Source organism: Actinomadura montaniterrae (genome assembly GCF_008923365.1).
Classification (GTDB): Bacteria; Actinomycetota; Actinomycetes; order Streptosporangiales; family Streptosporangiaceae; genus Spirillospora; species Spirillospora montaniterrae.
Genome location: NZ_WBMR01000037.1, coordinates 1 through 57,532, shown reverse-complemented (window position 1 = coordinate 57,532; position 57,532 = coordinate 1). Strand labels below are relative to the sequence as shown.

At 73.6% G+C, this 57,532-nt stretch carries 43 protein-coding genes (1 of these 43 cut by a window edge); 18 read left to right on the top strand and 25 right to left on the bottom strand.

Going from position 1 to position 57,532, the window contains the following annotated elements:
* A protein-coding gene (locus F9B16_RS15840) for an ABC transporter permease (RefSeq protein ID WP_151540832.1) crosses the window boundary here: on the bottom strand, positions 1-429 show its 5' portion. It extends 279 nt beyond the left edge of the window; 429 of the gene's 708 nt are visible here — the first part of the coding sequence; the start codon lies at positions 427-429; the stop codon falls past the left edge of the window.
* Entirely contained in the window at positions 426-1,376 is a 951-nt protein-coding gene (locus F9B16_RS15835) for an ABC transporter ATP-binding protein (protein WP_151540831.1), read from the bottom strand. Before F9B16_RS15835 ends, F9B16_RS15840 begins: the two co-directional genes overlap by 4 nt.
* 193 nt (positions 1,377-1,569) lie before the next feature.
* Here F9B16_RS15835 and F9B16_RS15830 point away from each other — a divergent pair, with 193 nt between their 5' ends.
* Positions 1,570-2,211, top strand: coding sequence for an antibiotic biosynthesis monooxygenase family protein (locus F9B16_RS15830; protein ID WP_151540830.1), 642 nt, complete (start codon positions 1,570-1,572; stop codon positions 2,209-2,211).
* 121 nt (positions 2,212-2,332) lie between these two features.
* Here the strand turns inward: F9B16_RS15830 and F9B16_RS15825 are convergent, their stop codons facing one another.
* The 3 genes from F9B16_RS15825 to F9B16_RS15815 are packed head-to-tail and all read right to left on the bottom strand — an operon-like array spanning position 2,333 to position 5,090.
* Positions 2,333-3,109: an NAD-dependent epimerase/dehydratase family protein gene (locus F9B16_RS15825; RefSeq protein WP_151540829.1), complete on the bottom strand. Its 777-nt coding sequence runs from the start codon at positions 3,107-3,109 to the stop codon at positions 2,333-2,335.
* Positions 3,109-4,113 (bottom strand): Gfo/Idh/MocA family protein, encoded by a 1,005-nt coding sequence (locus F9B16_RS15820; RefSeq protein ID WP_151540828.1) that lies wholly within the window; start codon positions 4,111-4,113, stop codon positions 3,109-3,111. Before F9B16_RS15820 ends, F9B16_RS15825 begins: the two co-directional genes overlap by 1 nt.
* Positions 4,110-5,090 (bottom strand): NAD-dependent epimerase/dehydratase family protein, encoded by a 981-nt coding sequence (locus tag F9B16_RS15815; protein WP_151540827.1) that lies wholly within the window; start codon positions 5,088-5,090, stop codon positions 4,110-4,112. The genes F9B16_RS15820 and F9B16_RS15815 overlap by 4 nt, the downstream gene beginning before the upstream one ends.
* 225 nt (positions 5,091-5,315) lie before the next feature.
* On the opposite strand from F9B16_RS15815, the gene F9B16_RS15810 reads away from it, so the two are divergent.
* From F9B16_RS15810 to F9B16_RS15800, 3 genes are read left to right on the top strand one after another with little or no spacing between them, the layout of a single operon-like run.
* The gene (locus F9B16_RS15810) at positions 5,316-6,404 is read left to right on the top strand and encodes a glucose-1-phosphate thymidylyltransferase (RefSeq protein ID WP_151540826.1); all 1,089 of its coding nucleotides are present in this window, start codon (positions 5,316-5,318) and stop codon (positions 6,402-6,404) included.
* Positions 6,401-7,384, top strand: a complete 984-nt coding sequence (gene rfbB / locus F9B16_RS15805; protein WP_151540825.1) for a dTDP-glucose 4,6-dehydratase — start codon at positions 6,401-6,403, stop codon at positions 7,382-7,384. Before F9B16_RS15810 ends, rfbB (F9B16_RS15805) begins: the two co-directional genes overlap by 4 nt.
* 13 nt (positions 7,385-7,397) lie before the next feature.
* Positions 7,398-8,879 carry an NDP-hexose 2,3-dehydratase family protein gene (locus tag F9B16_RS15800; RefSeq protein ID WP_225991662.1) on the top strand — a complete coding sequence of 494 codons (1,482 nt, stop codon included), beginning with the start codon at positions 7,398-7,400 and terminating at the stop codon, positions 8,877-8,879.
* Positions 8,880-8,981: 102 nt separating this feature from the next.
* On the opposite strand, the gene F9B16_RS15795 is transcribed toward F9B16_RS15800, so the two are convergent.
* Positions 8,982-9,770 carry an AfsR/SARP family transcriptional regulator gene (locus tag F9B16_RS15795; protein WP_151540824.1) on the bottom strand — a complete coding sequence of 263 codons (789 nt, stop codon included), beginning with the start codon at positions 9,768-9,770 and terminating at the stop codon, positions 8,982-8,984.
* A 143-nt stretch (positions 9,771-9,913) separates the two neighbouring features.
* Positions 9,914-10,543: a response regulator gene (locus tag F9B16_RS15790; RefSeq protein ID WP_264159710.1), complete on the bottom strand. Its 630-nt coding sequence runs from the start codon at positions 10,541-10,543 to the stop codon at positions 9,914-9,916.
* Positions 10,544-10,880: 337 nt separating this feature from the next.
* Between F9B16_RS15790 and F9B16_RS15785 the strand changes: the two genes are divergently transcribed.
* Together F9B16_RS15785 and ssuE are read left to right on the top strand one after the other, a co-directional pair.
* Positions 10,881-11,969, top strand: a complete 1,089-nt coding sequence (locus F9B16_RS15785; RefSeq protein WP_151540822.1) for a MupA/Atu3671 family FMN-dependent luciferase-like monooxygenase — start codon at positions 10,881-10,883, stop codon at positions 11,967-11,969.
* Positions 11,966-12,565 (top strand): NADPH-dependent FMN reductase, encoded by a 600-nt coding sequence (gene ssuE / locus F9B16_RS15780; RefSeq protein ID WP_151540821.1) that lies wholly within the window; start codon positions 11,966-11,968, stop codon positions 12,563-12,565. Before F9B16_RS15785 ends, ssuE begins: the two co-directional genes overlap by 4 nt.
* A gap of 100 nt (positions 12,566-12,665) precedes the next feature.
* Here the strand turns inward: ssuE and F9B16_RS15775 are convergent, their stop codons facing one another.
* The 3 genes from F9B16_RS15775 to F9B16_RS15765 form a co-directional block, all read right to left on the bottom strand.
* On the bottom strand, positions 12,666-12,974 hold the full coding sequence (locus tag F9B16_RS15775) for a phosphopantetheine-binding protein (RefSeq protein WP_151540820.1): 309 nt from the start codon (positions 12,972-12,974) through the stop codon (positions 12,666-12,668).
* Between the two features lie 64 nt (positions 12,975-13,038).
* On the bottom strand, positions 13,039-14,547 hold the full coding sequence (locus F9B16_RS15770) for a class I adenylate-forming enzyme family protein (protein WP_151540819.1): 1,509 nt from the start codon (positions 14,545-14,547) through the stop codon (positions 13,039-13,041).
* A gap of 4 nt (positions 14,548-14,551) precedes the next feature.
* On the bottom strand, positions 14,552-15,580 hold the full coding sequence (locus F9B16_RS15765) for a ketoacyl-ACP synthase III family protein (protein WP_151540818.1): 1,029 nt from the start codon (positions 15,578-15,580) through the stop codon (positions 14,552-14,554).
* Positions 15,581-15,709: 129 nt separating this feature from the next.
* On the opposite strand from F9B16_RS15765, the gene F9B16_RS15760 reads away from it, so the two are divergent.
* From F9B16_RS15760 to F9B16_RS15740, 5 genes are all read left to right on the top strand, one after another.
* Complete coding sequence (locus F9B16_RS15760; protein ID WP_151540817.1) at positions 15,710-16,888, top strand: glycosyltransferase; 1,179 nt, start codon at positions 15,710-15,712, stop codon at positions 16,886-16,888.
* Positions 16,889-16,959: 71 nt separating this feature from the next.
* Positions 16,960-18,129, top strand: coding sequence for a nucleotide disphospho-sugar-binding domain-containing protein (locus tag F9B16_RS15755; protein WP_151540816.1), 1,170 nt, complete (start codon positions 16,960-16,962; stop codon positions 18,127-18,129).
* A 196-nt stretch (positions 18,130-18,325) separates the two neighbouring features.
* Complete coding sequence (locus tag F9B16_RS15750; RefSeq protein ID WP_192808814.1) at positions 18,326-19,042, top strand: ABC transporter permease; 717 nt, start codon at positions 18,326-18,328, stop codon at positions 19,040-19,042.
* A 108-nt stretch (positions 19,043-19,150) separates the two neighbouring features.
* Complete coding sequence (locus tag F9B16_RS15745; protein ID WP_192808813.1) at positions 19,151-20,278, top strand: sensor histidine kinase; 1,128 nt, start codon at positions 19,151-19,153, stop codon at positions 20,276-20,278.
* Positions 20,275-20,880 carry a response regulator transcription factor gene (locus F9B16_RS15740; RefSeq protein ID WP_151540813.1) on the top strand — a complete coding sequence of 202 codons (606 nt, stop codon included), beginning with the start codon at positions 20,275-20,277 and terminating at the stop codon, positions 20,878-20,880. The genes F9B16_RS15745 and F9B16_RS15740 overlap by 4 nt, the downstream gene beginning before the upstream one ends.
* A 66-nt stretch (positions 20,881-20,946) precedes the next feature.
* Here the strand turns inward: F9B16_RS15740 and F9B16_RS15735 are convergent, their stop codons facing one another.
* From F9B16_RS15735 to F9B16_RS15725, 4 genes are all read right to left on the bottom strand, one after another.
* On the bottom strand, positions 20,947-22,413 hold the full coding sequence (locus F9B16_RS15735) for a glycosyltransferase (protein WP_404800499.1): 1,467 nt from the start codon (positions 22,411-22,413) through the stop codon (positions 20,947-20,949).
* Positions 22,394-22,552: a hypothetical protein gene (locus tag F9B16_RS50890; protein ID WP_192808812.1), complete on the bottom strand. Its 159-nt coding sequence runs from the start codon at positions 22,550-22,552 to the stop codon at positions 22,394-22,396. The genes F9B16_RS15735 and F9B16_RS50890 overlap by 20 nt, the downstream gene beginning before the upstream one ends.
* Positions 22,553-22,766: 214 nt before the next feature.
* The gene (locus tag F9B16_RS15730) at positions 22,767-23,651 is read right to left on the bottom strand and encodes an alpha/beta fold hydrolase (protein ID WP_151540812.1); all 885 of its coding nucleotides are present in this window, start codon (positions 23,649-23,651) and stop codon (positions 22,767-22,769) included.
* A 190-nt stretch (positions 23,652-23,841) separates the two neighbouring features.
* Positions 23,842-24,135, bottom strand: a complete 294-nt coding sequence (locus F9B16_RS15725; RefSeq protein ID WP_151540811.1) for a DUF1330 domain-containing protein — start codon at positions 24,133-24,135, stop codon at positions 23,842-23,844.
* Positions 24,136-24,323: 188 nt separating this feature from the next.
* Between F9B16_RS15725 and F9B16_RS15720 the strand changes: the two genes are divergently transcribed.
* Together F9B16_RS15720 and F9B16_RS15715 are read left to right on the top strand one after the other, a co-directional pair.
* Positions 24,324-25,226 carry a LysR family transcriptional regulator gene (locus F9B16_RS15720; protein ID WP_151540810.1) on the top strand — a complete coding sequence of 301 codons (903 nt, stop codon included), beginning with the start codon at positions 24,324-24,326 and terminating at the stop codon, positions 25,224-25,226.
* Positions 25,227-25,328: 102 nt separating this feature from the next.
* A complete protein-coding gene (locus F9B16_RS15715; RefSeq protein WP_225991660.1) occupies positions 25,329-26,939 on the top strand; it encodes a phytoene desaturase family protein in 1,611 nt (536 codons plus the stop codon).
* Positions 26,940-27,072: 133 nt separating this feature from the next.
* Here F9B16_RS15715 and F9B16_RS15710 read toward each other — a convergent pair whose 3' ends face one another.
* Together F9B16_RS15710 and F9B16_RS15705 are read right to left on the bottom strand one after the other, a co-directional pair.
* On the bottom strand, positions 27,073-27,645 hold the full coding sequence (locus tag F9B16_RS15710) for a PH domain-containing protein (RefSeq protein ID WP_151540809.1): 573 nt from the start codon (positions 27,643-27,645) through the stop codon (positions 27,073-27,075).
* Between the two features lie 232 nt (positions 27,646-27,877).
* On the bottom strand, positions 27,878-28,780 hold the full coding sequence (locus F9B16_RS15705; protein ID WP_151540808.1) for an AraC family transcriptional regulator: 903 nt from the start codon (positions 28,778-28,780) through the stop codon (positions 27,878-27,880).
* 113 nt (positions 28,781-28,893) lie between these two features.
* On the opposite strand from F9B16_RS15705, the gene F9B16_RS15700 reads away from it, so the two are divergent.
* Positions 28,894-29,304 (top strand): Dabb family protein, encoded by a 411-nt coding sequence (locus tag F9B16_RS15700; protein WP_151540807.1) that lies wholly within the window; start codon positions 28,894-28,896, stop codon positions 29,302-29,304.
* Here F9B16_RS15700 and F9B16_RS53875 read toward each other — a convergent pair.
* On the bottom strand, positions 29,238-30,539 hold the full coding sequence (locus F9B16_RS53875; protein ID WP_318839237.1) for a nucleotide disphospho-sugar-binding domain-containing protein: 1,302 nt from the start codon (positions 30,537-30,539) through the stop codon (positions 29,238-29,240). The genes F9B16_RS15700 and F9B16_RS53875 overlap by 67 nt on opposite strands.
* A gap of 60 nt (positions 30,540-30,599) precedes the next feature.
* Positions 30,600-31,589 carry a glutathione S-transferase C-terminal domain-containing protein gene (locus F9B16_RS15690; protein WP_151540805.1) on the bottom strand — a complete coding sequence of 330 codons (990 nt, stop codon included), beginning with the start codon at positions 31,587-31,589 and terminating at the stop codon, positions 30,600-30,602.
* Positions 31,590-31,766: 177 nt separating this feature from the next.
* On the opposite strand from F9B16_RS15690, the gene F9B16_RS15685 reads away from it, so the two are divergent.
* Positions 31,767-32,831 (top strand): glucose-1-phosphate thymidylyltransferase, encoded by a 1,065-nt coding sequence (locus tag F9B16_RS15685; protein ID WP_151540804.1) that lies wholly within the window; start codon positions 31,767-31,769, stop codon positions 32,829-32,831.
* The gene (gene rfbB / locus F9B16_RS15680) at positions 32,828-33,793 is read left to right on the top strand and encodes a dTDP-glucose 4,6-dehydratase (protein WP_151540803.1); all 966 of its coding nucleotides are present in this window, start codon (positions 32,828-32,830) and stop codon (positions 33,791-33,793) included. The genes F9B16_RS15685 and rfbB (F9B16_RS15680) overlap by 4 nt, the downstream gene beginning before the upstream one ends.
* Here the strand turns inward: rfbB (F9B16_RS15680) and F9B16_RS15675 are convergent.
* Positions 33,747-34,778, bottom strand: coding sequence for a Gfo/Idh/MocA family protein (locus tag F9B16_RS15675; RefSeq protein ID WP_151540802.1), 1,032 nt, complete (start codon positions 34,776-34,778; stop codon positions 33,747-33,749). The genes rfbB (F9B16_RS15680) and F9B16_RS15675 overlap by 47 nt on opposite strands.
* 198 nt (positions 34,779-34,976) lie before the next feature.
* Here F9B16_RS15675 and F9B16_RS15670 point away from each other — a divergent pair, with 198 nt between their 5' ends.
* Positions 34,977-36,422, top strand: a complete 1,446-nt coding sequence (locus tag F9B16_RS15670) for an NDP-hexose 2,3-dehydratase family protein (RefSeq protein ID WP_151540801.1) — start codon at positions 34,977-34,979, stop codon at positions 36,420-36,422.
* A 24-nt stretch (positions 36,423-36,446) separates the two neighbouring features.
* Here F9B16_RS15670 and F9B16_RS15665 read toward each other — a convergent pair whose 3' ends face one another.
* Positions 36,447-38,315, bottom strand: coding sequence for a multicopper oxidase family protein (locus tag F9B16_RS15665; RefSeq protein WP_151540800.1), 1,869 nt, complete (start codon positions 38,313-38,315; stop codon positions 36,447-36,449).
* Between the two features lie 250 nt (positions 38,316-38,565).
* On the opposite strand from F9B16_RS15665, the gene F9B16_RS15660 reads away from it, so the two are divergent.
* Entirely contained in the window at positions 38,566-41,331 is a 2,766-nt protein-coding gene (locus tag F9B16_RS15660) for a helix-turn-helix transcriptional regulator (protein ID WP_225991659.1), read from the top strand.
* On the opposite strand, the gene mhpA is transcribed toward F9B16_RS15660, so the two are convergent.
* Genes mhpA through F9B16_RS15635 form a run of 5 tightly spaced genes read right to left on the bottom strand, consistent with a single transcriptional unit; the run spans position 41,315 to position 57,525 of the window.
* A complete protein-coding gene (gene mhpA / locus F9B16_RS15655; protein ID WP_151540798.1) occupies positions 41,315-42,913 on the bottom strand; it encodes a bifunctional 3-(3-hydroxy-phenyl)propionate/3-hydroxycinnamic acid hydroxylase MhpA in 1,599 nt (532 codons plus the stop codon). The two genes, F9B16_RS15660 and mhpA, sit on opposite strands and share 17 nt — an antisense overlap.
* Positions 42,910-43,722 (bottom strand): arylamine N-acetyltransferase family protein, encoded by an 813-nt coding sequence (locus F9B16_RS15650; protein ID WP_151540797.1) that lies wholly within the window; start codon positions 43,720-43,722, stop codon positions 42,910-42,912. The genes mhpA and F9B16_RS15650 overlap by 4 nt, the downstream gene beginning before the upstream one ends.
* A gap of 3 nt (positions 43,723-43,725) precedes the next feature.
* The gene (locus tag F9B16_RS15645; protein ID WP_151540796.1) at positions 43,726-46,815 is read right to left on the bottom strand and encodes a type I polyketide synthase; all 3,090 of its coding nucleotides are present in this window, start codon (positions 46,813-46,815) and stop codon (positions 43,726-43,728) included.
* Positions 46,812-51,965 (bottom strand): type I polyketide synthase, encoded by a 5,154-nt coding sequence (locus F9B16_RS15640; protein ID WP_151540795.1) that lies wholly within the window; start codon positions 51,963-51,965, stop codon positions 46,812-46,814. The genes F9B16_RS15645 and F9B16_RS15640 overlap by 4 nt, the downstream gene beginning before the upstream one ends.
* Before the next feature lie 10 nt (positions 51,966-51,975).
* Positions 51,976-57,525 carry a type I polyketide synthase gene (locus F9B16_RS15635; RefSeq protein ID WP_225991658.1) on the bottom strand — a complete coding sequence of 1,850 codons (5,550 nt, stop codon included), beginning with the start codon at positions 57,523-57,525 and terminating at the stop codon, positions 51,976-51,978.
* Between the last annotated feature and the right edge of the window lie 7 nt (positions 57,526-57,532).

The window sequence follows — 57,532 nt, the reverse complement described above, 5'->3', positions numbered from 1 at the left end:
CACGCTGAGGCCGAGCAGGGCGAGCGGTGCGATGCCGAACCACAGGGCGAGCAGGACGGCGACCCACTCTCCGGCGCCCAGCGGGACGTGCTTGTAGAACGCGCCGAGCAGGCTGATGAGAGCGATCGGGAGCACCGCGAGGACCATCGCGCACAGCCCCCGCGCGACGACGACGTCCAGCGGGCTGAGCGGCGTCAGCCGCAGCAGCCGCAGCCAGCCGCGCGAACGGTCCTCGGCGATGCTGGTGCCGTTGGTCACCACGACGCCGAGCGCGCCGAACCCGGCCGTTCCGACGAGGTTCTGCACCAGGTCGCCGTGGGAGCCGTGGCCGAGGAAGAGGTAGATGACGACCGGCACCACCAGGCTCGCCATCAGGTAGCCGCCGTCGCGCGCGAGGCGGCGCAGCTCCAGCCGCAGGTAGGCCGTCATCGGCCCGCGCCCCCTTCGGCGCTCGCCGAGGTGAGGGCCACGAAGGCGTCCTCCAGGTCGGCGCCCGCGACCTCCAGGTCGCGCATCGGGACGCCCGCGCCGGCGAGCGCCGCGACGGTCGCGTCGGAGTCGGTGGTGGTCAGCACGACCCTGCCGTGCAGGACCCGCACCTCGTTCACGCCGGGCAGCCCGGCCAGCCGGTCCAGGTCCTGGTCCTCGTGGCGGAACGCGACCGTGCGGCCGCCCGCGGCCTTCTTGATCTCCTCCGCCGGGCCGTCCGCGATCACCTTGCCCTTGGCGATGACGATGATGCGGTCGGCGTTGTCGTCGGCCTCTTCGAGGTAGTGGGTGGTGAAGACCACCGTGTTGCCCTTCTCGGCGTAGTCGCGCATGGCCTTCCAGAGCTGGCGCCGCGACTCGACGTCCAGCGCCGCCGTCGGCTCGTCCAGCACGACCAGCCGCGCGCCGCCCGCCAGCGCGAGCGCGAACCGCACGCGCTGCATCTGGCCGCCGGAGAGCTTGTCCACCCGGCGGCCCGCCAGGTCCGCGATCTGCGCGAGCTCGAGCGTGTGCGAGACGGCGGGGGCCTGGGAGCCGTACGTGCCCGCGACGAAACCCACCAGCTCGCCGACGGTCACCCGCGGCACGAGCTGGCCCTCCTGCAGCATGGCGCCGACCCGGCCGGCTCGCACGGCCTTCTCCGGCGGCATGCCGAACAACTCGATCGAGCCCGCGTCCGGCGGGAACAGGCCGAGCATCATGTGGACGGTGGTGGACTTGCCCGCCCCGTTCGGGCCGAGCACGGCCACGGTCTCACCCGGCCGCACCGCGAACCGCACGCCGCGCACCGCCTCGACCCGACCGAACGACTTCACCAGATCGTCGCAGCTCACCGCCGGTGTCTCGGCGTCGGTGGCGACGGCCTCGGAAACAGCAGACTTGGTCATGCGGAGACGATATAAACCGTCGCTCGACGCTCAACAGAGCAGAAAATAAGGACCTCGACCTGACAGATGCACTACCCGGCGAACCGGCCGGGGCGACGGGCCCGCCCGCCTCGCTGGATTCCGGTTCGAGCCGCATTCCAAGCGCTCTTGTGACGATTCGGCTGCCCAACCAAGCCAGCGAAAGGTCGCACCGATGGACGAGCCGATAATCGCGATTGCCAGGTTCTCCCTGAAGGAGGCCTACCGAGCCGAGACCGAGCGGTTCGAGAAGGCCATGGACCGGTTCCGGACGGCGGTCGCGGGCGCGGCTGGCCTGCGGCGGACGCTGCTGCTGCGCGGTGCCGGGCAGCCCGGCGAGTACGCGCTGCTGACCTGGTGGCGCGACGCCGACGCGCACCGTTCGGTGATCGGCGAGCTCAGCTTCTTCGTCGAGGTCACCGGCGAGCTGATGCTGCTCGGCGACCTCACCGCGGCGAAGGCTGCGACGCTGAGCGCGTACGTCGCGCCCGGCGCCGACCCGGCGGAGGCCGGGATCGTCGCCTGCACCGACTTCGCTCTCAACGACCCCGCGTCCGCCGAGGACTTCCAGCGCGGCTTCGCGGCGAAGGCCGACTTCATGCGCGCGCAGGAGGGCTTCGTCGCCCAGGAGTTCCTGCAGTCCAAGTCGCAGGTGGGCGGGTACCTCAACCTCGGCTGGTGGCGCGACATGGGCGCCCTCCAGGCCTCCTTCCAGAAGCCGGAGTTCGCCGAGGACATCCAGAAGACCGCCGCGGTGGCCGTGGTGAAGCCCGCCGTCTTCGAGGTCATGTCCGACTCGGTGTTCCCGGCCTCCTGATCCGGGACGCGAAGGGCCGGGCGGCGATCACCGCCCGGCCTTCTTTCGTGGGCCCGTGCCCCGCGCCGCGACGGCCCCTGCCCCGCGCAGCGACCGCTCAGCCCGGCGCTGTGACCGCTGCTCAGCCCGGCGCCCCCTCCAGCTTCAGGTCGCCCGTCGCGTAGTACGGCAGGTACCGGTCGAGGAGCCCCTCGTAGTAGCCGGGGCCGAAGCCCATCCCGGTCACGGCCGGGACCAGGCGGCGCAGCCGGCGGGTGGACACCGGCTGGGCGGAGGCGGGCGCGTCCACGTAGGTGTGCCGCGCCGGCGTCCCGAGCAGGGTCTCGACCCGGCCGACGATGCTCTCGACCGGCACCGGGACGCCGGACGCGACGTTCACGACCAGCCGTTCGGGGGCGCCGGCGAGCAGCGCGTCGACGATGGTCACGACGTCCCTGATGTCGATGAGGTCGCGGCTGGCGTTGCGGTAGATCCGCACGTCCCCCGCCTGGACCTGCCTGGCCAGCGCGGGCAGGAGCTGGTGCGGCGGCTGGTGCGGGCCGACCACGTGCCCGAGCCGCAGGATCAGGTAGTCGACGCCCGAGGCCGCGAGCACCGCCTCCAGCGCGAACTTGTGCCTGCCGTAGGCGGTGGCGGGGAAGACCGGGCCGTCCTCGGTTCCCGGTTCGTCGCCCGGGACCGAGTACATCCCGGTCGAGGCCGTGGAGAAGAACACCAGCCGTTCCCCCGGCTCGCACGCGTGGATGACGTCGAACAGCAGCGCCGCCTCCCGGTCGAAGGCGCGCTGCGGGGTGTCCCCGGCCGCCGACACCCCCGCGGCGATCACCGTGACGCCCTTGTGGGAGCCGGCGAGCGGCGCGAGATGCCGGGCCAGGAAGCCGCTTCCGATGATCCTCATCAGGCTCCCCGCCTCCCGCCGGTCACGACCGTCGCGGACCGCCGTATCTCCTCCACCAGTTCCGCCTGCCGGAGCGCGTCCTGCGCCCACCGGGCACGGCCCTCGCCCGACAGCGCCAGATCGGCGAAGCGGCGGACGGAGCCGGCGAACTGGTCGTCCGGCGCCAGGGTGATCTCCTGGACCCCGTCCGCGCGTTCGATGCGGATCAGCGGCTTGTGGTCGGCGGGCGGGGTGAAGGCCCGGTCGAGCCGCAGCGTTCCCTCGGTGCCCCACAGTTCGTAGAAGCAGCGGTAGGCGTTCTCCAGGCCGAAGGTGAGATGCGCGGTGACACCGTCCGCCGACCGCAGCAGCGCGGCGCCGCCCATGTCCACGCCGAGCGCCGGGTCGTGCCGCAGCACCGCGCCGGTCACCGACAGCGGCCCTCGCAGCAGCAGCCGGGCGGCCCGGATCGGATATCCGGCGACGTCCAGCAGCGCTCCCCCGCCGAGGTCCGCCTGGTAGCGGATGTCTCCGTCGGGACGGCGCGGGATGGTGAACGCGGCGTGCAGCGCCCGCACCTCCCCGATCGCCCCGTCCGCCACCAGCCCCAGCACCTCCCGGTGTTGCGCGTGGTGGACGAACATGAAGTTCTCCATCAGCGCCAGCCCGCGGTCGCGGGCCGTCGCGACCAGCCGTTCGGTCGCCGCGGCCCCGGTCGTCAGGGGCTTCTCGGCGAGCACGTGCTTGCCCGCCCGCAGCGCCTTCCCGGCCCATTCGTCGTGCAGGCCGCTGGGGAGCGGGACGTAGACGGCGTCGATGTCGGGCCGCGCGAGGAGGTCCGCGTATCCGGTGACCGCCGCGCAGCCGAACTCGGCCGCGAACTCCCGCGCCTTCGCCTCGCTCCGCGACGCGACCGCCACCAACCGTACGCGCGGGTCCGCCCGCAGGGCGGGGATCGCGCGGCGCCGGGCGATGTCCGCGCACCCGATCACGCCGACTCTGAGCACTGCCTTCTCGCGGGTCATATCGCCGCCTTGGTCGGGTCTGCCAGGGACGCCCAGAGTCCGTGCAGCGACTCCTCGGGCGAGTACACCGGCCGCCAGCCGAGCGCCTCGGCGGCCAGGGAGATGTCCAGTTGCTGCCGGCGCGCGCCCGAACCGGGCGAGATCGTCCCCGCCGCACGGTCCAGGCGGTCCCGGTCCGCGCGTTGCCGGTCCTCGACGACGAGGTCCGTCGGTACGCCGCTGATCTCGATGAGCCGCCGCACCAGGCCGTCGATCGCGACGGCACGGCCGCCTCCGATGTTCACCAGCGGCGGCACGGGACGGGCCGCGACCGCCGCCAGGACGGCGTGCCCCAGATCGCGCACGTCGACGACGTCGCGATGGCCGCCGAGCGAGGCCAGCCGCACGCGGGCGCGCCGGTCCTCGGCGTGCGCCTCGGCGAGCCGGCCGCCGACCATTCCGAGCAGGCTCCCCGGAGGGCCTCCGGGTCCGACGACGTTCGCGACCCGCAGGACGACGGCGTCCGCCGCGCCCTCGCGCACGGCGGCCAGCACCGCCTCGGTGGCGCAGAGCTTGGTACGGCCGTACGGATTGACGGGTGCGGCGGGCGTGTCCTCGGTGAGGACGCCGCCCGCGGGCGCCGCGCCGTACTCGTGGACGGTGCCGAGCTGGATCAGCCGCGGGCGGCGGTCGAGGCCGCGCAGCGCGGCGAGCAACTGCTCGACCAGCACGACGTTCGACTCGAGCATCTGGGCCTCGCCCGCACCCCACACCGCGCCGGCCGCGTTGACGATGACGTCCGGGGCCTCCTGCCGCAGCAGGTCGGCCAGCGGGCGCGGAGCCGCCGTCGCGTCGAGCACCCTCGTCCGCACGGCGCCCTCCACCGGGCAACCGGGCGCGTTCCGCACCACCGCCACCGGTAGCGCGCCGTGAGCGGCCAGGACGCCGCAGAGATGACGCCCGACGAAACCGCCCGCGCCGAGCACGACCGCACGCATGCCGAGATCTCCGTTCGCCGGGGTCGCTGATGTCCGCAGATCGTCACGCGGCCGGCTCGAGACCCCGTCCGGTCCGGCTCAAGGTCCCCGGCGTCGCTCCGGGACGGGTGCGGCGCGGGGGACCAATCGGCTTCGAACCGTCCTCCATCACGGCGCCCGACCATCAGGTGCTCCCCTTCCCATCCGCTCGTGCGGTCGCGACAGCGGACAGATGAAAGAGGACAGATGAGAGCGCTTGTGTTGTCCGGAGGGACGGGCTCACGGCTCCGTCCCTTCACGCACTCCCTTCCGAAGCAGCTGATACCGGTGGCCAACACGCCGGTCCTGGTGCACGTGCTGCGCAACCTCCGGCGGCTCGGGATCGACGAGATCGGGATCATCGTCGGCGACACCCGCGCGGAGATCGAGGCCGCCCTCGGCGACGGCGCCGAGCACGGCGTGCGGATCACCTACATCCCCCAGGAGGCGCCGCTCGGTCTCGCCCACTGCGTGACCATCGCCGAGGACTTCCTCGGCGACGAGGACTTCGTCATGTACCTCGGCGACAACGTCCTGCCCGACGGGATCGAGGCGGCCGCCGACCGGTTCCGCGAGGAGCGCCCGGACGCCCTGATCCTGGTCACCAAGGTCCCCGACCCGCAGGCGTTCGGGGTGGCCGAGCTGGCCGACGGCGACCGGGTGAGCGCGCTGGTGGAGAAGCCGGAGCGTCCGCGCAGCGACCTGGCGGTGATGGGCGTCTACTTCTTCACCTCGAAGATCCACGCCGCCACCCGGGCGATCGTGCCGAGCGCGCGCGGCGAGCTGGAGATCACCGACGCGATCCAGCACCTGGTCGAGCGGGGCGGCGCCGTCGTCGGCCACCGCTACGACGGCTACTGGAAGGACACCGGCACCATCGACGACCTGCTGGAGTGCAACCGCGTCATGCTCGACCGCCTGGAGGCCGGCGTCCGCGGCGAGGTGGACGAGAGCAGCGTGCTCACCGGCACCGTGGTCATCGAGCCGGGCGCGGTCGTGACCGGCTCGCGCGTCGCGGGCCCGGCCGTGATCGGCCGCGGCAGCAGGATCAGCGGCTGCCGGATCGGCCCCTACACCGCCGTCGGCCCGGACTGCGAGCTCGCCGACTCCTCGCTGGGCGACTCGATCATCCTCGAGGGCGCGTCCGTCCAGGGCGTGCAGGGCCTGCGGGGCTCGCTCGTCGGCCGCTGGGCGCGGGTCCGCGCGGAGGCCGAGGAGACCTACATCGACCGGTTCGGCGGAACGGACCGGCGGCTGCTGGTCGGCGACCACTCCCGGGTGGAGGGCTCGGCATGAGCGGGCCCCGCACGAGGGTGCTCGTGACCGGCGGGGCCGGGTTCATCGGATCCCACTACGTGCGGACGATGCTGGCGGGCGGCTACGCCGGCTTCGAGGACGCCGAGATCACGGTGGTGGACCTCCTCACCTACTCCGGCAGAACCGCCAACCTGCCTTGCGACGACGCCCGGATGCGGCTCGTCCGCGGCGACATCTGCGACCAGGCCCTCCTGCGCGAGACGATGCGCGGCCATGACGCCGTCGTGCATTTCGCGGCCGAGTCGCACGTCGACCGGTCCCTGGTGGGCGCGGCCGACTTCATGCGCACGAACGTCCTCGGCACCCAGAGCGTGCTCGACGCCGCCCTGCACACCGGGGTCGAGACGGTCGTGCACGTGTCCACCGACGAGGTGTACGGCTCGATCGAGACGGGGCAGTGGACCGAGGAATGGCCGCTGGAGCCGAACTCGCCGTACGCGTCCTCCAAGGCGAGCAGCGACCTGGTGGCGCGGTCCTACTGGCGCACCCACGGGCTGGACGTCCGCGTCACGCGCTGCTCCAACAACTACGGCCCCTACCAGCACGTCGAGAAGCTCATCCCGCGCTTCGTCACCAACCTGCTGAGCGGCGCCACGGTCCCGCTCTACGGGGACGGCACGAACGTGCGGGAGTGGATCCACGTCGACGACCACTGCCGCGCCCTGCAGCTCGTGCTGACCCGGGGACGCGCGGGGCAGGTCTACAACGTCGGCGGCGGGACGGCGCTCAGCAACCGGGAGATGACCGAGCTGCTGCTGGAGCTCTGCGACGCCGGCTGGGACCGGGTGGAGCACGTCGAGGACCGCAAGGGCCATGACCTGCGGTACGCGATCGACGACTCCAAGATCCGCCGCGAGCTCGGCTACGCGCCCGCCATGGACTTCGCCACCGGCCTGGCCCGGACCGTCGAGTGGTACCGGAGCAACCCGGCCTGGTGGAAGCCCCTGAGGAACGAGTGATTCGGAGCCCCCCATGACCGACGACATGACCACCACGATCGACCGGCCCGCTCCCGGGATACCGCCCGGCGCGCGGATCCCGCCCGGCGCGAACGAGGACGATTCGCGGCGCTTCACGCTCTCGGCGCTCACCGAGGACAGTCGCGTGACGCCCAACGACGAGCTGGCCGCGTGGCTGGCCGAGCGCACCGAGGCCAACCGCTTCGAGGTCTCCATCGGCCCGATCTCCGGGCTGGCCGGCTGGCGGATCGATCCCGAACGCGGCGACCTGTCCCACGAGAGCGGCCGGTTCTTCTCCATCGAGGGCCTGCGGGTGCAGGTGGACGAGCGGCGGTGGGCGCAGCCCATCATCAACCAGCCGGAGATCGGGATCCTCGGGATCCTGGTGAAGGAGTTCGACGGGGTCCTGCACTGCCTCATGCAGGCGAAGATGGAGCCCGGCAACGTGAACACGATCCAGCTGTCCCCCACCGTGCAGGCGACCCACAGCAACTACACCGGGGTACACGGCGGGCGGCCCACCCGCTATGTGGAGTTCTTCCGCGCTCCGCGGGCGGGCCGGGTGCTGGTCGACACGCTCCAGTCCGAGCAGGGCTCGTGGTTCCTGCACAAGCGGAACCGCAACATCGTCGTGGAGACCGAGGAGGACGTCCCCGGGCACGAGGACTTCCGCTGGCTCACGTTCGGCCAGATCCGGCGCCTGCTGACCGCCGACAACGTGGTCAACATGGACTCGCGCACGGTCCTGTCCTGCGTCCCGTTCGCCGCGCCCCCGTCCGACGCGGCGGGCGAGGGCGCGGACCGGGGCGCGGACGGGGACGGCTACCGGGCGGCGCTGTGCCGGTCGATGGCGGGCGCCCCCGGCCGGCACACCGACGACGAGGTGCTCAGCCTCCTCACCGAGGCGCGGATCCGCCAGCGGCTCGTCCAGCGCACGATCCCGCTGGACGAGGTCGAGCACTGGCGCCGGTCCGACGAGGAGATCACCCACGAGGACGGCCGGTACTTCCGGATCGTCGGCGCGGAGGTGACGGCGACCAACCGCGAGGTGGCCAGCTGGTCGCAGCCGCTGCTGGACCCGCACGCGACCGGGGTGGCGGCGTTCCTGGTCCGGCCGATCGACGGGGTGCTGCACATCCTCATGCAGGCGAGGACGGAGGCGGGATCGCTGGCGGGCGCCGAGCTGGCGCCGACCGTCCAGTGCATCCCGGGCAACTACCGGGGGCGCCCGGCGCCGCCCTATCTCGCCGAGGTGCTGGCCGCGCCGGCCGAGCGGATCAGGCACGACTCGATCCAGTCCGAGGAGGGCGGCCGGTTCTACCGGGCGCAGAACCGCTACCTGATCGTGGAGACGCCCGCCGGGTTCGCCCCGGAGGACGTCCCCGAGGACTTCGTCTGGATCACCGTCGACCAGGCCATGGGGCTGCTGCGGCACGGCAACTACCTCAACGTGCAGGCGAGGAGCCTGGTGGCCGCCCTGCCCACGACCTGGTGACCCGCGGGCACGGCGCACACCCGCCGAAACCGTGATCCCGCGGCCGTCCAGGACGGTCGCGGGATCACGATGCGGGGTGCGGGCGGTCCGGCCCGGGCGGGCTCAGCCCACCCCGGCGAAGGTGCCGGTGGAGCGCGGCCGTTCCGTGGTCAGCACCTGGAGCTGGAGGTCCTGGAGCTCCGATGACGGCTCCAGGCCCAGTTGCTCGTCCAGGATGCGGCGGGTGTCCTCGTAGGCCCGCAGCGCCTCGCCGCGGCGGCCCGAACGGTGGAGCGCCTCGATGAGCCGGCCGTGGAACCACTCGTGCAGCGGGTGGGAGGCCACGATGGTGCGCAGCTCGGGGATGAGCTCGCGGTGCCGGCCCAGTTCCAGGTCGGCGCGGACGCGCATCTCCAGCGCCTCGACGCGCAGCTCTTCCAGCCGCGCGACGTGGCCCTCCAGAAGCGGGCCGCGTGCGACGTTGGCGAGCGCGGGACCGCGCCACAGGGCGAGCGCCTCGCCCAAGCGGTTGCGCGCCTCTTCGGGACGCCCCTCCTCCAGCAGCCGCCGCCCCTGCGAGGTGAGCCTGCCGAAGATCTGGGCGTCGAGCTCGTCGTCCTTGACGCGCAGGACGTACCCCGGGGGGCGGGTGAGGAGCTTCGGCTCACCGGAGCCGGGCACCTCGTAGGAAATGAGCGTCTTCCGCAGTTGGTAGATGTAGGTCTGCGCGGTGGTGACCGCGCTGCGAACCGGGGCCTGATCCCACAGTTCCTCGATGACCGCGTCGGTGCCCACGATCCGATTGGCCCTCATGAGCAGCAGGCTCAGCACCTGGCACACCTTGGGGGCACTCGGCATGTAGACCTCGTCGCCGTCGACGATTTCGAGAGTTCCGAGTACGCCAAACCTCATTGGCCGTCCTCTTCCTTTCCGGTCGTAGGAGCACTTTCGCCGACCGAAGTCGAAATCAGACTAGCCATGACATTTACCCGCACGCCAGGCACTTGCAGCCAACGAGTAAGCCGACTATTCCTTAGGAAACATAGGGGGTACCCCTAGCCCGCCCGGACTACCACCCCGCCGCCCTGAATCAGCCCGGCCTCGATGGCCTTGTTCACGGCGTCCATCCTGGATTCGGCGTCCAATTTAACGAAAACGTTTCGCAAATGCCGCTTCACGGTCTCCTCGGAGATGTGCAGCCGTTCACCGATCTGCGCGTTGCGCATGGCCTGGGCCGCCAGGACGAGCACGCCGCGCTCCCGCTCGGAGAGCCTGACCTCGGGCGCGGCGTGCATCCGGCGCAGGCTCGTCCGGGAGATCGACAGGGTGATCCGGCCGCTGCCGGTCCGCGCCGTGCGCACGGCCGACAGCAGCTCCTCCAGCCCGGAGCTGAGCAGCAGGTAGCCGCACACGCCGAGGAGCAGCAGCTGCCGGGTGAGCCGCGGATCGTCGTGCGGGCTGATGACGACCACCCGGGTGTCCGGGGACGCGTCGCGGAGCCGGCCGAGCGTCGCCGCGGTGTCCTCGCCGGGGATCTGGGCGTCGAGCAGGACGACGTCGGGCCGATGGCGGGCCGCCTCGGCGACGGCCGCGTCCGCGTCGGCGACCGCGGCGACGACCCGCATGTCGGGCTCGGCGTCCATGGCGGCGCGGATCGCGTCCCTGAACAGCGGATAGTCGTCCACGATGATCACTGTCAGGGGTGCGTCCGCCGTACCGGCCATGGTGCCCGTCCCTTCCAGCAACGCCGCTCTACCCCGATTGGATTGCTATCCAAGTCTTGGTTCTGCCCAATCTCTGGACCAGATCACTTCATCCCCGATCGCTGATGACACTTGTCACATGGGCCGCCGGGAACGGCCGGCCACCGGTCGCGGCCGGAATCGATGCAGGTCAGACGGGTGACGACCGGGCTGGCCGCCTCCTCTAGCGGCGTTCGAACCCGGCCCTCGACACTGGCCGGGACGAGGCGGACGACCGTGCCGCGCCGTGTGTCGCGCGGGCGAGTGAGGAGCGGATCTCATGGAGCAGCCAGAGGGGCAGGCGGCCGGGCCCGGCCTCGGGTTCGGCGTCTTCTTCTTCGCCGCCGTCGGCGCGTCGGCGGCCGAGACGTACCGGCTCATGCTCGACTGCGCACGCGGCGCCGACCGGCTCGGCTTCGGGTTCGTCTCCACGCCCGAACGCCACTTCCACCGCTTCGGCGGCGCCTTCCCCAACCCGGCGGTGACCTCGGCGGCCATCGCCGCGGTGACCGAGCGGGTCCAGATCCGGGCCGGCAGCGTCATCACGCCGATGCACCCGGTCATCCGCGTGGTCGAGGACTTCGCGATGGTGGACGCCATGTCGGGCGGGCGCGCGGCGATGTCGGTCGGCTCCGGCTGGAACGTCAACGACTTCGTGCTCGCCCCCGGCGCGTTCGAGACCCGCCGGCAGCGGATGATCGACGACATCGGCGCGATCCGGGAGGCCTGGCGGACCGGCGAGTGGAAGGGCGAGAACCCGCGCGGCGAGCAGGTCGAGCTGCGCGTCTTCCCCCGGCCGGTCAGCGCGGAGCCGGAGCTGTGGATCACCGCGTCCCGCAGCCCGGAGACGTTCCGGCAGGCGGGCGCGCTCGGCACCAACGTCCTCACGCACCTGGAGAACCAGGACCCCAAGGCGCTGCGCGAGAAGATCGGCATGTACCGGGAGGCGCGCCGCGCCGCCGGCCACGACCGCGGCAAGGTCACCGTCATGATGCACACCTACGTCGCCGGGACCGACGAGGCGGCCCGTGCCGTCGCGGTCCCGGCGCTGAAGCGCTACCTGCTCACCGCCATCGACCTGGAGTCGGCCGCGGTGAGCGCGGGCGGCGGGATGAGCGGCGGGCGCGAGGGCCGCGACTTCATGTCGGCGGAGGACGCCCGCGCGCGGCTGGCCGAGCTCGGTGTCAACCGCTACCTCGACGGCAACTCCCTCATCGGCTCGGTCGGGACGTGCGCCGCCACGGCGCGGCGGCTCATGGAGTCCGGCGCGGACGAGCTGGCCTGCCTGGTGGACTTCGTGGACGAGCCGCGGCGGGTGCTGGACGGGCTGGAGCGCCTGGCGGAGGTCCGGGACAGGGTCTCCCGATGAGACGGACGGACGTGGCCGCCCCGGCCCTCCAGAGCGGGCACGCGGCGGCGCCGGAGGTCCTCACGATCGTCGGCAGCCCGTCGCGCACGTCCCTCACGGCCTCCGTCGCCGGATACGTGACCGGGCGCGTCGCCGGGCAGGGCTTCCACACCCGCACGACCGCGGCCCGCGAGCTGCCGCCCGCCGCGCTGCTGGCGGGCGACGCGGCCCACCCGGTGATCGGCTCGGTCGTCGCCGCGGTGGAACGCGCGGCGGGCCTGGTCATCGCCACGCCCATCTACCAGGGCGCCTACTCGGGCCTGCTGAAGAGCCTCCTGGACGTGCTGCCGCGCCACGCGCTGCAGGGCAAGCCGATCCTGCCGCTGGCGACCGGCGGCTCGATGGCGCACGTCCTGGTCCTCGACTACGCGCTGCGGCCCGTGCTGGTCGCCATGGGCGCCGACCACATCGTCCGCGGCGTGTTCGTACACCAGCGGCTGGTCACCGTCGGCAGGGACGGCGGGATCACCCTCGACCCCGATATCGAGGGGCCGCTGGAGCGCGCGGTGGAGGTCTTCACCGCCGCGCTCGACGTCGAAGGGGCCCGGTCCGCCTGAACGGCGGCCGGGCCCCTTCGGCCTCGGCCTTCTCGGCCTCGGCCTTCTCGGCCTTGGCGCTCTCGGCCTTGGCCTTCTCGGCCTGGTCCGGCTTTCCGGGTCAGGCCTCGCGCTGTTCCTCCACCGCCGACCACACGGCGGCCGGCGTGGCAAAGGTGCGCCCGTTCAGCGCCGAGTCCGGCAGCGTCACCCGGTAGGCGTTCTCCAGGCGCAGCAGCAGCTCGATCGTGGCCATCGAGTCGAGCCCGGCGGCCTTGAGGTCCAGGTCGGGCGTGATGGGCTCGGCCCGCTTGGCGGCGGGCAGCACCCCGCGCAGCAACTCGACGAACCGCTCGTCGAGCGCGTCGCCGGCCGGCGTCTCCCTGCCGGCCGGCGTCTGCCTGCCGGCCAGGGTCTCCCTGTCGGTCATGGTCTCCCTCTCGTCACGCGGTGCTCTCGTCAACGCCGGGTCTCTCGCCAGTGCCGGTCGCGGCTCACCCGAGCAGCTCGGTGAGCCGCCGCTTGTCGGTCTTGCCGTTGGGGGTCAGGGGCAGGCCGGTCACCGGGCGGCAGTCCGCCGGGACCTTGGCGTCCTCGAGGCGCTCGGCCAGTCCGGCCAGGACGTCCGCGGCGGGCAGGTCGGTCACCGCGAACACGGTCAGGTCGTGCCCGTCCGCGGGCGGCAGCACGGCGGCGGCCTCCACGCCCGGCACGTCCACCGCCGCCGCCTCGATCTCCTGGCAGGACATGCGGACGCCGCGGCGCTTGAACAGGTCGTCGCGGCGGCCCTCGAAGTACAGGTGGCCGTCGGCGTCCAGCCGGCCGTAGTCGCCGCTGTGCAGCCGCCGCTCGCCCGTCTCCGGGTCGCGCCGGAACCGCTCGGCCGTGAGCTCGGGCGCGTTCCAGTAGCCGTCCATCACGTGCGGGCCGGAGACGACGATCTCCCCGGTCTCCCCGGCGGGCACCGGCCGGCCGTCCTCCCCGAGGATCGTCACCCGGGTCCCGGTCAGCGGGCGGCCGAGCGCGTGCGGCCTGTCCAGGTCGCCGTCCGGTTCCATGATCGTGGTGCGCTTGCACTCGGTGGTCCCGTACATCAGGGCGATGCTCGCGGTCGGGAACGCCGCGCGCAGGCGCGCCGCGAGCGGCGGCGTGAGCGCCGCGCCGGTGTTGGTGAACAGCCGCACCGCGGGCGGCTCGGCGGATCCGCGCCCGACAAGCCGGATCAGCATCTCGGCCAGGGACGGCACCACCGGCACGACCGTCGCGCCGTGTGCGCGCATCAGCGCGGGCAGCCGTACGTGCTCGTCCGGGCCGGACAGGACCAGGTGCGCGCCCGCCTGCACCGAGAGGAAGACCTGGTAGAGGCCGTAGTCGAAGGACAGCGGGATCGCCGTCAGGACCACGTCGTCCGACCGGTAGCGCAGCCGTTCGGCGATCGCGGCCGCCGCGAACGTGATCGCCCGGTGCGGACTCATCACGCCCTTCGGCGCGGCCGTGCTGCCGGACGTGTAGATGAGCAGGCCCAGCTCGTCCGGCGACACCTCGGGGCGCGCCGGCTCCGGCTCCTCCGGCCCGCCGAGCGCGATCTCCTCGACCTCCGGCCAGAACTTCTCCAGCATGTGGACGTGCGGGCCCGGCGGCACGCCGCCGTCGGTCTCGGCCGCGACGACCAGCGCGGGCGCGCAGTCGTCGAGCACCGCGTTCAGGTGGTAGGCCTTCATTCCGGCGCCGATCGGCACGAACACCGCGCCGTGCCGGAGCGTGCCGAACAGCATCGCGACGAACTCGCGGACGTTCCCGATCCGGGACAGCACCCGGTCGCCGCGGGCCACGCCGCGTTCGCCGAGCCACGTCGCGAAAGCGGCCGCGCGCGCGTCGAACTCGGCATAGGTCCAGGTGCCGTGAGCGTCGGTGACGGCCGGGGCGTCCGGCCGTTCCGCGACCGCCGATGCCGGCAGGTGGTGTACCAGGTCGTGCGTCAGGTCGTCGGCCACTGTTCTCATCCGCCTACCACCCCGGTGTTTCCAGCAGCTCGACGACGGCCGCCGAGCAGGTGAACCCGGCTCCGATGCCGTAGAGCATCACCCGGTCGCCCTCGCCGACGGCGCCGGTCACGACCAGGTGCTCCAGCGCCGCGCAGTAGTCGCCCGTACCGACGTGACCTGTGCGTTTGGCGAAGGCCCAGGTGGTCCGTTCCTCCGGGACACCGAGCACGTCGTGGAGCTGGAACTCGCCCTTCGCGCGGCCGGTGCCCGGGATGATGACGTAGGAGATGTCGTCCATCTCCACCCCGGCATGGGACAGCGCCTCGAGCTTCACCCTGAACATCGCGCGCGCCTGCCGCAGCGAGATCTCCGACTCGTCGTGCGCCTTCCGGTACTGTTCGGCGCGTTCCTCGAGCAGGATCGTGCGTCCGGCCGCCGTCGAGACGGCGGTGAACGGCTCCGACCCGCGCGCGAGGCCCTCCAGGGTGTTGTCGGCGATGGTCGAGGTCGACAGCAGCCGGGCGAACCCGCCGCGCGTCGACAGCACCGTCGCGGTGGCCCCGTCCGCGTAGGCGACGCCGGGCCGGAGCGTCCACCGGGTCACCCCGGCCGGACCGAACCGGTCCGCGGTGGTGACGAGGGCGGCGTGCCCCGGCCGGACGCCCATCGCCAGCTGGCCCGCGGCCAGCTCCAGCGCGCTCACGCCGACGCTGCACCGCTGCTGCACGTCGAAACCGGGCACGTTGTCGCCGATCGTGCGGCCCGCGATGTAGGAGGCGGCGGGCCAGATGTCGAGCCCCTGGAACCACGTGCTGCCGTGCAGGATCAGCGAGAAGTCCTCCGGGGCGGCCCCCGAGCGCTTCACCGCGGTCTGCGCGGCCTCGACCGCCATGTCGGGGGGCGCGACATCCTCGGCGACCAGCACCGACTCGTAGCCGTAGTCGTCGATCCATTCCGGACCGATCACACCGGCGTCGACGGCGTCCCGTACCGGAACCGGGCGGGGAAGCCAGGTCCCGAGGCCCGCGAGGTAGACCGATTCCCAGCGCACCGAAGCTCCTTCTCCGTAGTGTCCCGGCGTGCGTCCATGCTGGGCGGCCGTCCTCGAGCCGCGCTGGAAGCCCCGTGCAGCCCGCTCCGGCTCGAGCGGGCCTCGTGGCCGCCCCGGCACGATCCGACCATGCGGATTCTGTTCACCGTGCACGCCGCGGTCTCCCATCTCCGGCTGGTCGTCCCCGCCGCCCAGGCCGCGGCCCGGCGGGGCCACGAGGTCGCCGTCGCCTCCGCGGCGAGCATGCGCGCGGAGACCGCCCGCTACGGCCTGCGCTTCTTCGAGGCGGGCTACGACTGGGGCGAGAACCGCGACACGGTCCTGGCGCTGGCCCCCACGCTGGTCACCCGCGACCAGGCCGCCTACGAACGGGTGCTGACCCATGACTGCGTCCTGGGCCGCCCCGCCCTGGACATGGCCCGCGACCTGCTGGAGGTCACCGGGTCCTGGCGGCCGGACCTCGTCGTCCGCGAGGGCGAGGACATGGCGGGCTACCTGGTGGCCGAAGTCCTCGGCGTCCCGCACGCGGGGATCGCCGGCGGGTCCACGCACCTGCTGCCGCCGGACGTCGTGCGCGACCCGCTGAACCAGTTGCGCGGCGAGCTCGGCCTGCCGCCCGACCCCTCGGAGCTGACCTGCTACCGGTACCTGCTGGCGAGCCTGCTGCCGCGCGAGTACGTCCGCGACGACCTGGTCTCCGAGACCCTGCGCTGCTACCGGCAGACCGCCCCCGAACGGCAGGACGAGCGGGTCCCCGGCTGGCTCGCCGAGCTGCCCGCCGGGCGGCCGGTCGTGTACGCCTCGATCGGGACGATCGCCCAGTCGATGCCGTGGCAGTCCGACGAGGTGCTCACCTCCGTCGTCGCGGCGCTGGGCGGCATCGAGTGCTCGGCGATCGTGTCGGTCGGTCTCGACCGGGACCTGGACGCCTTCGGCGCGGTGCCGCCGCACGTACGCCTCGTCGATTCCTGGCTGCCGCAGCCGCGGCTGCTCCCGATGTGCGACGTGTTCGTGACCCACGGCGGGTTCAGCGGCATCCGGGAGGGGCTCACGGCGGGCGTCCCGCTGCTGGTCACACCGATGTACGACGACCAGCCGCACGCGGCGGCGCGCTGCGCGGAGCTCGGGGTGGGCCTGTCGGTGCCCGGTCCCGACGCCACGCCCGCCACCATCGGCGCGGCCGTCCGGACCCTGCTGTCCGACCCGGCGTACCGCGACCGGGCACGCGCCATGAGCCGCCGGATCCTCGCCTCGCCGCCCATGGACGAGCTGGTCGACGACCTGGAGAAGCTGGCGACCCGCCGGTGACGAGCTCCAGGCGGCCCGCCGCCGACCATCCGCCGCTGACCACCTTCGAAAGATGAAAGGCAGAGAACGCGATGCGAGTCCTTCTCACTGCGCTGGTGCCGAGCCACCTGATGCCGATGGTCCCGCTGGCCTGGGGACTGCGAGCCGCCGGCCACGACGTCCTGGTCTGCGGCATGCCCGAGGTCGTGGCCGCCGCGCGCGAGGCGGGCCTGCTCACCCGCCCGATCGGCCCGGAGGAGAACGAGACCGCCCGGCTCGCCCGCCCGGGCGCGATCGCGCGGCCCGCGGTGACCGGACCCGGCGCGCCCGGTGAGGGCCACTGGGAGCGGGCCGGGCGGCGCTGGGAGAAGCGGCTGCGCGGCTACCTCGACGGGTTCCTGGCCCTGGCGCGCGACGTCCGCCCGGATCTGGTGGTGACCGACCCGGTGGAGTTCGGCGGGCTGATCGTCGGAGAGGCGCTGGGCGTCCCCACGGCCGTCCACCGGTGGGGGCCCGACACCGTCACCACGGTTCTGCACGAACGGGCCAAGACCGCGCTCGCCGGGCTGTGCGCCGAGTACGGCGTGGACGCCTTCCCCGATCCGGGCGTGATCATCGACCCGTGCCCGCCGAGCCTGCGCGACCCCGGCGCCGCGCCCGCCCGGTCGGTGCGGTTCGTCCCCTACAACGGCACCGGAGTCCTGCCGCCCTGGACCCTCGAACCCCGCACCGCGCCGAGGGTGTGCATCTGCCTCGGCATGTGGGGCAGCCAGGCCGTCGGGCAGGACGGTGACCGGGCCGCGGTCGTCCGCGCCGTCGGCGAGGCCGTGGCCGCCGCCGGCGCGACGGCCGTGCTGCCGTTCCCGGCCGAACGGCACGGCGACCTCGGCGACGTCCCCGCCGCGGTGGACGTGATCGACCGGACCCCGGTCGGCCTGCTGGCCGGGGCCTGCGACCTCATGGTGCATCACGGCGGCGGCGGCCTGACGCTGACGGCGCTGCACCACGGGCTGCCGCAGCTGGTGGTGCCGCAGGACGAGCCGTTCCTGGGCGCCACCGCCGAGCTGGTCGAGGACCGCGGCCTGGGGCTCGCGATCGGCGACCCCGGCGCCCGCCGCGACCCGGAGGCGATCGGCAAGGCCCTCACCAGGCTGCTGGAGGATCCCGGCCACCGGCAGGCGGCGGCCCGGATCGCCGGCGAGATGACCGGGCTCCCGTCCCCCGCCGCCCTCGTCTCGCTGCTGGAGGAGACGGCCGGCTAGCGGAGACCGCCGACCAGCCCAGACCGCCGGGCAGCCGAGACCGCCGTGGCAGCCGAGACCGCCCGGTACGGCGATCGCCTAGTGCATGTGTCAGGTCGAGAACCTGATTTTCTCCTCTACTGGCGGCGGTCCGCAGATCAATACCGTCGACAGGACCCCCGACAGACCGATGATCGCGCGAACCCGAAAGAGCGCCATGTTCCCCTATCTCTGGCTCGAACTGCGCAGGCTCGTCCGTGACAGCAGCTACGTGCTCGTGAGCGTGCTGCTGCCGGTCGGCATGTTCCTGCTCTTCTCCAGCCTCGGCGACGAGGCGACCAACCACGACCTCGTCCAGCTCATGGTCGGCATGGCCGGCTTCGGCGCGGTGGGCATCACGCTGAACAGCGGCACCGGCATCGCCGACGACCGGGCGCGCGGCTGGCTGCGCCAGCTGCGGCTGCTCCCGCTCGGACCCGCCAAGGTCGTGGTGGCGCGCGGCCTGTGCGCGATGGCGCTGTCGCTGCCGCCGATCGTGATCGTCTGCGTCGCCGGCGCGTTCAAGGGAGTGGACCTGAGCGTCGCGCAGTGGGCCGGGGTGGCAGCCCTGCTCTGGATCGGCATCGCGCCGGTCGCCCTGCTCGGCCTCGGCATCGGCTACCTGTGCGCCCCGCAGCAGGCCCAGGCGATCGGCCTCGCCCTCTTCGTCGGCATGTCCATGATCGGCGGGCTGTGGATCGAGGTCTCCGACTTCCCCGGCTGGCTGCAGGTCGTCTCCAAGATCACACCGGTCTACAGCTACGCCGAGATCCCGCGGAGCGTCGGCTGGGACCGGGCCCCGCACGCCCTCGACATCGGCGCGCTCGCCGCCTGGACCATCGCGCTGATGGCGCTGGCCCTGTTCGCCTACCGGCGCACCGGCCGCCGCGCCTGACCCGCCGGAGCCGAAAGGATGCGCGGGCGACGTGATTGGGGCAGAGTTCTGAACGGGCACGCACGCCCCTTCCGGACCGATTCCGCAGGGAGCGACACGACGGTGAAGGTGAGCGGCAAGGCCCCGTCACACGAGCAGTTCGACACCCAGCTCACTCCCCTCCCGTTCTACTTCTGGCTCGTCATCGCCACCGGCACGGCCTCCGGCGTGCTGGACGGCGATCTGCAGCCCACCTGGCTGGCGGGCCTCGGGCTGACCGCGTTCGCCGTGCTGGACGTGGTGGCGATCCACCTGCACCTGCGTCGCCAGGCCCAGGTCCCGGCGCTGGTCGCGCTCGTGGCGCTCGCCGCGCTGACCGTCGCGATGAACGCCGGGTTCGGCCCCGACACCGATCCCCTGTTCGCGTTGCTGTCGATCGCCTGCGGGCTCATCGTCCCGTGGCGCTACTTCCTGCCGCCCATCGTCGTCGGCGCGGTGTCCGGCGTCGCGGCCCTCATGGCCTGGTGGCAGGGCGGCGACGTCTTCACCCTCTGGTACGGGAGCCTGTCGGCGGGCATCGTGGTGGCGATCCTCACCAGGCTCATGGCCGTCATCAACGAGCTGCGCGACGCCCGCGAGGAGCTCGCCCGGCACGCGGTGGTCGAGGAACGGCTCCGGTTCTCCCGCGACCTGCACGACCTGCTCGGCCACACGCTGTCGGTCATCGTCGTCAAGGCCGAGGGCATCCGCCGCGTCGCGCCCCGGGATCCGGGCGTCGCCGAGCGCTTCGCCGGCGACATCGAGGAGATCGGCCGGGAGGCGCTGCGCGAGGTGCGCGAGGCGGTCACCGGCTACCGCGAGTCCGGCGTCGCCGCCGAGCTGGACAAGTCGTTCGAGACGCTGCGCGACGCCGGGATCGAGTGCGTCATCCGCCAGTCGGGCACCGCGCTGCCCGCCGACGCCGACACCCTCCTCGGCTGGGTGATCCGGGAGGGCGTCACCAACGTCATCCGGCACAGCGGCGCCGGCCGCTGCGAGATCGACGTCCGCAACGACGACCACGAGCTGTCGGTGGAGATCCGCGACGACGGAAGGGGCGCCCCGGACGGCGAGGAGCCATCCGGCAACGGGCTGCGCGGACTGCGCGAGCGCCTGGCGGCCACCGACGGTATCGTGCAGGCGTCCTCCCGTCGCGGCGGCGGCTTCCGCCTTCGCGCCACGCTCCCCGCGCACCGCCCGGTCAAGGAGAAGGCATGATCCGTGTGCTGCTCGCCGAGGACCAGGGCATGATGCGCGACGCCCTGGTGCTGCTGCTGAACCTGGAGGAGGACCTCGAGGTCGTCGCCGAGACCGACCGCGGCGACGACGTCGTGCCGCGCGCACTGGAGACCCGGCCCGACGTCGCGGTGGTCGACATCGAGCTTCCCGGCCGCAGCGGCCTGGACGTCATCACCGACCTGCACGAGCGGCTGCCCACCTGCCGGGTGCTGATCGTCACCACGTTCGGCCGCCCCGGCTACGTGCGCCGGGCGATGGACGCCGGTGCCGCGGGCTTCCTGGTCAAGGACAGCCCCGGGCACGAGCTCGCGGGCGCGATCCGGCGGGTGCTGGCGGGCGAGCGGGTGATCGACCCCGAGCTCGCGACCACCGCCCTGGCGGTCGGCCCGAACCCGCTCACCGAACGCGAGCTCGAGGTGCTGGCGGCGGCCGACCACGGCGCCACCGCCGCGGACATCGCCGAGCTGCTGAGCCTGTCGGAGAACACGGTCCGCAACTACCTGTCGGGGATCATCCAGAAGACCGGCGCGCGCAACCGCATCGAGGCGATCCAGAAAGCCAGGCGCAACGGCTGGTTCTAGCCACTGGACGTTCCATCCCGCAGGCGCCCCAGTGACGGTTGGATCGGCCAGGTGGGTAGGACGTCGTCATCTGCCGGGCTGCTGCCCAGCACCGGTCGGGGCCTCCTCGCGGCCTCGCCCCTCCTGAAAGGAGGACGCGGTCACAGGATTCCCGAGGGAGACTTCGACCGCCTGCCGGGTCCCCCAGTGGCCGACCCGGCGGCAGGTGCACACCGCGTACAGGTACAGCGGCCGCAGGACGAGCAGCCGCCACAGCGCGATCAGCGGCGTGCAGGCGAACAGCGCCGCACGCGACCAGGTGGACTCGTCACTGCGCCGGACGACGAAGATGCGCAAGGCCGACAGGTAACTCAGAACGACCCCCACCTGCAAGCCCGACGACGCCACCGAGCCGAGGTGCTCCCGGTAGTAGGGGTCGAGAAGCAGCATGAACGGCAGGAGCACCGCCAGCACCAGGTGCAGGTACTCGCTCACCGTCATCCAGAACACGGCGCCGGTCACCGGCATGTACCGCAGCCACCACAGATGCCGGACGGTGGTCCCGCGCATCCAGCGGAGCTGCTGCTTCAGGTAGTGGTGGAGCCGTTCGGGGACCAGCGTGAACGCCATCGAGCTCGGCTGGTGGACGGTGTCGCCGGCAAGGAGCGCGTAGAACGTGAGCATGGAGTCGTCGTTCATCTGCATCGGCCGGCCGGCGAACCGCTCGTGCTCGTACACGCCGGCGGCGCGCCGGACCACGCCGCCTCGGTAGAAGGCCAGTGTCCCGGAGTTGATGGTCACCCGCCGCAGCACCGACTGGGCGCTGCGCACGCCGCGCGTGAAGGGCAGGTACAGCACGCACGTCATGCGGGTCAGCAGGCTCGCCGTCCGGTTGAGGACCAGGACGTGCCCGCCCACCGACTGCACGCGCGGGTCCGCGAACGGCAGCAGGCCCTCCCGGACGGCGTGCCGGTCGAGGACGGAGTCGCTGTCGAGCGTGACGAAGACGTCGGCGTCGTCCCCGGCCAGGGCGTGCATCTGCGCGAACCGCTTGCCCCGGTTCGGGGTGCGTTCCCAGGACGTGTCGATCCCGAGCACGGACGCGGCCGCCTCGAAGTCGCGGCGCACGTCGTCGTAGGTGACGGAGTTCCCGCCGGCGTCCACCGAGCCGTCGTCGACGATACGGACGCGGTCCACTCGCCGGCTCTGCTCCAGCACCGACCGCAGGCAGGCCCGCAGCGCGACCGGGTCCTCGTTGTAGACGGGGACCTGGACGGTCACGGTCAGCTCGTCGAGTTCCGGCCGTTGCTCACGGGACGCCCGGTACGGGCGCTCAAGCCACGAGACCGGGAGCCACCACAGCGCGAGGAACGACACCGTCCAGGCCACGTAGGTCGCCTGCAACGGCGTCCGGAAGGTGGTGACGATCGCCACGAGATGGGCCACGGCCCAGGCGGCGAACCCGGCCAGCGGCAGCGCCGCCAGCACGATCCTGATCCGCGGCGGCGCGTACCGCGCGGACGGTGCCCGGAACTCAGCGTTCAAGCGGCCCACGCCCGCGCCGGAACCCGAGCCTCACCAGGACCGTGCCGACCAGCACCAGGCCGAGGCCGGTCGCGGCCAGCCAGACATGACCCATCGCGAACCCGGTATAGGCGAGCGTTCCGCCGGTGGCGGCAGATCCGTACGGCATGGCAGTCCCTCCACAACGGCATGACGATCACTGACGTCCCGCCCCTACCCGCCGAATCGCAAATGATCATCCATCGTTCGCAAAGGGTCACTTCTGGCCGGTAGCCCCCCGCATCCTTCCCCGCAAGGTCGGCGCTCCACGTCACGCGACCACCCCAGGCCCGACGAGCACTCGCCGCGGCACAATTCGCGTCAACCGGCCCCTTTGACGGCTCTCACCCGCCGTCAGGGTGGCTGAAGATCAGGTCGGCTACCTGGTCGGGTGTTTCGCGGGGCGGGAAGTGCCCGACGTCAGGCAGGACGATCCGTTCGTATTCAGCGGTGAACAGCGCGCTTTTGTCGGCGGAGGTCTCGGGCAGGTTGTCGCCGTCGCGTGCGCCGTGCAGGACCAGCGTCGGCACCTGCACGGGGGCGGGTTCGAGCAGGCGCCGCTCGATGTCGTCGTACGTCGGGTCGCCCTGGGCTTCGCCCCAGCGGTGCAGGTAGGCGTGTGCGGTGATGTGAGGCCAGTCATCGTTTTCCCAGGCGTCCGCCGCCTGCGCGAACTCCGCCTCCTGGAACTCCCATCCCGGGCTCCAGGAGCGCCACAGGTAGCGGGCGAACGAGCGGCGGTCTTCGTGCATCGCGCGCCGGCCGCGCTCGGTGGCAACGAACCACTCGTACCAGTAGGCGTGGGTGAGCGGCCAGCTCAACTGCGCATCGGCCCGGTTGGTGGCGTACCCGGCGGACATCGCCACCAGGCGGGCGACCCGCTGGGGGAACAGCGCTCCGACCACGTAACCGGCTCGGGCGCCCCAGTCGTGTCCGACCAGCAGGACCTGATCGAGGTCGAGGGCCTCCAGGAAGCAGGCCAGGTCGTGCCCGAGCGCACCGATCTGCCCGCTGCGCATTTTGCGATCGGAGCGGAAACGGGTCGGCCCGAAGCCCCGCAGGTACGGCCGGTACACCCGGTACCCGGCGTCATGCCAAGCCGGCAGCAGTCCACTCCAGCAATGTGGATCGTCTGGCCAGCCGTGTACGGCCACCAAGGGTGCCCCGTCCTCTGGGCCGCTCACCTCGTAGCCGATGTCCAAGTCCGCGGTCCGGGCGAACTCGGTCATATTGATCACCCCTGTGTGGGGGCTGCCCGGCGCCGACCGGAGCAAACGAGAGCGGACACGGCAGACCGGCGGCTCTGCAGTTGCGGAGAACTACCTCCGCGCAGGTCAAGCGGACGTTCGTACTTCTTAAGGATTCCGCCCCGCCGTTGTCTTCTTCGGAGGTTCAGGTGGGCGATCTCGTCGGGTTCGCTCAGTCGATGCCTTCGACGATGCGGAAGTCGCGCTCGACGCCGTCGGGGAGGGCGACCAGCGCCTTCTGGTACGCCTCGCTCTCGTATGTCGCGACGGCCTGTTCAAAGCTGTCGAACTCGACCAGAACGACGCGTTGCGTGATTCCGGCCTCGTGGGCGACGACTCGAGCGCCACGGGACAGGGTGCGCCCGCCCCCAGCCTGGACGGCCTGACGTGCCAGCTTGTTGTAGGCGGTCAGGCTCTCGGGGTCGGAAATGGCGGGGTAGACACTGACCCAGTAGCCCTTAGCCATGAAAACCTCCTGTGTTCGGCCGGACACGTCCGACTTCGAATTGACACTCGGATCGATCGATCCCGAAGACGGGTACCGCGGCCGGTTGAACCGTCATATGCGCAGGTTAGGGCTTGATGTGCGGCCGAGGGAAAGACCGGTACGGGATAGACTTAGAACGGATCGTTATCAATCGGCGGGGAGGGCGCGTGGCGCCGGACACGGTGAGCCTGCGGTACTTCCTGGTGCTGGCGGAGGAGTTGAACTTCACCCGCGCGGCGGCACGGATCGGTATCGCACAGCCCGCGCTCAGCGCCCGGATGCGCCGATTGGAGGCGGAACTCGGGACGGCCCTGCTGATCCGCAACACGCGTAGCGTCGTCCTGACCGCGGCCGGTGCGGCTTTGGCGGAGTCCGCGCCGCCCGCGCTGGCGGCGCTGGACCGGGCATGGGACACCGCCCGGAGCGCGGCGGCCGGTGAGCTGGGCACGCTGCGCATCGGATACAGCCTCAGCACCGGGGCCGAGACGGTACCGGCCCTGGTGGACAGGCTGATGCGCGGCAACAGCGGACTCGAGGTCGGCGCGGTCCCGATGGCGACCCCGGAGATCACCCCCGCGGTCGCCGACGGCCGCATCGACGCCGGGATCACCCGCGGTGAACAGCCGGGCCGCGGCGTGCGCCGGTTCCCGCTGCGGCGTCAGCGCATCGGGGTCCAGCTGGCGCGGCACCATCCGCTGGCCGAACACCCGGAGATCGAGATCGCCGACGCGGCCGCCTATCCGCTGCGGCTCCCGGACCGTACGGCCAACCCCGTGATCCACGATCAGCTGTCCGCACTGTTCCGGGACGCCCGGCCACACCCCCGATTCCGGACGCCCGCAGTCTCTTTCGACATGTCTCAGCGCGACCTGCGCGACGGGGTCACCCTCGCCCCGTCCGGAGAAGCCGCGGTCACGACACAACCGGCCGGTCTCACCTGGCGACCGCTGCGGGGCGCGCCCGGCCTGACGATCCACCTGGTCCTCCCACGCGAGCAGTCGCCACTACACCGCCGCGTCCGTGCCGTCGCCAAAACCCTGGCGCACGAGCTGCACTGGCTGCCGGACTGACGAACAAGAGGCCAAGCGAGACGGACGCCTCGATCACTGCGCGCCGCCGGGTCGCACGGGTGCCCACATTGTGGGTACCTGTCGCCTATGAAGGAGACACCTATGGAGCAAAGCGGCGGCGCCCCGCCCATAAATGCATTCGACGCCGTCGTCATCGGCAGTGGCATCAACGCCCTCGTCGCCGCCGCGCAGCTCGCGCGCGGCGGCTGGCGCGTGGCGATATGCGAGCGCGAGGACCGGCTCGGCGGCGCCATCCATACCAGCCGCGAGGTCTTCCCCGGCTACACCGTGGAATTGCTGTCGAGCTGGCACCCTCTGTTCCTCGGAGGGGCCGCCTACGCCGCCCTCGCCGACGAACTGGCCCGGCGCGGCGTCGTCTACCGCAACACCCCGAGCCCCACCGGCGTCGCGTGCCGCGATGGGGCGGCCGTCCTTTCGACCGACTCCGACACGCTCACCGCCACCTTGAGCTCCGTCGGTGACGCCGAGACCTGGTCGGCGATGATGGCCGAGTTCGGCGGCAAGATCGACCTGGCGTTCGGCCTGCTCGGCACCGACTTCTGGCGCCCCGGCGCGCTGCGGCTCGGCTGGCGGGCGCTGCGGCGCCTGGGCCGCCGGGGCCTGGTCGCGACCGGCGCGGAAGTCCTCGAACCCGCGCGGCCCTGGCTGGAGCGGACGTTCTCCTCGCCCGTCACCCGCGCGATGCTGGCTCCCTGGGCCCTGCACAGCGGCCTCGGCCCCGACGACGCCGCCTCCGCGTTCATCACCAAGGTCATCGCCGCGGCCGTCGCCACCGGCGGCATGCCCGTCCCCGAAGGCGGCGGCGTCCACCTCGTCGAGGCACTGGCCGCAATCGTCACCGATGCCGGCGGTGAGCTCCTCACCGGTGCCGATGTCACCCGGATTCTCCTGGACCAAGGCCGCGCCACCGGTGTACGGCTCGCGGACGGACGCCTGCTGCGCGCCCGCCGCGCCGTCCTCGCCTCGGTCACCCCTCGCGCCCTCTACGAAGAGCTCCTGAACGGTGCCGCTCCCGCGGATCGTGTTCAGGCGGCCCGAGCCTTCCGGCACGGCCGTGCCGCCATGCAGATCCATCTGGCCCTCAGCGAGCCGCCCCGGTGGAGTGACCCGGTGCTGGAGGACGTCGCTCTCGTACACGTCCTGGACGACCTGGACTCCCTGTCGGGGTCGGTGAACGCCGCCTGGCGCGGTCTGCTGCCCGAACGGCCGACCATCGCCGTCGGCCAGCCCGCCACCATCGACCCGGGCCGCGTCCCCGAGGGAAAGGGTCTGCTGTGGCTCCAACTCCAGGAGCTGCCCCGCCACGTCCGCGGCGACGCAGCCGGCGTCATCGACCCCGGCGACGGCACCTGGACACCACGGCTGCGTGACGCCTACGCCGACAGAATTCTCGACCTCCTCCGTCCCCACATCACCAACCTGGACTCAGCTCTGACCGACCGTCTGGTACTCGGACCCGCCGAACTTGAGGAGATGAACGTCAATCTCGTCGGCGGCGACCCCTACGGCGGCGATTGCCGGATCGACCAGTACGCCCTGTGGCGGCCCCTGTCGTCAGGCACCGGCCACGCGACCGGCGTACCGGACCTGTGGCACATCGGCGCCTCCACCCACCCCGGCCCCGGTCTCGGCGCCGGCTCCGGCTTCCTCGTCGCCGAAAGGCTCCTGCACTCCCGACGCGGCCGCCGCTGATCCCTCAAAGGCAGTTTCCGTTGCTCAAGCGCCCGCCGGATGAGGGCGTCGATGCCGTCGGAGCCCGCCACGTCCTACGCCTCTCACCTGTACGGACGTGGATTTCGGCAGGCAAAGGGCGGTGCGGGGCTTCTCAGATCCGGTTGAGGAGTTCCTTCTTCTTCGCCTCGAACTCCTCCGGCGTGACGATGCCGGCATCGCGGAGTTCGCCGAGCTGGCGAAGAGCGGCGAACGCCTCGTCCTGCGTCATCTGCTGCGGCTGCGCGGGAGCAGGCGCCGCCGGCGCCTGCTGGACGGGCGCGGTCGGCGGGTAGGCGGGCCCGGACGCGAGGCGCTCGCGGATCGTGTCGGCGATGACCTTCCCACCCTGCTTGCCGACGTTGATGATCTCGGCCTTGTTGCCGGACGCGAAGACGGTCATCTTCCCCGTCAGCGGCCCGCTCGACCACTGCACGGACGAGATCTTGTCGAGGGGGAAGTCCTCGGTGGTCTTCGACACCCATCCGTCCTTGACGAACAGCAGCCGCCGGTCCGTGAGGACGACCAGGCCGGTGCCGCCGCCGTAGGTGCCGGACACCATGTGGCGTACGGTCTCGCCCTGCCACAGGTACTCGACCAGCTTGCGGATCTCGCGTTTGGCGCCGAGCTTGTTGTCCATGCGGTCGGCGGCGGATTGGATGTCGGCGCGCAGGGGCTCGTCAGCCATGCGATCTCCTCGTGCGGGGAAGTGCTGATGCGACGTACCGTAGGGCGTACCCACTCCACGCAGCCAGACCGCTGTCACCACCCGGCCACGCACGCATTTGAAGATCACCAGGCCTGGAGCACGCGAGGGCACGAAAATGGCCGCTCCCCGGCGAGTTGGGAAACGGCTGGGCCCCACAATGAGAGTGCGGTCTGTTTTATCGCGTGACGTCGGCGAACCGCCGCTCCTATCGTTATTTTCGGCGGTAGTGGCCGGGGGCGATGGTGAACGCGCGTTTGAAGGCGTTCGCGAAGGCGTATTCGGAGCCGTAGCCGACGCGTTCGGCGACCGCGGCGAGAGGTGCGTCGGAGTCGCGGAGCAGCCGGGCCGCCACGGTCAGGCGCCACCAGGTCAGGTACGCCAGCGGCGGGCGACCGACGAGCGAGGCGAACCGCCGCGCGAACGCCGCCCGTGACAGCCCCGCGCGGGCGGCCAGTTCCGCGACGGTCCATGGCCGGGCGGGGTCGTCGTGGATCGCGTCGAGAGCCGCGCTCACCGCCGGGTCGGCCAGGGCTGCGGCCCATCCGGTGGTCCCGCCGCATGCCGGCTGCTCGTCGAGCCAGGTGCGCAGGACGTAGACGAGCAGCGTGTCCAGAAGCGAGGGCACCACCGCGGCAGTGCCCGGGCGGGGCTCCTGCAGTTCGGCGCCGAGCAGGTCGACCGCGGCGCGGAGGCGGGTGTGGCGGCCGACGCCGGCGGGGATGTGGACGACGCCGGGCAGTTCGTCCAGCAGCGGGTGCCCGCGGTCGGCGTCGAGCCGGTAGGCGCCGCACAGCACCACCGCGCTCGGCCGGACGGAGGCATCCCCATCGGTGGGCTCCTGAGCGTGGGACGGAAGGTCGAGGAACCGCGTGGTCGGGGCGTCGGTCAGGCCGTACTCGCCTCCGTGCGGGAGGAACAGCACGTCGCCGGTGCCGAGGGCGATCGGGTCGGCGTCCGGTGGGACCAGCCAGTAGGAGCCGGCGAGCACGACTTCGAAGCCGGCGGTTCCGGGCGGCAGCCGGAACCGCTGCCCCCAGGGGGCGTGCCGTTCCACGCGGGCGGAACGGGGCTCTCCGGTGCGCATGACGGCGATCACGTCGCTGAGCACGTCCACACGCCGAGGCTAGCCGGAAAGACGATCACGTATGAAAGCGAGACCGTGGCGCATTGGCCGTCTCGCTCCGTCGTCCTACGGTCGTGATCGTCATCATTGAGGGGAGAGACGGAATGATCGTTCTGATGCTGCGTTTCAGCTTCAAGGCGGGCACCACGCCCGAGCGGAAGGAGTCCGTGCTGGCGGCGATGAGGCGCACGTCGCAGGTGGAGTCGACGTCGTTCTCGTTCGTCGGAGCGGACTTGGGCGACCCCGCGGAGGGCTATACGCACGGATACTGCGTCGCGCTGGACGACCTCGACGCGCTCGACCGCTACATGTACGACCCGGTTCATCTCGAAGGCGACTTCGAGATCCTGCCGCACCTGTCGCGGCTCACGCAGGTCCGGCTGTCGGACGACGCCGACCCGGACCTGGACGACCGGATCGTCGCGATGCACCGGAAGAAGCTGGCGACCTATCCCGAATGGGACCGGCTGCTCAGCACGGTCCCCGGCGGCGGTGCCCCGCCCGTGCCCGCCTGACACGCACCGGGCACGACACCGAGTGCCGCGATGTGCTCCAGGGTGCCGACGCATTGGGCCGGTGTCGGCTGGGCCAGCATCTCCTCGCGAAGTCCTGCGGCGGCGTCGCGATAGGCGGTGTCGGTGAGGAGGTCGTGGAGGGCCTCCCGCACCGCGTGCGGGCCGGCCTCGTGGCCGGGCAGGTGGCGGCCCGCGCCGGCGGCTGCGATGCGGCTGCCGGTGGCCGCCTGCTCGGAAGCGAACGTGGTGGTCAGCTGGGGGACGCCCGCCCACAGCGCGGTCATGGCGCTCCCGCTTCCGCCGTGATGGATCACTGCGGAAGCGCCCGGCAGGACGGCCCGCAGGGGCGCGTTCTCGGCGACGCGGACGCCGCCGGGCACCGGGCCGAGGGCGGCCGCGTCCGCGGCGGTGGCCAGGACGATCACGTCGCAGCCGAGGCCGTCCACCGCCCGGAGGATGGCCGGGAGCAGGTAGGAGCCGGGTCCGGCGGTCGAGGTCAGCGCCGTCGACCACGTCACGCAGACGCGCGGGCGGCCGGGCGCGGGCGGCTCGAGCGCCCACGCCGGGACCGGCGCGGTCCCGTTGAAGGGGACGTAGCCGAAGCGCACGCGCTCGGCCGTGGTCGGCGGCGCCAGCGGCGGCGGGCAGGGGTCCAGGACGCGCTCGATCATGTCCAGGTCGAACTCGCCCTGGCCGTGGCGCGGGAAGGACCCGCTGTGGTCGGTCGGGACGATCCGCATGTGCTCGGGTTCGCGGGTGCCGACCGGGCCCCACAGGCACAGCGCCGCCGGCACGCCCGTGACGCGGGCCGCCAGCAGCCCTTCCAGGCTGCCCGGATCGTGCAGGACCAGGTCGGGCCGCCATGCGCGGGCGAACGCGACGGCCGCGTCGAAGCCGCGCGCGGCCCGCTCCGCCAGGACGGGGGCGATGTCGTCCTGGAAGCCGGCGGCGTCGAAGTCGGCGAGATCCCTCAGGGGTTCCCCGGTGAGGGGGTGCGGGGGCGGCCACGGGTAGGGCCGCTTCCCTTCGACGGCCTCCCTGTGGGCCTGCAACCGGAGCCGGGTGATGACCTTCATACCGTCGAGCACGGGCACCGGGAGCAGACCCGTCCGGCCGACCGCCGCCGTCTGGTCGGGCGTGCACAGGACCCGTACCTCGTGGCCCGCCGCCTGCAGCGCCCAGCCGAGAGGGACCATCGCGGAGTAGTGGGTCGCCTGTGAGGACACGGTGAACATGACCCGCACTCGCGGCTCCTCCCTTCGCCCGTCGGGGGTGTCGGGTCCGTTCCGCGCCGCTCAGGCGGTGAGGCGGTGGCGGTCCTGCGGTTCGTCCCAGTCGGCCCGGTGGGGTTCGACGTCGATGCGGGTGACCGCCGGGTCCAGGAACGGGGGGCCGAGGTGGGTGAAGGCGCTGAAGTCGGTGGTGTCGCGGAAGGCGGGAAGCGTGTAGAGGTCGCGGGCGTAGGGCCACAGGTTCGGGAAGTCCACCAGCCGCCGTTCGCTGATCTTGGCGAAGGGGTTGTAGGTGAGGTCGAAGCGCGCCAGCGTCACCCAGAAGCGCACGTCGGACTCGGTGACGGTGTCGCCGAACAGGAAGCGGCGGGTGGCGAGCCGCTCGTCCAGCCGGTCCAGCGCGGAGATCACGCGGCCGCGCAGGTCGGCGTAGGCCTCGTCGGAGGCGGCGCCGGCGACGCGGTAGTTGCCGTCGTTGAAGTTGACGTAGATGTACTCGTTCAGCTCGTCGATGTCGCCGCGCAACTCCTCCGGGTACAGGTGGACGCCGGGGTCGCCGTACGCCTCGAACTGGGTGCCGAGGTCGATGGTGATGTCGAAGAAGTTGTTGCTGACGATCCGGCCCGTCTCGCGGTCCCACAGGACTGGCACCGACACGTGTCCCTCGTAGCCGGGCTCGGTCGCCTCGTAGGCCTCGCGCAGGAACCGGAAGCCGTTGACCGGGTCGGCGCCGCGCTTCTCCCGGAACGCCCAGCCCCGCCCGTCGCGCTCGTCGTCGACGTAAGAGAGCGACACGACGTCCTGCAGCCCCTTCAGGATCCGGACGATCGCGGTGCGGTGCGCCCACGGGCAGCGGTGCGAGACGTACAGGTGGTAGCGCCCCGGCTCGGCCTTGTACCCGCTGGAGCCGTCGGCGGTGATGCGCCCCTGGAACGGGTAGCGCGGCCGGTTCCAGCCGCCGTTCTCCACCTTCAGCGCGGTCGCCCCGTAGACACCGTGCTTGTCCAGGTCCACAGGGTCGGCGTACACGGCACCACCGGTCGTCGCGGTCATCGGACGGGCCTCCAAGGGGTCGAGGGGGAGGAACGGGAGCAGTCGCAGCGAATCACCGGCCCGAACCTGGAGTCAATTGTCCCTACCGTTTAAATGGGGAATCCGCCCGGCCGTCTAGGGGTTCCGGGGCGGACGTCAGGGGCCGGGGCACCGGAGCCTCCCCCGACGATGGGCACCATGAAAGCCCTGGTCCTCTCGGGCGGGTCCGGAACACGGCTGCGCCCCATCACGCACACGTCCGCGAAACAGCTGGTGCCCGTCGGGAACAAGCCGGTCCTCTTCTACGGGCTGGAGGCCATCGCCGAAGCCGGGATCACCGAGGTCGGCATCGTCGTCGGCGAGACGGAAGCCGAGATCCGGCGGGCGGTCGGCGACGGCTCGCGCTTCGGCCTGCGCGTCACCTACCTGCGGCAGGAGGCGCCGCTCGGCCTGGCGCACGGGGTCCTCATCGCGCGCGACTTCCTCGGCGGCGAGGACTTCCTGCTCTTCCTCGGCGACAACTTCATCGTCGGCGGCATCGCCGACATCGTCGCCGGGTTCCGCGCGAACCCGGCCGACGCCCGGCTGCTGCTCACCGAGGTGCCCGACCCGGGCCGCTTCGGCGTCGCCGAGCTCGGGCCGGACGGGCGGATCGTCGGCATCGAGGAGAAGCCGCAGCGCCCGAAGAGCGACCTGGCGCTCGTCGGGGTGTACCTGTTCGGCCCGGCGATCCACCGCGCCGTCCGCGCGATCGCGCCGTCCGCGCGGGGCGAGCTGGAGATCAGCGACGCCGTCCAGTGGCTGCTGGACGCGGGCCTGGACGTGCGGTCGACGGTCATCACGGGGTACTGGAAGGACACCGGGAACGTCGACGACATGCTGGAGGCCAACCGCACCGTCCTGGAGGGGCTGGAGCACGGCGTCGAGGGCGAGGTCGACGGCGCCACCGAGATCATCGGACGGGTGCGCATCGCCTCCGGCGCGATCGTGAAGGGGACCCGCATCGTCGGCCCGGCGATCATCGGCACCGGCGCCCGGATCGTGGACTCCTACATCGGCCCGTTCACCTCCATCGGCGACGGCGTCCGCGTCGAGGACAGCGAGATCGAGTACTCCATCGTGCTGGACGGGTCCACCATCCAGGGCGTGCGGCCCATCGAGGCGTCCCTGGTGGGCCGGGCCGTCGAGGTCACCCCCGCCGCGCGCACACGCGCCGCCCACCGCCTCGTCCTGGGCGACTACAGCCGGGTGCGGATCGCATGACGAGGATCCTGGTCACCGGCGGCGCCGGCTTCATCGGGTCGCACTACGTCCGGCGCCTCCTCGGTCCCGCCGGCCCGGGGGACGTGGCCGTCACCGTGCTGGACGCGCTCACCTACGCGGGCAACCGCGCCAACCTGGCCGCCGTCGAGGACCACCCCGCCTTCCGGTTCGTACACGGCGACATCTGCGACGCCGAGCTCGCGGCCCGGCTGGTCGCCCAGCACGACGAGGTCGTGCACTTCGCGGCCGAGTCCCACGTGGACCGGTCGATCGCGGCGGCCGGGGCGTTCGTGCGCACCAACGTCCTCGGGACGGGCACGCTGCTGGACGCGGCGCTCGGCTCGGGCCTCCGGACGTTCGTGCACGTGTCCACCGACGAGGTGTACGGGTCGGTGGACGCGGGTGCGACGCCGGAGACCGCGCCGCTCAGCCCCAACTCGCCCTACGCGGCGTCCAAGGCCGCCGCCGACCTGCTCGCGCTGTCCTACCACCGCACCCACGGCCTGGACGTGCGGGTGACGCGCTGCTCCAACAACTACGGCCCGTACCACCACCCGGAGAAGATCATCCCGCTGTTCGTGACACGGCTGCTGGACGGGCGGCGCGTCCCGCTGTACGGCGACGGGCTGAACGTGCGGGACTGGCTGCACGTGGACGACCACGCGCGCGCCCTGGAGCTGGTGCGCACCAAGGGGGCGCCGGGCGAGGTCTACAACATCGGAGGCGGGACGTCCCTGACGAACCGGGAGCTCACCGGCCTCCTCCTCGAGGCGACCGGAACGGGCTGGGACAGGGTCGAGCGCGTCCCCGACCGCAAGGGCCACGACCGGCGGTACGCGGTCGACGACACCAGGATCCGCGCGGAGCTGGGCTACGAGCCGCAGACCCCCTTCCCCGAGGGGCTGGCCGCGACCGTCAGCTGGTACCGGGAGAACCGGCACTGGTGGGAACCGCTGGTCTGACCGGCCCGCCCGCGTCGGCGGCGTGCCGGCGCACCCGGTCCACCAGCCGCGCCTGCTCCACCACCGCCTCGCCCTCCAGGACGGAGGGCACGCCGTCGCGGACCCGGTCGACGAAGGACCCGACCGCGCTGGCGAAGTGGTCCTCGGCGGGGAGCGTCAGCTCCTCGACGTGGTCCTGGCGCTCGATCCGCACGACCGGGCGGTGCGCGGCCGACGGTGTGAAGGCCCAGGTCAGCTCGGCCCGTCCCGCGCTCCCCCACAGCGCGTACCGCGACCGGTAGGCGTGCTCGACGCCCCAGGTCAGGTGGGCGGTGCGGCCGGACGGGTCGGCCAGCAGGGCCGCTCCCGCCACGTCCACGCCGCGCGCCTCGTCGACCCGCAGGTGTACGCCGAGCACGTCCAGGGCGGACCCGAGGTGCAGGAGCGCGGCGCGCAGCGGGTAGACGCCGACCTCCGCCAGTGCGCCTCCGCCGAGGCCCGGATCGTAGAGGTTGCGGCCGTCGGCCGACGGCGGGAACGCGAACTCGGCGGTGAGCGTGCGCGGCTCCCCGATGACGCCCTCCGCGACCAGGTCGCGGATCCGGGCGTGCTGGGAGTGGCACAGGAACATGAAGTTCTCCAGCAGCGCCAGCCCGCGCGAGGCGGCGAGCGCGACGAGCGCCTCGGTCTCCACCGCGGACGCCGTGAGCGGCTTCTCCGCCAGCACGTGGCGGCCGGACCGCAGCGCCCGCCCGACCCACTCGGCGTGCAGGTGGACGGGCAGCGGCACGTACACCGCGTCGACGTCCGCGCGGTCCAGCAGCGCCTCGTAGCCGTGCACCGGCTCGCCGCCGAACCGCTCGACGAAGCGCGCCGCCTTGGCCGGGTCCCGGCTGGCGATCGCGGTCAGCCGGACGTCCGGGTGGGCCGCCAGCGCGGGGAGGGCCCGCCGCCAGGCGATGTCCGCACATCCGAGGACGCCGATTCTCAACGGTCCCGAATTCACCGGCACGCCTCTCCTTTTGACGAATTCATCGATTCAGGACGAGGCTAGGCACGCCGTGCGGACGCGTTACCCCTGACATGGCCTTATCGCCCCCGGATGACCCCCCTGAACACCCCCTGTCCATTCTTGTTCGACACCTGGGAATGGAGCGGAATCGGCATATTGGAGTCCTTGCCGCGACCATTTCCAGGAGGAGCGATGTCGGGGATCATCACGGCGTTGACGACCGACCACCGGAGGGCCGTGCGGATCGCCGAGTCGGCCCAGGCGGCCGGCGGGGTGCTGACGGAGGAGCAGGTCCGGGCGTGGTTCGCCGAGCGCCGCCGCAGCGACCTCGCCCGGGTCGACCGGGTGCCGCTGGACCGGCTGGAGCGCTGGGGCACCGACCCCGCCACCGGCGACATCCGCCACGCCAGCGGCCGGTTCTTCACGGTGACGGGCCTGTCGGCCGAGGTCCCCGGCGCGGCGGTCCCCGCGTGGACGCAGCCGATCCTGCTGCAACCCGAGATCGGCATCCTCGGCATCCTCGCCAAGGAGATCGACGGCGTCCTGCATTTCCTCATGCAGGCCAAGAACGAGCCCGGGAACCCCGAGGGAGTGGAGATCTCGCCCACCGTCCAGGCGACGCGGAGCAACTACATGCGCGTGCACCAGGGCAATCCGGTCCCCTATCTCGACTATTTCCGCGACACCCGCCGGCACCGCGTGATCGCCGACGTGCTCCAGTCGGAGCAGGGCGCCTGGTTCTTCCAGAAGCGCAACCGCAACATCATCGTCGAGACCGACGACGAGGTGGAGCCGCTGGACGGCTTCGCGTGGCTGACGCTCGGCCAGCTCCACCGGCTGCTGGCGGACGACACGGTCGTCAACATGGACGCCCGCACGGTGCTGTCGTGCCTGCCGTTCTCGGGCGTCGGCCTGTCGGCGTCCTCGCCGTTCCGCGACCAGGAGTTCCGGCAGTCGGTGCTGCGCTCCTGCAGCGAGGAGTTCGCGGGGCTGCACGGCATCGGCGACATCCTGAGCTGGATCACCGAATCCCGCAGCCGGCACGAGGTGCTGGCGCACCGCGTCCCGTTGCGCGAGGCCGAGCTGTGGCACCGCGGGGAGGACGCGATCGAGCACGAGTCCGGCCTGTTCTTCCGGGTGATCGGGGCCGGTGTGCGGAGCGGGCACCGCGAGGTCTCGCACTGGCACCAGCCGCTGGTGGAGCCGATCGGGATCGGCGTCAACGCGTTCCTGGTGAAGCAGGTGGACGGCGTGCTGCACGCGCTGGTCCACGCCGGTGTCCAGCCCGGCTACCTCGACGTCCTCGAACTCGGCCCGACCGTCCGGTGCACGCCCGGCAACTACGCGTGGCTGCCGGACGCGGCGCGGCCGCCCTTCCTGGACGATGTGCTGTCCGCGCCGCCCGGGCGGGTCCGGTTCTCGAGCGTGCTGTCGGAGGAGGGCGGCCGGTTCTACCACGCCCGCAACCGCTACACGATCATCGAGGTGGACGCCGGGTACGCGACCGACCCGGGCCCCGACCACCGGTGGCTGACCCTCCACCAGCTCGTCGGGCTGCTGCGCCACAGCCACTACGTCAACGTCGAGGCCCGCAGCCTGGTCGCCTGCCTGCACAGCCTGGCGGGCCGGCCGGAGTGACGCCGGGCCGGCCCGCCAGGGCGGTCAGCCGTGGTGGTGGCCGAGGGGCGAGGCGGGCCGGGCCGCCGCCCGCATCTTGGCCGCCATCGCGGTCTGGACCGTCTTGGGCGCCACGACGAACGGGCGCATCATGCCGTGGTCCTCGTGTTCGAGGATGTGGCAGTGGTACACGTAGTTCCCCGTCCCGCCATGGAACCGCCCGGCGACCGCCACGTGCTCGTGCTCGTCCATGCGGATCGTGTCCTTCCACCCCTGCTCGTCGGGCCCGAGGCCCTTCGGAGCGCTGTAGGTGGCGGTGTAGGTGTAGATGTCGTTGGCGGCGTCCGACGTCACGGCGACCGTGTAGGTGTCGCGGGCCAGCGCCTGGAACGACACCAGGTGGATGTGCATCGGGTGGTTCGGCCCGGCGAGGTCGATGAAGTTCCAGACCTCCCAGCCGTCGAGGGAGACGTGGAACGTCACGGCCTCGTCGAAGGTGCTGGCCGCCTTCCGGTAGGTGGTGCTCTTGCCGTCCTTGACGATGGTGACGATGCGGTCGCCCTTCTGCGGGACGTAGCCGGCGGGCGTCTCAGCCAGCTCCCACATCTCGGGGTGGCCGCTGCTCGTGCCGTCATGGGTGGCGGTCGCGACGTACCGCTCCGTGTAACCGGACGGAACCTTCGCGGCGGTCAGCCGGGTGAACGAGGGCGACAGCTTGGCCGGCAGGGTGAACGGGTCGGTCACGGCCGCGCCGCCGACCCGGAACTGCATGACCTCGGGGCCGAGCGGTGAGGTGACGGTGTCGGTGTTGGACAGCCGGAGCCGCGCCCCCTTGAACGCGGAGAAGTCGATCAGGATGTCGGCGCGTTCGGCCGGCGACAGCGTGAGCCGGTCCAGCTTGGCCGGGGCGCCGAGCAGCCCCTGCTCGGTGCCGATCTGGACGAGCGCGCCGGTCACCGGCGTGCTGGTGCCGTCGGTGTTCTCCTTGCTCAGCTCCAGCGTGTAGGTGCGGCCGTTCGCGCCGTTCAGCACGCGGAACCGGTACCAGCGCGGCTCCACGTTCAGGTACGGCCAGATCTTCCCGTTGACGAGGTTGTAGGGGCCGGCGAACGGGAGCGAGACCCGCCGGCCGTTGGTGTCGTAGTAGCCGACCTTGTGCAGCAGCCGCCCGTTGAAGGCGTCGTCGGCGTCGGTGTCGAGGTTGCGGTCCGCGATGATCAGCGGGATCTCGTAGGCGCCGGACGGCAGCCCCAGGGCGCTCTCCTCGGAGTCGCGCACGAGGTAGAGGCCCGAGAGGCCGGCGAACACGTTGAAGGCCGTGATGTCCATCGCGTGGTCGTGGTACCAGAGCGTCGCGGCCCGCTGGGCGTTCGGGTACTCGGCGGCCTGGGCCTGGCCGTAGGAGATCCCGTTCTTGGGCCAGCCGTCGCTGTCGCCGCTGATCTCGCCGCCGTGCAGGTGGGTGACCACCCACGGTTCGAGGTCCGCGACGTCGGGAAGCGGCTCGGCGCCGCCGCGCCCGGGGCTGAGGATCGAGTCGAGCCCGGTGAAGGGGACCTCGACGGCGGTCACCGGGAACTTGCCCTGGATGCGGTTCTGCCAGCTCACCTTGACGCGCCGGCCGCGCCGCACGTCGATGACCGGCCCGGGGAAGGCGCCTTCGTAGCCCCAGACGGGCGTGTCGGGCAGTTGCGAGTGCAGCTTCACGGTGCCGGCGCGCTGTCGGAGGGTCAGCGCGGTGTCGGGCTTCAGCACCGCGGGGATGGGCAGCGGGTCGGCGAACTTGGCGAGGTCGGCGGGAGCCCCGCGGAACACCCGGGAGGCGGCGGCTAACGCGGACAGGTTCGCCTGGACGGTGACGGCCACGCCGATACCGGCGGCCGATCCGGCGATGAACTGACGGCGGCTGGGCATGGGGGGACTCCTCTGCGGGCATGGGCGGCGCAGCCGATCCTTCGCCCGCGCCGGCGTCGGCTCCATCGGCGGACCGGAATTCAGGGGTTCGCACGCCGGACGCTCGGGTTTACGGCGGCCCGGACAGTGGAACAACGTGCGCGTCACGGGTGAACCGGAGCGGGCCGGCCGGCGTCCCACCCCGGGATTCGGTCGTCCGATAGGCGGGCGATTGCCGGGCAGTGGGCGGACGTCTTCGATCATCGGATCCGTGGTCGCACTGGTGGAACGAGACGAACAGATCCAGCAACTCGACAGCCTGCTCGCGGACTGCACGGCGCGCCGCGGCCGGGTCGCGCTCCTCGAGGGGCCGATCGGCACCGGCCGGACCGCGCTGCTGCGCGGGCTCGCCGAACGCGCCGAACGGTCCGGATTCCGGTGTCTGCGCGCCTCCTGCTCCCCGGCCGAACAAGAGCTCCCCTACGGCGTCGCCGGCCAGCTCCTGCGGGACGCGCCCCGGTCGGACGGCCCGGACGACCCGTCCGGCCGCCTCCTGGAACGGCTCGCGGCGGCGGACGGCCCGAACGGCGCCGATCCCGCGTCGCCGCACGCGGTGCGCACACACCACAAGCTCGTGCTGGCCCTGCTCGGGCACGCCGAGCGCGAGCCGCTCCTGATCACCGTGGACGACCTGCGCTACGCCGACGTCCCGTCCCTGCACCTCCTGCTCCACCTGGTCCGGCGGCTGGCGTCGGCGCCCGTCCTGGTCGTGCTCGCCGACGAGCCGGTCCCGCGGCCGCGGCACCTGACGTTCCTGGCGGAGCTGTTCCGCAGGCCGGAGCTGCACCGGCTGCGGGTGGGACCGCTGTCGCCCGCCGGTACCGCCCGCGCGGCTTCGGGGCCGTCCGGCGCCCCGCCGGTCCCGGCTGCGGACCTGCACGCGATCAGCGGCGGCAACCCGCTGCTGCTGGACGCGCTGGCCGAGGACGCCAGGGTCGCGGGCGGCCCCCGCGCGGAGGGGTACGGGCTGGCGTTCCTGGGCTGCCTGCACCGCGGCGATCCCGCGACACCGGCGGTGGCGCGCGCGCTGGCGGTCATGGGCGAGGACGCGGGGCCTGCGGAGCTGTGGCGGCTCGTCTCGCTGAAGCCCGAGGACGGCGAGCGGGCCCTCGGCGCTCTCAACGCGGCCCGGCTGCTGGACGACGGCCGGTACCGCCATCCGGTGGCGCGGGACGCGGTGCTCGACGAGCTGGCCCCGGCGGAGCGGGCCGAACTGCACCGCCGTGCCGCGCGCCTGCTGCACGACCGGGGCGCGGCCGCCACCCGGATCGCCCGGCATCTGGTCCACGCCGACCATGCCCAGGAGCCGTGGGCGGCGGCCGTGCTGTCGGAGGCGGCGGAGCACGCGCTGCTCGACGGCCGGGCCGAGGAGGGGGCGCGCTTCCTGCGCCTCGCGCACCGCGGCCTGTCCGACGAGGGGGAGCGCGCCGCGGTCCGGACGCGTCTCGCCGGCGCGGAGTGGCAGACCGCTCCGGCGTCGGCGGCCCGGCATCTGGCCCCGCTGGTGACCGCGGCCCTCGGCGGCCGGCTCGGCCTCGCCGACGGGCTGGCCCTCGCCGGCCGGCTGCTCTGGTTCGGGCGGGGCGAGGAGGCGGTCCGGGTGCTGGACCGGCTGCGCGCCGACGCCCGCGCCGAGGGCGGCGGCCTGCGGGACGCCGAGGTGTGGCTGGCCTATGCGCACCCGCCGCTCGCCCGCGACCGGCGCACGCCGGTGCTGGCCGCCGAGCGGGCGTTCGCCGTCCCGGTCCTCGGCGGCGATCCGCAGCTGCACGCGGCGGCGATCCTGGCCGACGCGCTCACCCGGCGCCGGAGCCACGCGGTGGCGGGCCGCGCCGAGCAGGTGCTGCGCGACCTCCCGCTGCACCCCCGCAACCCGTGGACGGTCGAGGCGGCCCTGCTCGCCGTGCAGGTGCTGCTGCGCGCGGACCGGCTCGACGCCGCGGCGGCGTGGTGCGAGGCCCCGTCCGGCGAGGCTGCGTCCGGCGAAGGGCGGGACGGCGAGGCCGGGGGCGGCGGCACCCAGGCGGCGTTCTTCGCGGCGGCGCGCGCGGAGGTCGCGCTGCGGACGGGCGACCTGCCGAGCGCGCTGCGGGAGGCGCGGGACGCGCTGGCGCGCCTCAGCCCCAAGTCGTGGGGCGTGGCGATCGGGTACCCGCTGGGCACCTGCGTCCTGGCCGCGACCCGTGCCGGCGAGCACGACGAGGCCGCCAGGTACCTGGCGCTGTCGGTGCCCGAGGCGATGTTCAAGAGCCGCCACGGCCTCTACTACCTGTACGCTAGGGGCCACCACCATCTCGCGTCCGGCCACGCCCACGCGGCCCTCGCCGACTTCCTCAGCTGCGGCGAGCTGATCCGCGGCTGGGGCCTGGACACCGCCGGGCCAGTGCCGTGGCGCACCGACGCCGCCGAGGCGTGGCTGCGGCTCGGCAACCGCGACCAGGCCCGCCGGCTCGTCCGCGAGCAGCTCGCGCGGACCGACGGGCGCGGCCCCGCGCTGCGGGTCCTCGCCGCCGCGAGCCCGGCCGGGCGGCGGCTGCCGCTGCTGACGGAGGCGGTCGACCTCGCCGAGGCGTCGGGCGACCGGTACGAGCAGGCCCGCGTCCTCGCCGACCTCAGCCGCGTCCACGCGGCGGGCAACCGGCGGCGCGCCCGCCTGCTGCTCCGCCAGGCCCTGCATGTCGCGAACATGTGCGGGATGCGGCCGCTCGCCCGGGAGCTGCTGTCGGTGCAGGCCGACCTGGGCGGTGCGGAGGCGATGGCGGACGGGCTGGAGGGCATCGCGTCGCTCACCGACTCCGAACGCCGGGTCGCGTCGCTGGCGGTGGTCGGCAACACCAACCGGGAGATCGCCGCGAAGCTCTACATCACGCCCAGCACTGTCGAGCAGCACCTCACCCGCATCTACCGCAAGCTCGGCATCCGGCGCCGCAAGGAGCTGCCCGCCGACCTGTGGGCGGGGCTCAGGAAGACCGGCTGACCGCGCCGCCCGCGTCGAGGTCCGCGCTCGCGCCAAGGTCCGTGCTCGCGCCGAGCCCGGCGAACAGTTCCTCGACGAGGGCGTTCGCGGCGTTCCGGTCGGCGGCCGTCCCGAACAGGTAGAAGTCGGGGCGGACGAGTGCCGCGACCGCTCCGGCGCGCTCCAGGTACGGCAGGTGTACCCCGTCGAGGTCGGCCGCCGCGTCCAGCCGCACGAACCGCGTGCCGAGCCGTGCCAGGGCCGCGGCGCGGGCGGGGTCGAGCAGCTCGCCGGGCGGTTCGGTGGTGAGCAGCAGGAAGCCGGGGGCGCCGGCGACCTCGTCCAGGAGTCCTTCGCGGCCGCCGATCCGGACGCGGCCCTGCGGGGTGAGCCCGCCCGCCGCGCCGCGCGGGCCGCCGGCGGCGTCCCGGGCGATCAGCCCCCGGGTCAGCGGGTGGACGGCCGACGGCGGGGGCGCGGCGAGGCCCCGCTCCCGGACGCCGATCATGACCGCGTCGCGGTCGCGGGCGGCGGCCGGGTCGGTCTGGCAGATGACGCGGCCGAGGTCGACGGACATGGTGACGGCGTGCCGGACGTGCTCGCGGCGCTCGTCGGTGTAGGTGTCGAGCAGCGCCTCCCCGGCCCGGCCGGTGAGGACGAGGTCCAGCTTCCACGCCAGGTTGGCCGCGTCCCGGAATCCCGAGCACATGCCCTGCCCGGCGAACGGCGGCATCAGGTGGGCCGCGTCGCCCGCGATCAGGATCCGGCCGGCCCGCCACCGGTCGACGTACCGCGCCTGGAAGGTGTAGACGGCGTGCCGCTCCAGCGTCGCGGAGCCCTCGTCGATGCCGAACAGCGCGAGGAGGCGCCACACGTTCTCGGCGCGGCCGAACTCGTCCGGCGGTTCGCCGGGCAGCCGCATGAACTCCCAGCGGCGGTGGCCGGGCCCGGCCGAGACGGCGGTACGCGGCCGCGCCGGGTCGCAGACCTGCAGGTTGTTCGGGACGAAGCGGCGCGGCTCGTGCAGCCGCACGTCGCAGGTCAGCCAGTCGTCGAAGAACCGCAGGTCGGTGGCGGCGGCGTCGAGGGCGTCGCGGACGGTGCCGTTCGCCCCGTCGCAGCCGACGACGTACCGGGCGGTCAGCACGCCGCCCTCGGGGCCGTCGACGGTGACCGCCACCCGGTCCCCCTCGTCGCGCAGGCCAGTCACGCGGTGGCCGCGCAGCACGCGCAGCGTGGGCTGCGCCGCACCGCGCGCGGCCAGGGCGGCCTCGATCCCGGGCTGGTACATCGACAGCGAGTCCGGCCATCCGGACCAGCCGCGCTCGGCCACGTCCACCTCGAACAGCGTCGTGCCCGCCCCGTTCGTCCACACGTAGTCGCGGGACGGTTCGGCGACGGTGCGCAGGGCCTCGCCGATGCCCGCCGCGGCGAGGATGCGGGCGGACTCGCCGTCGAAGGACACCGCCCGCGGCATCGGGTAGGGCTCCGGCCGCCGCTCCACGACGGTGACGCGGTGCCCGCGCGCCGCCAGCAGCGTGGCGGTCACCTGCCCGACGGGCCCGTACCCGACGACGAGGACATCGCTGCCCGCCCCGCTCACCGCCCGCTCCCCGCGCTGGTCCTGGTCGCGGCGGCCGCCGGTGAGCCGAGGATCTCGGCGACGACGCGCTCGTGCTCGGCCGGGTCGGTGAGCACCCGGACGGTCTCGTGGCCGTCGTCCACGGTGAGCAGGCGCTTGCCGATGAGGACGCGCTGGCCCGTGGCGGAGGACCGGCCCCGCACCAGGATCCCGGACCCGGCCAGCGCCCGGGCGAACGCCTCCAGCTCGGCCGACGGGTCCTGCCATTCGGCGAGGTCGCGGGGCTTGTCGCGGAACCGGTACACCGCCTGCCAGATCCCGGACCGGCCGCTGCGCTCGACCACGTGGTAGCCGTCCGCCGGGACGACGCGGAACCGGCTGCCGTGCTGCCGCTGCACCTCGGCGGTGACGCTCAGCGGCTCCAGGTAGGACGGGCCGACGAAGCCCACGTCGACGAGGTACGGCTCGCCGTCCACGCGGGCGTGGTTGAAGACGTGCTCCAGGTCGGGGCCGAACGATCCGTCCATCTGCCGGATGCCGGCGCCGTACACGCCGACGTCGAAGCCCAGTTCCTCCAGCAGGAGGCGGAACAGGCCGTTGAGCTCGTAGCAGACGCCGCCGCGCCCGCCGACGACGATCTCGTCGAACGCGGTGTCCGGGTCGATGTCGACCCCCGCCCACAGCGCGGTGCCCCGGCCCGCGTTGAGCGCGCTGTCGTACGGGAAGGTCCGCAGGTGGCGGTGGTGCAGGAAGCGCAGCGTCTCCAGCGTGGGCGCGGCCGGCCCGCGATGGCCGAGCGCCTCCAGGTAGGTGCCGGCGTCGAAGCCCATGGGTCAGTCCTCCGCGGTCTTGGCGGGTGCGGTCTCGGCGGGTGCGGTGGCGGCCAGTTCGGCCAGCAGGTGGTCGGCCAGCTCGGCCGGGGTGGCCCGATCGAAGATCAGCATCGGGGGGAGCTCCAGCCCGGTCGCGGCCGAGAGCCGGTTGCGCAGTTCCACGGCGGTCAGCGACACGTAGCCGACCTCGAAGAACACGTCGGTGGGCGCGAGCGTCTCGGCGGGCGGCCGTCCCAGCACCGCCGACGCCTCGGTCCGGACGAGGTCGAGCAGCGCGTTCCGGCGCCCTTCCTCGTCGAGCCCCTCGAACCCGTCGAGCAGCGACGGCGCTTCCTCCGGTTCCTCCGGAGGGGACGAGGCCGGGCGGGCGGGGGCGGCGGGCGCGGATTCCAGCCAGTAGTGGCGGTGCTGGAAGGCGTAGGTGGGGAGGTCGACACGGGGCCGCCCGGCGAGGAGCGGCGACCAGTCGACGCCGCCGCCGCGGACGCGCAGTGCCGCCGCCGAGAGCAGGAACGTCCGGAGCCCGCCCTCGCCCCGGCGCAGCGTGCCGGTGACCGCGGCGGCGGTCCGGCCGGCGGCGTCCTTGATCTCGGCCGCCAGCACCGGGTGCGCGCTGACCTCCACGAACGACCGGAATCCGTCGTCGAGGAGGGCGCGGGCGGCGGCGTCGAACCGCACGGTGCCGCGCAGGTTGCGGTACCAGTAGGCGGCGTCCAGACGCGTGGTGTCCAGCCATCTCCCCTCGACGGTGGAGAAGAAGGGGACCTGGGACGGCTTCGGGGCGAGGCCGTCCAGGAGGTCGTGAAGCTCGTCGCGGATCGCCTCGACGTGGGAAGTGTGCGAGGCGTAGTCGACGGGGATCCGGCGGACCCGCACGCCCTCGTCCTCCCAGGACTCGATCAGATCGGCCAGGGCGGCGGCGTCACCGGCGACGACGACCGACGCGGGCCCGTTGACGGCGGCGATCTCCAGGCCGGGCGCGAGCCGCGCGGCGACCCGGTCCTCGGGCAGGGCGACCGACGCCATGCCGCCGCGTCCGGCCAGGCCGCGGGCGATGGCCTGGCTGCGCAGCGCCACCACCCGCGCCGCGTCCTCCAGCGGCAACGCCCCGGCGACGTGCGCGGCGGCGATCTCGCCCTGCGAGTGCCCCACCACGGCGTCGGGCACCACACCGAACGACTCCCACAGGCGGGCGAGGGCCACGTTCACGGCGAACGACGCGGGCTGCACCACATCGACCCGCTCCAGCGAGCCGCGCAGTTCCTCGCTGAGCGACCAGTCCACGTACGGTTCCAAGGCCGCCTCGACGTCCGCCAGGGCGGCGGCGAACACGTCGGACTGGGCGGCGAGTTCGATTCCCATGCCCGCCCACTGCGTCCCCTGGCCCGGGAAAACCAGGACCGTGCGGCCCTCGACGTCCGCGACGCCGGTGACCGTGGCCGGTGCGGGCTCTCCGGCCGCGACCGCGCGCAGCCCGGCCAGTGCCTCGTCGCGTTCGGCCGCCACGACGACGGCGCGGTGGGCGAGGGCCGCCCGGCCGGACGCCAGCGAGGCGGCGACGTCGGCGGCGTTCAGCGCGGGACGTTCGCGGACGTGGGAGGCGACCCGCGCGGCCTGGGCGCGCAACGCGTCCGCCGTCGCCCCGGAGATCTCCCAGGGCCGGGGCGCCGGGCCCGCGTCCGGCGGCGGGGCCTCGTCGGTGCCCACCGGCGCCTCTTCGATGATCACGTGCGCGTTGGTGCCGCTGACGCCGAAGGACGACACCCCCGCGCGGCGGGGGCGTCCCGGGTCGGGCCAGTCCCGCGGCTCGGTGAGCAGCCGGACCGCGCCAGCGTCCCAGTCGACGTTCGCGGACGGCGCGTCCACGTGCAGCGTGGCGGGCAGCGTCCGGTGCCGCAGCGCCTCGATCACCTTGATGATCCCGGCGGCGCCCGCGGCGGCCTGCGCGTGCCCGATGTTGGACTTCAGCGACCCCAGCCAGAGCGGCCGGCCGGCCGGGCGGTCGCGGCCGTAGGCGGCGAGGAGGGCCTGCGCCTCGATCGGGTCGCCCAGCGGGGTGCCGGTCCCGTGGCCCTCGACGGCGTCGACGTCGCCGGGCGCCAGGCCCGCCGCGTCCAGCGCCGCGCGGATCACGCGCTGCTGGGACGGCCCGTTCGGAGCGGTGAGGCCGTTGGAGGCGCCGTCCTGGTTGACGGCGCTGCCGCGCACCAGCGCGAGCACCGGATGGCCGTTGCGGCGGGCGTCCGACAGCCGCTCCAGGAGGAGGACCGCGGCGCCCTCGGCCCAGCCCGTGCCGTCGGCGGCGTCGGCGAACGCCTTGCAGCGCCCGTCCGGCGCGAGGCCGCGCTGCCGGGAGAACTCGACGAAGGGCGACGGCCGCGCCATGACGGCGACGCCGCCGGCGAGCGCGAGCCGGCACTCGCCGTCGCGCAGCGCCCGCGCCGCCAGATGCACGGCCACCAGGGAGGACGAGCAGGCGGTGTCGACGGTGAGGGCGGGCCCCTCGAACCCGAACGTGTAGGAGACGCGCCCGGACACGACGCTGCCGGACGTCCCCGTCCCGAGGAGCCCTTCGAGGTCGTCCGGCACCTCGGCGAGCGCGGCGGCGTAGTCGTGGTACATGACGCCGGTGACGACGCCGACGCGCTCGCCGCGCAGCGCCGTGGGCGCAATGCCGGCGCGTTCGAGCGCCTCCCACGTGATCTCCAGCATGAGGCGCTGCTGCGGGTCCATGGCGAGCGCCTCGCGCGGCGAGATGCCGAACAGGGCGGCGTCGAAGGCCCCCGCGTCGTGCAGGAAGCCGCCCTGCCGCACGTAGCTGGTGCCGGGCCGGCCGGGGTCGTCGGTGAAGAGCGCGTCGAGGTCCCAGCCCCGGTCGCGGGGGAAGGGCGAGAGGCCCTCACGTCCCTCGGAGACGAGGTCCCACAGGTCCTCCGGCGAGGCGATCCCGCCGGGCAGGCGGCACGCGGCCGCGACGACGGCGACGGGGTCGGCGGCGGCGGTGCGTCTCAGCCGGTCGTTCTCCTCGCGGAGCCGCTCGTTGTCGACCAGCGCGGCGCGCAGTGCGCGGACGACCTTGTCGTCGGTCATCGGTTCCCTCCCAGAGCCCGTTCCACCAGGTCGTCCACGTCCATCGCGGCGATCGCCGCGGCGATGCCGCCGGTACCGTCCGGCTCGCCGGGCGGTTCCGGCGCGAGCTCCGCCAGCAGCCGCCGCGCCAGGTCCGCCGGGGTCGGGTGGTCGAAGACCAGCGTGGCGGGGAGCCGCACCCCCGCCGCCCTGGCGAGCCGGTTGCGCAGCTCGACCGCCGCGAGCGAGTCGAATCCGAGGTCCTTGAACGCCTGCGCCGCGCCGACGTCGTCCGGGGCGTCGTGTCCGAGCACGGCGGCCGCGTGCCGCCTGACCAGGTCGAGCGCGGTGCTCGTCCGCTCGGCGGCGGACAGCCCGGCGAGCCGTTCGGCGAACGAGGCGGCGGGCGGCCCGGCGGCCTGCGGCACGTCCCGGCCGGGCGCGCGGACGAGACCGCGGAGCACGGGCGGCAGGTCGCCGTCGGCGGCGAGCGAGCGGAGCGCGGCGGCGTCGAACCGCGCCGGGACGACGACGGCGTCCTCGGCCGCGAGGGCGGCGTCGAACAGGGCCAGCCCTTCGGCCGTGGAGAGCGCGCCGAGGCCGCCGCGCGACAGCCGGGCCAGCGCGCCGTCGCCGAGGTGGCCGGTCATGCCGCTGGCCTGCGACCACAACCCCCATGCGAGCGACACGGCGGGCAGGCCCTCGGCGCGGCGCATGCGGGCCAGCCCGTCCAGGAACCCGTTGGCCGCCGCGTAGTTGCCCTGCCCGGCGTTGCCGAGGACCCCGGCGCCGGAGGAGAACAGCACGAACGCCGCCAGGTCCAGGTCACGGGTCAGCTCATGCAGGTGCCAGGCGGCGTCCGCCTTCGGGCGGAACACCGCGGGGAGCCGTCCTGGGCCGAGGTCGTCCAGCAGGGCGTCGTCCAGGACGCCGGCGGCGTGGACGACGGCGGTCAGCGGATGGTCGGCCGGAATCGCCGCGAGCACCTCCGCCAGCGCCTCCCGGTCGGCGGCGTCGGCCGCCGTCACGGTCACCTCGGCTCCGGCCTCGCGCAGCTCCGCGTACAGCTCGGTCGCGCCGTCAGCGGCGAGGCCCCGCCGCCCGACCAGGACGAGCCGGCGGACGCCGTGCTCCCCCACCAGATGGCGCGCGACCAGGCCGCCGAGCGTCCCGGTGCCGCCGGTGACCAGGACCGTGCCGTCCGGATCGAGGGGCGCCCGGTTCGCCGCGCCGGAACCGGCGTGGGCGAGCCGGGGAGCGTGCGCGCGTCCGGCGTACAGGGCGACCTCGGGCTCGCCGGAGGCGACGAGCCACGGCAGCAGCTCGACGGCCTCCTCCCCCGACTCCGCCTCCACCAGCACGATCCGCCCCGGCTGCTCGCGCTGCACCGCGCGCACGAGGCCGCGGACGGCGGAGGCGGCGAGGTCGTAGGGCGCGTCGCCGGTGAGCACCGCGACCGGTCCGCCGTCGCGGGCGAGCCGGTCGCGCAGGAAGCCGATCGCCTCTGCGGTCAGCTCGCGGGCCGCGCCGGGGGTCCAGCCGCCGCGGTCGGTCAGGTCGAGGACGTCCTCGCCGGGGACGGGCGCGGCGGCCGGGCCGGGAAGGGCGACCGGCACCCGGTCGATCCGGTGGAGCAGGTCGTGCGCGGGGGCCAGCCGGCCGGGGTCCACGTCCCGGAGCCGCAGGGAGTCGATCGAGGCGACTGGCTTCCCGTCCCGGTCGACGAGGGTGATCGCGTACCCGGACGCATCGTTCTGATAGGTCGCGTGCACGCGCAGCGCGGTGGCGCCCGGCGCGTGCAGGCGGACGCCGGTCCAGGCGAACGGCAGCGGTATCCGCCCGTCCGCGGGCGTGGTCGCACCGAGCAGGCCGGTGGCCTGGAGCGCGGCGTCCAGCAGGGCCGGATGCAGGCCGAACTCCCCGGCCTCGGTCCCGCCGGGCAGCTCCACCTCCGCGAAGATCTCCTCCCCGCGCCGGTAGGCGGCCCGCAGCCCCTGGAAGGCGGGCCCGTACGCGTAGCCCTCGGCGGCCTTGCGCTCGTAGAAGTCCTCGACGGGGACGGGCTCGGCGTCCGCCACCGGCCACGGAAGCCGCTCCCCGGCGCGGAGCCCGTCGGACAGCCGGCCCGTGGCGTGCCTGGTCCAGCCGCCCTGGCCGCGCCGCGCGTGGATCGCCACGTCCTGATCGGTGACCACGACCCTGATCTGCACGTCGTCGTCGCCGGGGACGGTCAGCGGCGCCTCGATGACGAGCTCGTCCAGCGTCGTGCGGCCCGTCTCGGCGCCGGCCCGCAGCGCCAGCTCGACCAGCGCCGATCCGGGCAGCACGATCGTGCCCGCGACGGCGTGGTCGGCGAGCCATCCGTGGTCGCGGAGCGAGAGGCGGCCGGTGAGGACGGCGCCGTCGGGCAGCGGGACGGCGGCGCCGAGCAGCGGGTGCCGCGCGTCCTCGATCCCGGCGGCGGTCAGGTCGCCCCGGCCGCGCCCGCCTTCCAGCCAGTAGCGGCGGCGCTGGAAGGCGTAGGTGGGCAGGTCCGCGCGCCTGAACGGGCCGGGCCCGAACGCGCGGCTCCAGTCGACGGCGACCCCTGCGACGTGCGCCTCCCCGGCCGAACGCAGGAACCGGTCGAGGCCGCCGTCGTCGCGGCGCAGCGTCCCGACCGCCACGGACGGTTCCGTGACGATCTCCGCGATGCCCGGTACCAGGACGGGGTGGGCGCTGACCTCGACGAACGCCTGGAAACCGTCGTCGGCGAGGGTCTCGACGGCGTCGGCGAAGCGGACTTGGCGCCGCAGGTTGCGGTACCAGTAGCCGCCGTCGAGTTCGGTGGTGTCCAGCCAGCGTCCTTCGACCGTGGAGAAGAACGGGATGTTCGACGCTCGCGGAGCGATCCCGTCCAGCAGATCCGCCAGTTCGCCCTGGATCGCCTCCACGTGCGAGGTGTGCGAGGCGTAATCCACAGGGATCCGGCGCGTTCGCACGCCCTCGGTTTCCAGCGCCGCCTGGAGGGTGTCCAGGGCCTCCGGTTCCCCGGCGACGACGACCGAGGTGGGCGCGTTGACCGCGGCGATCTCCAGGCCGGGCGCCAGGCGGGCGGCGGCCTCGCCAACCGGGAGCGCCACCGACACCATGCCGCCGCGTCCGGCAAGGCCGCGCGCGATGGCCTGGCTCCGCAGCGCCACCACCCGCGCCGCGTCCTCCAACGACAACGCGCCGGCGACGTGCGCGGCGGCGATCTCACCCTGCGAATGCCCCACCACCGCGTCAGGACGGACACCGAACGACTCCCACAACCGGGCCAGGGCCACGTTCACCGCGAACGACGCCGGCTGCACCACGTCCACCCGCTCCAGCGGGCCGCGCAGCTCCTCGGCGAGCGACCAGTCCACGTACGGCTCCAACGCCGCCTCGACCTCCGCCAGGGCGGCGGCGAACACCGGGGACGACTCGGCCAGCGCCACGCCCATCGCCGTCCACTGCGCGCCTTGCCCGGGGAAGACGAAGACGGTCTTGCCGTCGACCTCCGCCGGGCCGGCGGACTCGACTTCGGCCAGGGCCGCGATCGCCTCGGCGCGGTCGGCAGCCACCACGACCGCCCGGTGCTCCAGCGTCACTCGCCCAGTGGCCAAGGCGTAACCGATCTCCGCCGGGGCGAGGTCGCCGTGCTCGCGCAGGAACGACGCGAGCCGCTCCGCCTGCGCGCGCAAACCCTCGGCCGTCCGGGACGAGAGGAGCCACGGGACCGCGCCGGGTGCCGCGCCGTCCCCCGCTTCCGGCCGGGGCTCTTCGGCGGCCTGTTCGATGATCACGTGGGCGTTGGTGCCGCTGACGCCGAACGACGACACCCCGGCCCGGCGCGGCCGGTCCACCTCGGGCCACGCGCGCGCCTCGGTCAGCACGCGGACGGCCCCGGTCTCCCAGTCGACCTGCGTGCTCGGCGCGTCCACGTGCAGCGACTCGGGCAGTAGGCCGTGGCGCAGCGCCTGCACCATCTTGATCACACCCGCGACGCCCGCCGCCGCCTGGGTGTGCCCGATGTTCGACTTCAACGACCCCAGCCACAACGGCCGGTCGGCGGGACGGTCCCGGCCGTAGGTCGCCAGCAGCGCCCGCGCCTCGATCGGATCCCCCAGCCGCGTCCCGGTCCCATGTCCTTCGACGGCATCGACATCGGCGGCGCTCAGACCCGCGTTGGCCAGCGCCTGCCCGATCACCCGCTCCTGCGAAGGCCCGTTCGGCGCGGTCAGGCCGTTGGACGCACCGTCCTGGTTCACCGCCGAACCACGCACCACCGCCAGCACCTCATGACCATTGCGGCGCGCATCCGACAACCGCTCTAGGACGAGCACGCCGACGCCTTCGGAGAGGCCCGTCCCGTCGGCGGTGTCGGCGTACGCCTTGCAGCGACCGTCCGGGGCCAGGCCGCGCTGCCGCGAGAAGTCGATGAACACTTCGGGGGTCGCCATCACCGCCACTCCCCCGGCCAGGGCGAGCGAGGACTCCCCCGACCGCAGCGACTGCGCCGCCAGATGCAACGCCACCAGCGACGACGAGCACGCGGTATCGACCGTCACCGCCGGCCCTTCCAGACCGAAGGTGTAGGACACGCGGCCGGAGGCGACGCTGCCGGAGTTGCCGATGCCGAAGTAGCCTTCGAGTCCCTCCGGGAGGGCGCCGAGGTTGTCCCGGTAGTCGTGGAACATCAGCCCGGTGAAGACCCCGGCGGGCGTGCCGCGCAAGGAGGTCGGGTCGATGCCCGCGCGCTCCAGGGCCTCCCACGACACCTCCAGCAGCAGCCGCTGCTGCGGGTCCATGGCGAGGGCCTCGCGCGGCGAGATCCCGAAGAGCGCGGCGTCGAACCCGCCGGGCTCGGCGAGGAAGCCGCCCTCCTTCGCGTAGGTCCGCCCGGCGCGGTCGGGGTCGGGGTCGTAGAGGTCGTCCGGGGCCCAGCCGCGGTCGCGGGGGAACGGGCCGATCACGTCGCGCCCTCCGGCGACCAGCCGCCACAGGTCCTCCGGCGAGGCGATCCCGCCCGGCAGGCGGCAGGCCATGCCCACGATCGCGATCGGCTCGGTGCGGCGCGCCTCGGCGTCGTGCAACCGCCGGCGGGTGCGCTGCAGGTCGGCGAGGGTCCGGCGCAGGTACTCGCGCAGCTTCTCGTCGTTCGCCATGTGCCTTTCCTCAGCCGTGTCCGAGTTCATGGTCGATGAGCGCGAAGAGCTGGTCGTCGGTCGCCGCCTCCAGGTCGGCGCCGGGCTCGGCGGGCCCGGCGAGGCGGGCGGTCAGCGCGTCGAGCCGCGCGACGATCCGGTCCCGGAGCGCGCCGTCCTCGGGCGGCTCGCCGAGCGCGCGTTCCAGCCGTTCCAGCTCCGCCAGCGCGGGCGGGACGGCCTCGCGCGGTGCGACGCCGAGTTCGGCGCGCAGGTGCTCGGCGAGCGCGGCGGGGGTGGGGTGGTCGAACACCGCGGTGGCCGCGAGCCGCACGCCGGTCGCCTCGGCGAGGCGGTTGCGCATCCGCACGGCCGTGAGCGAGTCGAATCCGGCGTCCTTGAACGCCTGGTCCGCGCGCAGGGTCTCGCCGGCGGGCAGGCCGAGCACGTCCTCGGCGGCGGCGCGGACGATCCCGACCAGCTCGCGCCGCTGGTCGGGCTCCGGCAGCCGGGCCAGCCGGTCGGCCAGGGTCTCGCGGGCCGGCTCCGCCGCGTCGTCGGTCGTGGTCGCGGTGGCGGTCCGGCGCGGAGCGATCCGCACCAGGCCGCGCAGCAGCGCCGGGAGCGTGCCCTCGCCGGCCCGGCCGCGCAGGGCCGCATGGTCGAGGCGAGTGGGGACGAGAACCGCCTCGCCGTCCACGCGCAGCGCCAGGTCCAGGAGCGAGAGCGCCTCGTCGGTCGGCAGCGCCAGTTGCAGGCCACGGGCCAGACGGTCGCGGCCCTCCTCCCCGAGGCGGCCGGTCAGCCCGCTGGCCTGCTCCCAGAGACCCCAGGCCAGGGAGAGGGCGGGCAGCCCCTCGGCGCGCCGGAGCCGGGCCAGCCCGTCCAGGAACCCGTTGGCCGCCGCGTAGTTGCCCTGCCCGGCGTTGCCGAAAATCCCCGCGCCCGAGGAGAACAGCACGAACGCGGCGAGGTCCAGGTCGCGGGTCAGCTCGTGCAGGTGCCAGGCGGCGTCCGCCTTCGGACGGAACACCGCCTCCACCTGCTCCGGGCTCAGCGACGCGAGCACCCCGTCGGCCAGCGCGCCCGCCGCGTGGACGACGGCGGTCAGCGGATGTTCGGCCGGTATCTCCGCGAGGACGCCCGCCAGCGAGTCCCGGTCGGAGACGTCGGCGGCGACGATGCGCACGTCGGCGCCCGCCGCGCGCAGGTCGTCCGCCAGTTCACCCGCGCCCGGGGCCGCCGGGCCCCGCCGTCCGGCCAGCACCAGGTGGCGGACGCCGTGGGAGGCCGCCAGATGGCGGGCGACCAGCCCGCCCAGCGTCCCCGTGCCGCCCGTGATCAGCACGGTGCCGTCCGGGTCGAACCGGACCGGCTCCCCGGTGGCGCGCGCACGGGCCAGGCGGGGCGCGTACAGGCCGCCCTCGCGGACCGCGAGTTCCGGCTCCCCCGAGGCGACCGCCGCGGGCAGCAGCGCCCGCGCGGCGCCCGGGTCGTCGGCCTCCACCAGCGTGATCGGGTCCGGGACTTCGAGCCGGGCCGTGCGGACCAGACCCGCCACGGCGGCGCCCGCCGGCCCTCCGGCGGTCAGGACGGCCTTCGGCGGGTCCTCGGCGATGCGCCGCATCGCCCGGACGACCAGGTCGCGAGCCGCCTCGGCGGGCGGCCCCGCCGGGACGCCGGTGAGGTCCAGGACGTCGCCGGCCGCGAGCGGCGCCGCGTCCGATGCCGCCTGGACCCGCGTCCACGTGATGCGGTGGAGCGCGTCGGAGTCCGCGCCGGCGGCGGGCAGGGACGCCGGCCGGAGCACCAGCGACCCGATCTCGGCGACGGGCCGGCCCGACCGGTCGGTGATCGCGAAGGTGACGGCGTCGTCGCCCGCCCGTGCGGCGCGCACGCGGAGCGCGGTGGCGCCGGTCGCGTGGAGCGCGACGTCGTTCCAGGCGAACGGGAGGAGCGCTCCGCCGCCGGCCGGACGCGGCACTGCACCGAGGTTGGCCGCTTGCAGGGCGGCGTCCAGCAGGGCCGGATGCAAGGCGTAGCCCTCCGCCTCGACCCTGTCGGGCAGTTCCACCTCCGCGAACACCTCGTCCTGGCGCGTCCAGGCGGCGCGCAGCCCGCGGAAGGCCGGACCGTACTCGTACCCGCGTTCGGCGAGACCGGCGTAGAAGGAGTCGACGGCGGCCGGTTCGGCACCTGCCGGCGGCCACTGCGAAGGCGCCGGCGCGGCGTCGGGGACGTCCGCCGAAACGCGGCCCGTGACGTGCCGCGTCCACGGGCCGTCCGGTTCGCGACGCGAGTGGACGCTCACGGGGCGCCGCCCGGACCCGTCCTCCTCCCCGACCGTGACCGAGACGCGGACGGTCCCGTGCTCAGGCAGTTCCAGCGGCGTCTCGATGACCAGTTCCTCGATGGTCGCCGTCCCGGTCTCGGCGGCGGCCTGGAACACCAGTTCGTTGAAGACCGCGCCCGGCAGCAGCACGCGTCCCGCCACCGTGTGATCGGCGAGCCAGGGACGGCTTCCCAGTGACAGCCGGCCTCCGGCGATTACGCCTCCGGTGTCGGGGTCAGGAGCGATGGTGTCCAGAAGGGGGTCGGCCTCCTCGATCCAGTAGCGGCGGCGCTGGAACGCGTACGTCGGCAGCGGCACCCGCCGTCCACCACGAGGCACATGGACCGGCGACCAGTCGACGGCCACGCCGCGGACCTGGAGTTCGGCGAGGGAGAGCAGGAAGCGCCGCAGGCCGCCATCGTCGCGGCGCAGCGTCCCGGCGGCCACCGACGTGCGCTCGTCCACGAGTTCCTGCACGCTCGGCACCAGGACGGGATGGGCGCTGACCTCGACGAACGTCCGGAACCCGTCCTCGGCCAGCGCTTGCACCGCATCGGCGAAGCGGACCTGGCGCCGCAGGTTGCGGTACCAGTAGCCCCCGTCCAACTCAGCAGTGTCCAGCCAGCGCCCTTCGACCGTGGAGAAGAACGGGACTTTCGATGCTCGCGGAGCGAGCCCGTCCAGCAGACCCGCCAGCTCGGCCTCGATCGCCTCCACGTGCGAGGTGTGCGAGGCGTAATCCACCGGGATCCGCCGCACCCGCACACCCTCGGCCTCAGCCCTAACCACCAGATCGTCCAGCGCACCCGGCTCACCCGCGACCACCACCGACCCCGGGCCGTTGACCGCCGCGACCTCCAACCCACCCGCCAACCACGACGAGACCGCCTCAGCCGGCACCGCCAACGACACCATCCCGCCACGCCCCGCCAGACCACGCGCAATCGCCTGGCTCCGCAACGCCACCACCCGCGCCGCATCCTCCAACGACAACGCACCCGCAACACACGCCGCCGCGATCTCACCCTGCGAATGCCCCACCACCGCGTCAGGACGGACACCGAACGACTCCCACAACCGGGCCAGGGCCACGTTCACCGCGAACGACACGGGCTGCACCACGTCCACCCGCTCCAGCGGGCCGGTGAGCGCCTCCTCGAACGACCAGTCCACGTGCGGCTCCAGGGCCGCTCCCACCTCCGCCAGCGCATCGGCGAAGACCGGCGACGCGCCGGCCAGCTCGTCCGCCATCCCGGCCCACTGCGCTCCCTGGCCGGGGAAGACGAAGACGGTCTTGCCGGTGACGTTCGCCGTCCCGGTGACGGCGGCCGGTGCGGGAGCGCCCTGGGCCAGCGCTTCGAGTGCTGCCGCGGCCTCCTCCCGGTCGGCCGCGACGACGACCGCGCGCTCGTCCAGCGCGGCGCGAGCGGTGGCCAGGGCGTGCCCGATCTCGGCAGCCGTGAGGTCCCCGCGGTCGGCGACGAACGAGGCGAGCCGCGCGGCCTGCGCCCGCAGCGCTCGCGCGCCGCGCGCGGAGACCGGCCACACCACGGCGGCGGGCTCCTCGTCCGGAGCGGAGGCGTCCGCGCCGACGCCGGGGGCCTCTTCGATGATCACGTGGGCGTTGGTGCCGCTCACGCCGAACGAGGACACGCCCGCCCGGCGGGGCCGATCGGCCGCGGGCCAGTCGCGCGTCTCGTCCAGCAGCCGCACGCCGCCCGCCGACCAGTCGACCTCCGACGTCGGCTCCTCCGCGTGGAGGGTCCGGGGCAGCGCGCCGTGGCGCAGTGCCTGCACCATCTTGATCACACCGGCCACGCCCGCCGCCGCCTGGGTGTGACCGATGTTCGACTTGACCGACCCCAGCCACAGCGGCCGGTCGTCGGGACGGTCCTGGCCGTAGGTCGCGAGCAGCGCCTGCGCCTCGATCGGGTCGCCCAGCCGTGTGCCCGTGCCGTGCGCCTCCACGGCGTCGACGTCGGCGCCCGTCAGGCCCGCGCCGGCGAGCGCCTGCCGGATCACCCGTTCCTGCGACGGCCCGTTCGGCGCGGTCAGGCCGTTGGACGCGCCGTCCTGGTTGATCGCCGACCCCCGCAGCACCGCCAGCACCTCGTGGCCGTTGCGGCGCGCGTCCGACACCCGCTCCAGCACCAGGACACCGATGCCCTCCGACATGCCGAAGCCGTCGGCGGATTCCGCGAACGCCTTGCAGCGCCCGTCGGCGGCCAGCCCTCGCTGACGGCTGAACCCGACGATGCCCTCCAGCGTGGACATGACCGACACGCCGCCCGCCAGCGCCAGCGAGGACTCCCCCGACCGCAGCGACTGCGCCGCCAGATGCAACGCAACCAGCGACGACGAGCACGCCGTGTCGACCGTCACCGCCGGGCCCTCGAAACCGAGGGTGTAGGACACGCGGCCGGTCAGCACGCTCGCCGCGTTCCCGGTGACGAGGTATCCCTCGTCCGCGCGGCCGCGCGCGCCGCCGGTCCCGTAGTCCTGGCCGTGCGTCCCGACGAAGACACCGGTGGGCGTTCCGCGCAGGGACGTCGGATCGATGCCCGCGCGTTCCAGGGCCTCCCACGACACCTCCAGCAGCAGCCGCTGCTGCGGGTCCATGGCCAGCGCCTCGCGGGGGTTGATGCCGAAGAATCCGGCGTCGAAGTCCGCCGCGCCGCGCAGGAAACCGCCGCCCCGCACGTAGGTTCCGCCGGGCGCGTCGGGGTCGGGGTCGTAGACGCCGTCGAGGTCCCAGCCGCGGTCCGCCGGGAAGCCGGTGATGGCGTCGCCGCCGGCGGTGACGAGGCGCCAGAGGTCGTCGGGCGAGTCCACGTCGCCGGGGAAGCGGCAGGCCATGGCGACGATGGCGATAGCGTCCTCGTCCGCGCCGGCCGTGGTGGGCCGCGGTGTCTCCGCCTGGGGCGCCGTCCCGGACAGTTCGGATCGCAGCCGCTCGGCGAGCCGGGCGGGCGTGGGGTGGTCGAACACCAGGGTCGCGGGCAGGCGGAGGCCGGTGGCCTCGGCCAGCCGGTTGCGCAGCTCGACCGCCGTGAGGGAGTCGAGACCGAGGTCCTTGAAGGCGCGTCCCGGCTCGACGGCGTCGGCCCCGCTGTGCCCGAGCACGGCGGCGGCCGTCGCGCGGACGACACCGAGGAGGTCGGCGGGCGCGGTCACGTCCGGGCCAGGGGGCGCGGGCGCCTCCGGCCGGCGGCGCCGGGCGGGGGCCAGGGCGCGCAGCAGCGGCGGCACCTCTCCG

What these genes read in the sequence shown, in the direction of transcription:
- F9B16_RS15730 (WP_151540812.1), bottom strand. Translation starts at nt 23,651, where the DNA reads ATGACCGAGTTCGCCCGGACCGCGGACTTGGACATCGGCTACGAGGTG.
- F9B16_RS53875 (WP_318839237.1), bottom strand. Translation starts at nt 30,539, where the DNA reads ATGTTCACCGTGTCCTCACAGGCGACCCACTACTCCGCGATGGTCCCT.
- F9B16_RS15670 (WP_151540801.1), top strand. Translation starts at nt 34,977, where the DNA reads ATGTCGGGGATCATCACGGCGTTGACGACCGACCACCGGAGGGCCGTG.
- F9B16_RS15785 (WP_151540822.1), top strand. Translation starts at nt 10,881, where the DNA reads ATGGAGCAGCCAGAGGGGCAGGCGGCCGGGCCCGGCCTCGGGTTCGGC.
- F9B16_RS15645 (WP_151540796.1), bottom strand. Translation starts at nt 46,815, where the DNA reads ATGACCGACGACAAGGTCGTCCGCGCACTGCGCGCCGCGCTGGTCGAC.
- F9B16_RS50890 (WP_192808812.1), bottom strand. Translation starts at nt 22,552, where the DNA reads ATGCCGTACGGATCTGCCGCCACCGGCGGAACGCTCGCCTATACCGGG.
- F9B16_RS15825 (WP_151540829.1), bottom strand. Translation starts at nt 3,109, where the DNA reads ATGAGGATCATCGGAAGCGGCTTCCTGGCCCGGCATCTCGCGCCGCTC.
- F9B16_RS15800 (WP_225991662.1), top strand. Translation starts at nt 7,398, where the DNA reads ATGACCGACGACATGACCACCACGATCGACCGGCCCGCTCCCGGGATA.
- rfbB (WP_151540825.1), top strand. Translation starts at nt 6,401, where the DNA reads ATGAGCGGGCCCCGCACGAGGGTGCTCGTGACCGGCGGGGCCGGGTTC.
- F9B16_RS15640 (WP_151540795.1), bottom strand. Translation starts at nt 51,965, where the DNA reads ATGGCGAACGACGAGAAGCTGCGCGAGTACCTGCGCCGGACCCTCGCC.
- F9B16_RS15775 (WP_151540820.1), bottom strand. Translation starts at nt 12,974, where the DNA reads ATGACCGACAGGGAGACCCTGGCCGGCAGGCAGACGCCGGCCGGCAGG.
- F9B16_RS15740 (WP_151540813.1), top strand. Translation starts at nt 20,275, where the DNA reads ATGATCCGTGTGCTGCTCGCCGAGGACCAGGGCATGATGCGCGACGCC.
- F9B16_RS15650 (WP_151540797.1), bottom strand. Translation starts at nt 43,722, where the DNA reads ATGGGCTTCGACGCCGGCACCTACCTGGAGGCGCTCGGCCATCGCGGG.
- F9B16_RS15830 (WP_151540830.1), top strand. Translation starts at nt 1,570, where the DNA reads ATGGACGAGCCGATAATCGCGATTGCCAGGTTCTCCCTGAAGGAGGCC.
- F9B16_RS15715 (WP_225991660.1), top strand. Translation starts at nt 25,329, where the DNA reads ATGGAGCAAAGCGGCGGCGCCCCGCCCATAAATGCATTCGACGCCGTC.
- F9B16_RS15700 (WP_151540807.1), top strand. Translation starts at nt 28,894, where the DNA reads ATGATCGTTCTGATGCTGCGTTTCAGCTTCAAGGCGGGCACCACGCCC.
- F9B16_RS15725 (WP_151540811.1), bottom strand. Translation starts at nt 24,135, where the DNA reads ATGGCTAAGGGCTACTGGGTCAGTGTCTACCCCGCCATTTCCGACCCC.
- F9B16_RS15820 (WP_151540828.1), bottom strand. Translation starts at nt 4,113, where the DNA reads ATGACCCGCGAGAAGGCAGTGCTCAGAGTCGGCGTGATCGGGTGCGCG.
- F9B16_RS15690 (WP_151540805.1), bottom strand. Translation starts at nt 31,589, where the DNA reads ATGACCGCGACGACCGGTGGTGCCGTGTACGCCGACCCTGTGGACCTG.
- F9B16_RS15810 (WP_151540826.1), top strand. Translation starts at nt 5,316, where the DNA reads ATGAGAGCGCTTGTGTTGTCCGGAGGGACGGGCTCACGGCTCCGTCCC.
- F9B16_RS15665 (WP_151540800.1), bottom strand. Translation starts at nt 38,315, where the DNA reads ATGCCCAGCCGCCGTCAGTTCATCGCCGGATCGGCCGCCGGTATCGGC.
- F9B16_RS15770 (WP_151540819.1), bottom strand. Translation starts at nt 14,547, where the DNA reads ATGAGAACAGTGGCCGACGACCTGACGCACGACCTGGTACACCACCTG.
- rfbB (WP_151540803.1), top strand. Translation starts at nt 32,828, where the DNA reads ATGACGAGGATCCTGGTCACCGGCGGCGCCGGCTTCATCGGGTCGCAC.
- F9B16_RS15685 (WP_151540804.1), top strand. Translation starts at nt 31,767, where the DNA reads ATGAAAGCCCTGGTCCTCTCGGGCGGGTCCGGAACACGGCTGCGCCCC.
- F9B16_RS15750 (WP_192808814.1), top strand. Translation starts at nt 18,326, where the DNA reads ATGTTCCCCTATCTCTGGCTCGAACTGCGCAGGCTCGTCCGTGACAGC.
- F9B16_RS15755 (WP_151540816.1), top strand. Translation starts at nt 16,960, where the DNA reads ATGCGAGTCCTTCTCACTGCGCTGGTGCCGAGCCACCTGATGCCGATG.
- ssuE (WP_151540821.1), top strand. Translation starts at nt 11,966, where the DNA reads ATGAGACGGACGGACGTGGCCGCCCCGGCCCTCCAGAGCGGGCACGCG.
- F9B16_RS15710 (WP_151540809.1), bottom strand. Translation starts at nt 27,645, where the DNA reads ATGGCTGACGAGCCCCTGCGCGCCGACATCCAATCCGCCGCCGACCGC.
- F9B16_RS15795 (WP_151540824.1), bottom strand. Translation starts at nt 9,770, where the DNA reads ATGAGGTTTGGCGTACTCGGAACTCTCGAAATCGTCGACGGCGACGAG.
- F9B16_RS15760 (WP_151540817.1), top strand. Translation starts at nt 15,710, where the DNA reads ATGCGGATTCTGTTCACCGTGCACGCCGCGGTCTCCCATCTCCGGCTG.
- F9B16_RS15815 (WP_151540827.1), bottom strand. Translation starts at nt 5,090, where the DNA reads ATGCGTGCGGTCGTGCTCGGCGCGGGCGGTTTCGTCGGGCGTCATCTC.
- F9B16_RS15835 (WP_151540831.1), bottom strand. Translation starts at nt 1,376, where the DNA reads ATGACCAAGTCTGCTGTTTCCGAGGCCGTCGCCACCGACGCCGAGACA.